This is a genomic window from Bacteroides propionicifaciens DSM 19291 = JCM 14649, assembly GCF_000375405.1.
Taxonomy (GTDB): Bacteria; Bacteroidota; Bacteroidia; order Bacteroidales; family Bacteroidaceae; genus Bacteroides_E; species Bacteroides_E propionicifaciens.
Genome location: NZ_AQWS01000023.1, coordinates 1 through 46,608 on the forward strand (window position 1 = coordinate 1; position 46,608 = coordinate 46,608).

Annotated in this window: 41 protein-coding genes, 1 tRNA gene, 1 rRNA gene, 2 pseudogenes and 1 riboswitch; of the genes and pseudogenes, 19 read left to right on the plus strand and 26 right to left on the minus strand. The window is 36.7% G+C overall.

All coding sequences use genetic code 11. The annotated features are described in order from the left end of the window. Both B091_RS11965 and tet(36) read right to left on the minus strand, forming a co-directional pair. A pseudogene (locus B091_RS11965) lies at positions 1-297 on the minus strand (transposase); the annotation flags it as partial. A 180-nt stretch (positions 298-477) separates the two neighbouring features. After that, positions 478-2,400 (minus strand): tetracycline resistance ribosomal protection protein Tet(36), encoded by a 1,923-nt coding sequence (tet(36), locus tag B091_RS0108060; RefSeq protein ID WP_018109503.1) that lies wholly within the window; start codon positions 2,398-2,400, stop codon positions 478-480. Between the two features lie 326 nt (positions 2,401-2,726). On the opposite strand from tet(36), the gene B091_RS0108065 reads away from it, so the two are divergent. The 5 genes from B091_RS0108065 (at position 2,727) to B091_RS0108085 (ending at position 6,512) form a co-directional block, all read left to right on the plus strand. Then, the gene (locus tag B091_RS0108065) at positions 2,727-3,308 is read left to right on the plus strand and encodes a YdeI/OmpD-associated family protein (protein ID WP_006744282.1); all 582 of its coding nucleotides are present in this window, start codon (positions 2,727-2,729) and stop codon (positions 3,306-3,308) included. Between the two features lie 39 nt (positions 3,309-3,347). Beyond that, entirely contained in the window at positions 3,348-3,788 is a 441-nt protein-coding gene (locus B091_RS0108070; protein ID WP_006744281.1) for a LexA family protein, read from the plus strand. Positions 3,789-3,951: 163 nt separating this feature from the next. Then, positions 3,952-4,542 carry a HEAT repeat domain-containing protein gene (locus B091_RS0108075; RefSeq protein WP_006744280.1) on the plus strand — a complete coding sequence of 197 codons (591 nt, stop codon included), beginning with the start codon at positions 3,952-3,954 and terminating at the stop codon, positions 4,540-4,542. A gap of 12 nt (positions 4,543-4,554) precedes the next feature. Further along, positions 4,555-5,811 (plus strand): Y-family DNA polymerase, encoded by a 1,257-nt coding sequence (locus tag B091_RS0108080; RefSeq protein WP_006744279.1) that lies wholly within the window; start codon positions 4,555-4,557, stop codon positions 5,809-5,811. A 20-nt stretch (positions 5,812-5,831) separates the two neighbouring features. After that, positions 5,832-6,512, plus strand: coding sequence for a hypothetical protein (locus B091_RS0108085; protein ID WP_244847811.1), 681 nt, complete (start codon positions 5,832-5,834; stop codon positions 6,510-6,512). 12 nt (positions 6,513-6,524) lie between these two features. Here the strand turns inward: B091_RS0108085 and B091_RS0108090 are convergent, their stop codons facing one another. The 3 genes from B091_RS0108090 to B091_RS0108100 form a co-directional block, all read right to left on the minus strand. Continuing rightward, the gene (locus B091_RS0108090; RefSeq protein WP_006744277.1) at positions 6,525-7,058 is read right to left on the minus strand and encodes an ORF6N domain-containing protein; all 534 of its coding nucleotides are present in this window, start codon (positions 7,056-7,058) and stop codon (positions 6,525-6,527) included. 4 nt (positions 7,059-7,062) lie between these two features. Then, positions 7,063-8,295 carry a site-specific integrase gene (locus tag B091_RS0108095; RefSeq protein ID WP_018109505.1) on the minus strand — a complete coding sequence of 411 codons (1,233 nt, stop codon included), beginning with the start codon at positions 8,293-8,295 and terminating at the stop codon, positions 7,063-7,065. A 281-nt stretch (positions 8,296-8,576) separates the two neighbouring features. Then, positions 8,577-8,650: transfer RNA gene (locus B091_RS0108100), tRNA-Asp, on the minus strand. Between the two features lie 180 nt (positions 8,651-8,830). Between B091_RS0108100 and B091_RS0108105 the strand changes: the two genes are divergently transcribed. After that, positions 8,831-9,421, plus strand: coding sequence for a YqgE/AlgH family protein (locus tag B091_RS0108105; RefSeq protein ID WP_018109506.1), 591 nt, complete (start codon positions 8,831-8,833; stop codon positions 9,419-9,421). Here B091_RS0108105 and B091_RS0108110 read toward each other — a convergent pair. The 3 genes from B091_RS0108110 to recR are packed head-to-tail and all read right to left on the minus strand — an operon-like array spanning position 9,418 to position 11,052. After that, complete coding sequence (locus tag B091_RS0108110; RefSeq protein WP_018109507.1) at positions 9,418-9,951, minus strand: GNAT family N-acetyltransferase; 534 nt, start codon at positions 9,949-9,951, stop codon at positions 9,418-9,420. The two genes, B091_RS0108105 and B091_RS0108110, sit on opposite strands and share 4 nt — an antisense overlap. Beyond that, positions 9,944-10,423, minus strand: a complete 480-nt coding sequence (locus B091_RS0108115; RefSeq protein WP_018109508.1) for a hypothetical protein — start codon at positions 10,421-10,423, stop codon at positions 9,944-9,946. Before B091_RS0108115 ends, B091_RS0108110 begins: the two co-directional genes overlap by 8 nt. 11 nt (positions 10,424-10,434) lie before the next feature. Then, positions 10,435-11,052 (minus strand): recombination mediator RecR, encoded by a 618-nt coding sequence (gene recR, locus B091_RS0108120; RefSeq protein ID WP_018109509.1) that lies wholly within the window; start codon positions 11,050-11,052, stop codon positions 10,435-10,437. Positions 11,053-11,197: 145 nt separating this feature from the next. On the opposite strand from recR, the gene B091_RS0108125 reads away from it, so the two are divergent. The 9 genes and pseudogenes from B091_RS0108125 (at position 11,198) to B091_RS0108165 (ending at position 20,828) form a co-directional block, all read left to right on the plus strand. Then, positions 11,198-12,661 (plus strand): sodium:solute symporter, encoded by a 1,464-nt coding sequence (locus tag B091_RS0108125; protein ID WP_018109510.1) that lies wholly within the window; start codon positions 11,198-11,200, stop codon positions 12,659-12,661. After that, positions 12,658-13,260, plus strand: coding sequence for a ribosome biogenesis GTP-binding protein YihA/YsxC (yihA, locus tag B091_RS0108130; RefSeq protein WP_018109511.1), 603 nt, complete (start codon positions 12,658-12,660; stop codon positions 13,258-13,260). Before B091_RS0108125 ends, yihA begins: the two co-directional genes overlap by 4 nt. Continuing rightward, the gene (locus tag B091_RS0108135) at positions 13,257-13,850 is read left to right on the plus strand and encodes a lipocalin-like domain-containing protein (protein WP_018109512.1); all 594 of its coding nucleotides are present in this window, start codon (positions 13,257-13,259) and stop codon (positions 13,848-13,850) included. The genes yihA and B091_RS0108135 overlap by 4 nt, the downstream gene beginning before the upstream one ends. A 68-nt stretch (positions 13,851-13,918) precedes the next feature. Then, positions 13,919-14,305 (plus strand): DUF1573 domain-containing protein, encoded by a 387-nt coding sequence (locus B091_RS0108140; protein WP_025069592.1) that lies wholly within the window; start codon positions 13,919-13,921, stop codon positions 14,303-14,305. A 134-nt stretch (positions 14,306-14,439) separates the two neighbouring features. After that, a complete protein-coding gene (locus B091_RS0108145; protein ID WP_018109514.1) occupies positions 14,440-16,440 on the plus strand; it encodes an OPT family oligopeptide transporter in 2,001 nt (666 codons plus the stop codon). 60 nt (positions 16,441-16,500) lie between these two features. Further along, positions 16,501-17,331, plus strand: a complete 831-nt coding sequence (locus B091_RS11970) for an N-acetylmuramoyl-L-alanine amidase-like domain-containing protein (protein ID WP_018109515.1) — start codon at positions 16,501-16,503, stop codon at positions 17,329-17,331. Positions 17,332-17,409: 78 nt separating this feature from the next. Then, positions 17,410-18,100: pseudogene (locus B091_RS11975) on the plus strand (response regulator transcription factor). Between the two features lie 5 nt (positions 18,101-18,105). Further along, positions 18,106-19,890 carry a two-component system sensor histidine kinase PhoR gene (locus B091_RS0108160; protein WP_018109516.1) on the plus strand — a complete coding sequence of 595 codons (1,785 nt, stop codon included), beginning with the start codon at positions 18,106-18,108 and terminating at the stop codon, positions 19,888-19,890. Continuing rightward, positions 19,890-20,828, plus strand: a complete 939-nt coding sequence (locus B091_RS0108165; protein ID WP_018109517.1) for a DUF5106 domain-containing protein — start codon at positions 19,890-19,892, stop codon at positions 20,826-20,828. The genes B091_RS0108160 and B091_RS0108165 overlap by 1 nt, the downstream gene beginning before the upstream one ends. A gap of 36 nt (positions 20,829-20,864) precedes the next feature. Then, positions 20,865-21,072: riboswitch (cobalamin riboswitch) on the plus strand. 196 nt (positions 21,073-21,268) lie between these two features. Here the strand turns inward: B091_RS0108165 and B091_RS0108170 are convergent. The 4 genes from B091_RS0108170 to mutY form a co-directional block, all read right to left on the minus strand. Next, on the minus strand, positions 21,269-21,895 hold the full coding sequence (locus tag B091_RS0108170; protein ID WP_018109518.1) for a 4'-phosphopantetheinyl transferase family protein: 627 nt from the start codon (positions 21,893-21,895) through the stop codon (positions 21,269-21,271). A 14-nt stretch (positions 21,896-21,909) separates the two neighbouring features. After that, on the minus strand, positions 21,910-23,256 hold the full coding sequence (gene gldE / locus B091_RS0108175; protein WP_025069593.1) for a gliding motility-associated protein GldE: 1,347 nt from the start codon (positions 23,254-23,256) through the stop codon (positions 21,910-21,912). Positions 23,257-23,308: 52 nt separating this feature from the next. After that, on the minus strand, positions 23,309-23,767 hold the full coding sequence (locus tag B091_RS0108180) for a single-stranded DNA-binding protein (protein ID WP_018109520.1): 459 nt from the start codon (positions 23,765-23,767) through the stop codon (positions 23,309-23,311). A gap of 83 nt (positions 23,768-23,850) precedes the next feature. Continuing rightward, positions 23,851-24,885, minus strand: coding sequence for an A/G-specific adenine glycosylase (gene mutY / locus B091_RS0108185; RefSeq protein ID WP_018109521.1), 1,035 nt, complete (start codon positions 24,883-24,885; stop codon positions 23,851-23,853). A gap of 188 nt (positions 24,886-25,073) precedes the next feature. Here mutY and B091_RS0108190 point away from each other — a divergent pair, with 188 nt between their 5' ends. Together B091_RS0108190 and B091_RS0108195 are read left to right on the plus strand one after the other, a co-directional pair. Beyond that, positions 25,074-25,355, plus strand: coding sequence for an HU family DNA-binding protein (locus B091_RS0108190; protein WP_018109522.1), 282 nt, complete (start codon positions 25,074-25,076; stop codon positions 25,353-25,355). A gap of 269 nt (positions 25,356-25,624) precedes the next feature. Continuing rightward, the gene (locus B091_RS0108195; RefSeq protein ID WP_018109523.1) at positions 25,625-27,202 is read left to right on the plus strand and encodes an Rne/Rng family ribonuclease; all 1,578 of its coding nucleotides are present in this window, start codon (positions 25,625-25,627) and stop codon (positions 27,200-27,202) included. Positions 27,203-27,252: 50 nt separating this feature from the next. Here the strand turns inward: B091_RS0108195 and B091_RS0108200 are convergent, their stop codons facing one another. The 4 genes from B091_RS0108200 to B091_RS0108215 all read right to left on the minus strand — a co-directional run bounded on the left by B091_RS0108200 (position 27,253) and on the right by B091_RS0108215 (position 31,753). Then, on the minus strand, positions 27,253-28,233 hold the full coding sequence (locus B091_RS0108200) for a lysylphosphatidylglycerol synthase transmembrane domain-containing protein (protein ID WP_018109524.1): 981 nt from the start codon (positions 28,231-28,233) through the stop codon (positions 27,253-27,255). Then, positions 28,234-28,914, minus strand: a complete 681-nt coding sequence (locus tag B091_RS11980; RefSeq protein WP_018109525.1) for a methylated-DNA--[protein]-cysteine S-methyltransferase — start codon at positions 28,912-28,914, stop codon at positions 28,234-28,236. 79 nt (positions 28,915-28,993) lie between these two features. Beyond that, complete coding sequence (locus B091_RS0108210) at positions 28,994-31,306, minus strand: TonB-dependent receptor (protein WP_018109526.1); 2,313 nt, start codon at positions 31,304-31,306, stop codon at positions 28,994-28,996. Between the two features lie 102 nt (positions 31,307-31,408). After that, the gene (locus B091_RS0108215) at positions 31,409-31,753 is read right to left on the minus strand and encodes a hypothetical protein (RefSeq protein ID WP_018109527.1); all 345 of its coding nucleotides are present in this window, start codon (positions 31,751-31,753) and stop codon (positions 31,409-31,411) included. A gap of 177 nt (positions 31,754-31,930) precedes the next feature. Between B091_RS0108215 and B091_RS0108220 the strand changes: the two genes are divergently transcribed. Continuing rightward, positions 31,931-33,229 carry a Na+/H+ antiporter NhaC family protein gene (locus tag B091_RS0108220; RefSeq protein WP_018109528.1) on the plus strand — a complete coding sequence of 433 codons (1,299 nt, stop codon included), beginning with the start codon at positions 31,931-31,933 and terminating at the stop codon, positions 33,227-33,229. Between the two features lie 198 nt (positions 33,230-33,427). Beyond that, complete coding sequence (locus B091_RS0108225) at positions 33,428-33,973, plus strand: 30S ribosomal protein S16 (RefSeq protein ID WP_018109529.1); 546 nt, start codon at positions 33,428-33,430, stop codon at positions 33,971-33,973. A gap of 94 nt (positions 33,974-34,067) precedes the next feature. Here B091_RS0108225 and glgP read toward each other — a convergent pair whose 3' ends face one another. The 10 genes from glgP to rrf all read right to left on the minus strand — a co-directional run bounded on the left by glgP (position 34,068) and on the right by rrf (position 46,506). Beyond that, complete coding sequence (gene glgP, locus B091_RS0108230) at positions 34,068-36,641, minus strand: alpha-glucan family phosphorylase (protein WP_018109530.1); 2,574 nt, start codon at positions 36,639-36,641, stop codon at positions 34,068-34,070. A gap of 10 nt (positions 36,642-36,651) precedes the next feature. Then, complete coding sequence (locus B091_RS0108235; RefSeq protein ID WP_018109531.1) at positions 36,652-38,331, minus strand: glycosyltransferase; 1,680 nt, start codon at positions 38,329-38,331, stop codon at positions 36,652-36,654. Positions 38,332-38,547: 216 nt separating this feature from the next. After that, a complete protein-coding gene (locus tag B091_RS0108240; protein WP_026166349.1) occupies positions 38,548-39,009 on the minus strand; it encodes an ATP synthase subunit K in 462 nt (153 codons plus the stop codon). Between the two features lie 39 nt (positions 39,010-39,048). Continuing rightward, on the minus strand, positions 39,049-40,854 hold the full coding sequence (locus B091_RS0108245) for a V-type ATP synthase subunit I (RefSeq protein WP_018109533.1): 1,806 nt from the start codon (positions 40,852-40,854) through the stop codon (positions 39,049-39,051). Then, a complete protein-coding gene (locus B091_RS0108250) occupies positions 40,851-41,462 on the minus strand; it encodes a V-type ATP synthase subunit D (protein ID WP_018109534.1) in 612 nt (203 codons plus the stop codon). Before B091_RS0108250 ends, B091_RS0108245 begins: the two co-directional genes overlap by 4 nt. A gap of 24 nt (positions 41,463-41,486) precedes the next feature. Beyond that, positions 41,487-42,809 (minus strand): V-type ATP synthase subunit B, encoded by a 1,323-nt coding sequence (locus B091_RS0108255; RefSeq protein ID WP_018109535.1) that lies wholly within the window; start codon positions 42,807-42,809, stop codon positions 41,487-41,489. A 19-nt stretch (positions 42,810-42,828) separates the two neighbouring features. Continuing rightward, on the minus strand, positions 42,829-44,586 hold the full coding sequence (locus tag B091_RS0108260) for a V-type ATP synthase subunit A (protein ID WP_018109536.1): 1,758 nt from the start codon (positions 44,584-44,586) through the stop codon (positions 42,829-42,831). A gap of 11 nt (positions 44,587-44,597) precedes the next feature. After that, positions 44,598-45,449, minus strand: a complete 852-nt coding sequence (locus B091_RS0108265; protein ID WP_018109537.1) for a DUF2764 family protein — start codon at positions 45,447-45,449, stop codon at positions 44,598-44,600. A 21-nt stretch (positions 45,450-45,470) separates the two neighbouring features. After that, positions 45,471-46,067 (minus strand): hypothetical protein, encoded by a 597-nt coding sequence (locus tag B091_RS0108270; protein ID WP_018109538.1) that lies wholly within the window; start codon positions 46,065-46,067, stop codon positions 45,471-45,473. Between the two features lie 328 nt (positions 46,068-46,395). Beyond that, positions 46,396-46,506: ribosomal RNA gene (gene rrf, locus B091_RS0108275) — 5S ribosomal RNA — on the minus strand. Positions 46,507-46,608: the final 102 nt, after the last annotated feature.

Below are 46,608 nucleotides of genomic sequence, written 5' to 3' on the forward strand. Positions count from 1 at the left end.
AGAATCATCGGTTGGGAACGATAATTTGTTCTTGGTGTACTTTCTAATCTTGCCATTAAGATTTTCGATTAAGTTAGTTGTATAGATGACTTTTCTGATTTCTACAGGATACTCGAAGAAGACTGTAAGCTCCTCCCAGTTGTTTCTCCAGCTTTGTACAGCATATGAGTACTTGGAATCCCACTTGGCAGCAAAATCCTCTAGAGCAGCTGCCGCAGCCTCTTTGTTGGGTGCATTATAGATATTCTTCATATCGGCAGTAAACTGTTTTTTGTCTTTCCAAACTACATATTTACATCTCTTCATATATAATTCTATTTAACAATGAAAATTCTGAATAAAAGTCTATTGATTTCATTATCCACAGACATAAGTATTGGTGGAGGTGGGATGGGGAAGAAAGGGGGGGATATAAAAAAGCGATTAACCCTAAATACATTGGATTAATCGCTAAGTTTTTTAATAATATATTTGCTATTATTTGATACTTTCCTTCTCAAACATATACATCAGCTTATTCTTTTCATTAAGTTCTACACTTCTGCTTATCTTTTTATTGGCAGCTTGATATCCTGAAAATCGAGTAATAAAAATGCCTAAACCTTGAGAGTACGAACTGACTTCTGCCGAATATTCTTTACTAGTATCTAAAGGAATTTTACCCAAAATAGTAGTCCAATCACCATCTGAAGTAATAGTATAAATTTCGCCTTGCATCTTGTTGATGTCTGTAATAGCTCTAGCATTCACAGCTAGTGGAATTTGCAATTTAAAATCTAAGATTGGCTCCAATAACTCAACATCAGCTTGTTGCAAAGCTAATCGAAAAACATAAGGTGCTAAACTTCTAAAGTCGGCAGGTGTACTCACTGGGCTATAATAGATTCCGTGAGAAAAAGTGACTTTAAGGTCAGTTACTTCCCAACCGTACAAACCCGATTCACAGGCTTTCTTGACTCCATCGAATACTGCATTCTGAAAGGATCGATTCAAATATCCCAATGATATTTCACTCTCCATTACAAGTCCCGCCCCAATTGGCAAAGGCTCTATAATCAAGCCAATAGATGCCCAATACGGATTAGGTGGCACTTCGATATGAATGGTGTATTCCGATTTTGTTTTAAGACGTTCTTTATAGATAGTTTTCACCTCTTCAAAGTAAGCATCTACCGAAAATCTCTCTTCCAATAAAGTCAAAATCACCTCCCGTTGAGTTGCTCCATAAAGCGAAACCTCCAATTCATTATTATCAGCATTAATGCTAAAGGCCAAAGATGGATCTTCTACTGATAATACATTCATAGCAGAAATCAATTTACTCCTATTCTCTACTTTTGCAGGATGTATAGACGATTTGAGAGCAGGACTAGGAATATTCAATTTGTCGAATAAGTTTGGCATTATTCCTAGATAATCTCCTACCATTAAGTTATCAGCATGATCTGCAATTGCAATATCATTTGTAAAAACTTCGTCTACATCTATTTCGTCTCCTGAGTAAAAGGTCTTTAAACCTCTTATCTTCAGATTCTCATCTGAGCCATTGAGGCTATATAATTTTCGAGATTTAAGGGTTCCACCTATAATCTTTAGATAGGCTCGTTTCTGTTCCTTCTTATTATGCTCAATTTTATAAACATAGGCAGACAAAGCGTTCTCTTGAGGTAGAGATGTTTCGATAAAAGTAGTGATTGAGTTTAGCAAATCTTCAATACCAATGCCATACATTGCTGAACCATGATAGATAGGATGTAATTTAGCAGCTTGAACAAGACGAACCATTGAATTCCAATAATCTAAATTAGAAAGCTGTGTATCACTCAAGTATTTTTCAAGCAAGAGATCATCTTTCTCTAAAATTGTTTCTCTGTTCTTTTCTGATATGTAGTGTATTGTACAGCTAGATGTTAATTCCTTGCCTTCAACGGATTGCATAAAGATAATATCTTTAGAAAGGCTATTTTGTATCTCTAAATAAAGCTGATTTAGATTGACTCCCTCTCTGTCTATTTTGTTGACGAATAGAATTGTAGGTATTTCTAGTTGTTGCAGGACATTGAACAACAACCTTGTTTGAGCTTGAATGCCCTCTTTGGCAGACACCACAAGTATAGCACCATCTAGCATCCTAAAAGTGCGTTCTACCTCTGCCAGAAAGTCCATGTGTCCAGGAGTGTCGATGATATTAATCTTTGTATCATTCCATTGAATAGATGTTGTAGACGCTCTAACTGTGATACCTCTTCGTTTTTCGATATCCATCGAATCGGTTGTAGTGTTTCCTTTGTCCACACTTCCACGTACTATGGTTGCTCCACTCGCAAATAGCAAGTTCTCTGTAATGGAGGTCTTTCCTGCATCAATATGTGCAAGAATACCTATATTTATAGTTCTCATTTGATTTTGTAAATAATATAATGGATGCTTTGTAGAAATGCATCGCATAAAAAATACATCCTTGATGGTAAAATGACCACAAGAACCCGAATTTGTATTTCTAATTATATTATTTACTGCCGCATAGTGGTACAAAGGTAGAAAATAAATTTCAAAATCAACTATTCTTTATCGCGTTATCTTAGATAGTCTATCAAATGCCTACCTTTGCCTGCTGAACTAAACACCAAACTGAAGAATGATTACTTTGGATTGTGGTCATTGGATTCAATAAGAAAAACCAAAGAAAACGACCCAATCAATTCTTAAATGCTTAGAACTACAAAATGAACAATCTTGAACTAGAAACATATACTCCTACAAGCCAAGAAGATTGGCGAAAGTGGTTAGAAGAAAACCATCAGTCTAAACAATCTATTTGGCTCATTTATTATACAAAAAAATCAGATAATCCTTCACTAACTTGGCGTGAGGCTGTTGATGAAGCACTATGTTTTAGTTGGATTGATAGTACACAGAAGAAGATTGACGAATTTTCGTTTATGCAATTCTTTAGCAAACGAAAGCCGAAAAGCATTTGGTCAAAAATAAACAAAGACAAGGTACAAGAACTGATTGACCACAACAAAATGACAAAAGCGGGTTTTGAAAGTGTTGAAGTGACAAAGAAGAATGGCTCTTGGACAATTTTGGACGAAGTAGAAGAACTGATAATTCCCAAAGATTTGAAAAATGCTTTCCTAGAGTATGAAGGCTCTAAAGATTATTTTCTAAGTCAAAGCAAATCAGTAAAGAAAATGATATTAAGCTCGATTGTCCTTGCTAAAAGACCAGAAACCAGACAAAAACGTATTGATGAAATAGCAAAAAGTGCAGGGCAGAACATGAAACCAAAACACATGCGATAGTTGATTCAGAATGAAAATATTCTTTCCTACCTTTACCCCATGAATAAAACAAACCTCAAAATACATCCATCCGTCCAAAGCCTAAAACTCTCTTTGCCCTATGCTGATGGAGGAATCAAGGCTGGGTTTCCTAGTCCAGCGCAGGACTATATGGAAAGTGCTATCGACTTGAATAAGGAGTTGATAAAGCATCCTGCATCCACTTTCTATGGACGCGTAAAAGGTGATAGCATGATAGATGCCAATGTACACGATGGTGATATCCTTGTGATTGACAAATCGCTAGAGCCTCAAAATGGAGATATGGCTGTTTGCTTTATTGATGGTGAGTTCACTATCAAATACATCAGACTAGAAAAGGATGTAATTTGGCTAGAACCAGCCAACGAGAATTATGAGCCAATAAAAGTAACAATCGAAAATGATTTCTTAATTTGGGGAATTGTAACATATTGTATTCAAAATAAGAGGAGGAGATGAAAAGAGATTTATAGAAAGGGCTATGAATATAAAAAGGTTGGAATAATTCTTATGCCTATCGTCAGAGAAACCATTATTTACACTACCTTTTGACCACATGATATAGAAAAGCAAAAGCGTATTTTCAAATGATAAATTCACCAATCAAATCTTTAAATTAATTATGACAGATTCAGAAATTGTGAATAGCAAATTGTTGCAAGATGCTAATATTATTGTAAATAATATATATGATTTAGTAAATACAAAAGAAGCATATCCCGAAGCTATACATGTGTTAATTGGATTGATAGAAGAGATTAACGATTTCAACATAAAACAAGGAATTGTTAGAGCTTTAACAGTAAAAGAAGCAAAAGGCAAAGCAAATTATACTCTTCTAAAAGAATATAATAAATACAATAAATCTTTTAGCCCTCAGATAGAAAGTTATTGTTGGGCTATAGGGAATGCTTTTACAGTTATAATTCAGAATAATGATTTTGAAGATATATTGGAAATTATTCAAGATAAACAGAATGGAATTAGTCGACAAATGTTTATAATGGCTTTAGCAAAATTGCCAAAACGAAAGATGGAGGCTGAAGACTCTCTTATTGACTTACTCGACGATGAAGCTGTCATATTGCAAACATTGTACACTTTGAGTAGGTATAAAGCACAAAAAGCAATACCTAAGATTGAAATGTTATTGAAAAATAGCAATCCTTTTATTCAGAAGGTTGCACAAAAAAGTTTAGCCAAATTTAAATAATAGATTAGAAGTATGATAGGACTCATCGACTGCAATAATTTCTTCGCATCCTGCGAGCGAGTTTTCAATCCAAATTTGGATGGAAAACCTATTGTTGTGCTTTCGAATAATGATGGAGCAATAATTGCAAGAAGTGAAGAGGCTAAGAGGTTAGCTGTGAAAATGGGTGCCCCATTTTACCAAATTAAAGATTTAATAAGGCAACATAATATCAATGTATTCTCTTCAAATTATACACTTTATGGAGATTTATCGAGGCGAGTGATGTCCATTTTGGCAGACCAAGTTCCCGAAATTGATGTATATTCTATTGATGAAGCATTTTTGGACTTAGCTGGTATAGATAATCTGTCTGATTTCGGACAGAAATTGGTAAAAACGACTTCTAGAAGTTCGGGCATACCTGTTTCATTAGGTGTTGCTCCAACACGCACTTTAGCCAAATTGGCTAATAGCTTCGCCAAACGATATCCAGCCTACAACAAAGTTTGTATAATGGATTCTGATGAAAAGAGAATAAAAGCTTTACAGAAAACTCCAGTAGGATATATTTGGGGCATAGGGAGGCAAACAACCAAGACTTTAGAATATTATGGAATCAAAACGGCTTACGATTTAACACAAAAATCTCGTTCGTGGGTGCGTAGCAAAATGACTGTTGTAGGAGAGCGTACTTGGCTGGAACTTCATGGAGAACCTTGTATCACCTCTGATTCGGTAGTGGAAAAACAACAGATTTGTACTTCTCGTAGCTTTGGCGAAATGGTTACAGACTTTGACTCTTTACGTGAGTCGGTAGCAAACTTTGCATCTGCTTGTGCTGTCAAGCTTAGAAAACAAAATTCATTAGCACAGGGCATGATTGTTTTTGCTTATACCAATCGCCATAGAGAAGATTTGCAACAATATTTTCCATCCAAAGCGATACAGTTTTCTTTTCCTACTGCTGATACAATGGAAATTATCAAGCACGCTAGTTCTGCTTTGAAAGAGATTTACAGAGAGGGTTATGAGTACAAAAAAGCTGGAGTTATACTTACACACATCATCAGCGAAACGAATTATATGCACGATCTTTTTGATCCACGAGATAGGGAAAAGCAAAAATGTATTTCGCAAATGATAGATTCCATTAATCAGAAGAATGGTACAAATTGCATTAAACTTGCTGCTCAAGGTGTTGGCAAGGCAGATTGGAATTTGCGAAGAGATTTTTTGTCGAAGTGTCCTAGTACGAATATGAGGGATATAATAGAGGTGAGAGGATGAATAAAAATAATGAAAATGTCATGTATCAACATCAAGTAGATAGAATCTTAGAGAAAGTAGAGTTGTTAAATATTAATTTGAATCCAATTATTGAATCATCTATATTACAAGATATTGAGATTACACAACAAATCTCACTTCCAGACTCCTACAAAGTTTATTTGACTAAAATTCAGAATGGTGGTGCTTCAGACTTATTAAATAATAAGGGACCATATTATGGTATTTACTCTATAGCAGAGGCTATTGAGAAGAATAGTGAATGGGAAATTGATATGAAACAAGACTTTCAATTTACTACCGATTTAGAACTAGGGGATCTGTATGATGCAGAGCAAGACTTAGACAAACATATTTATCGATTTGAAAACGATAAAGAATATCAATTAAAAGTTCAGAGTGTCGTTGAAGAATACAATAATACTTCGGTTTTAGCTGGTTCTCTCTTTGTTTGTGAGTATGGTTGTGGAGATTATCTAAGATTGGTTGTATCAGGTCAGTGTGCTGGACAAATTTGGGTAGATAGTGGAGTTATTAATGGAACAGGTTTTTATTCTCTAAATGTAGATATTCTCACCTTTTATGAGAATTGGCTGAATAGACAAATCGAGATACTGAAAGATCCTTCAAAGAAGCTTATTAATGCATGGTATTCATATCTAGAATTTGGGAATAATAGTCGTTATAAGATAGTCCCATAAAAGGAAAAGGAGCTATTGCTCCTTTTCTTCATCTTGTACATATCCAACTCTTTTTCGAGGCTTGTTATCCAATTCTTTTTGAGAAGCTAATTCAGTGAGAGCTTCATAAATATCACTAAACTGGACATTGGTTTCAATCATAAATTCGTCCAATTTGCGATTAAGTTCAGCATATCCTAAAGAATATTGACGCAAAGTAACGAATGCTCTCATTATAGATATGTTCACTTGTATCGCTTTTTTACTTTTCAACACTGAAGATAACATGGCTACTCCTAGTTCAGGAAAAGCCATAATGAAAGAGGAGCCAACATTATAGCCAGGAGGTATCACATTTTGTGATACCCCTAATTCTATCGCAGCATCGCTCTCTTCACGAGTCAATTCAAACATGAAGTCAGGTGCTGGAAATCTATCAATATTACGCTTAACTGCTTGTTTCAAAGCTCTGTTCTCAACGTTGTAGAGCTTAGCTAAGTCATAATCCAACATAACTCGCATTCCTCTTATCTCATAAATTCTATTTTGTATTATTTGTAACTCCATATAATTATTGATTTACAGCTTGATTAATTCCCATTCCTTTAAGTTTTTCCGAAAGAATATCCATATCATTACTCACTTTCTCATTAGTAATACGAGCATAAATTTGTGTCGTTCTAATGTTTGTGTGTCCAAGCATCTTAGATACAGATTCAATAGGAACTCCTTGCGATAGGGTAATAGTGGTCGAGAATGTATGCCTCGCCATGTGAAATGTTAAATTCTTTTTTACGTTACACAAATCAGCAATTTCCTTGAGGTACGAATTTAGTTTCTGATTACTTGGAACGGGTAGGAGCTTGTCGCCAGTTAGCTTGTCTTCATACTTCTTCAGTATGGCTAAAGGCACATCCAGCAAGGGCACATTGGTGCTAATGTTTGTCTTTTGTCGCTTAGTCATTATCCAAGGTTTGCCATCGAAAGATTCTCGGATATGTTCTTTGCGAAGTTTCTGAACATCTATATATGCCAATCCCGTAAAACACGCAAAAATGAAGATATCTCTCACGTGTTCTAGTCGCTCAATCTCAAATTCTTTGTCCATTATAGCCTCTAATTCATATTGAGTAAGATAACCTCTGTCTGTCTTCTTAAATTGAATCTTATAGCTTGCAAATGGGTCAGCATTCAACAATCCATTGTTTTTAGCAAGGAGAATAATTTTCTTGAAGAGTCGCATGTATTTGGCAGCTGTGTTAGCACTACATTTACCAATAGTTCGCATATAGGTTTCGAAGTCGAGAATAAACATATTGTTCACCTCCTTGATATTAATATCCGAAATTTTATACTTGAAGGTCATAAACTCATGCAGTCGTCTGCGAGTGAGTTCGTATTTTTCCACAGTATCGGCTACTAAGCCATTTCCAATTAAATTGCGTGCATCTTCATTATGTTTGTCAAATAAATTGAGGAGGGTTTCAAAACTATCATCTAAACCAAGAAAGGAGTTCTTGATTATTTCAGACGTAACTTGTTTGCCACGTTCTTGAAGATCACGATAGATTTGATAGAGGGAGGCTTTCACATTATCAATGAGAGAATTTATCTCATCCACTTCTTTGGCTCGTCCCATTGCCTTGCTTGCTTTCACATCCCAATGCTCTGGTAGGATGTCCATTTTCATGTTGAAGCGCGATTCTTTACCATCAACTGTAATACGGCACATTAAAGGGGTACGACCATCTTTCTTTTGCTTGTCTCTTTTGAGGAAAAAGAGCACTCTAAATGTACTTTTCATAAACTCATTTTGTTAATTGCACTTGAATGCAAAGTTGAACATAAACAATTAAAAATGAGAATTATGCACTACGCCAAATCACGACAACTGGGTGCCAAATTCAGCCAATTCGTACCCCTTTTTTGAAAAATCAAAAGGGGGTACGAATTAGGAAATATATAGAGTCTATTTTTGTCTTTGGAATGTCTTTTGTGGTACGCCACAAAGCATAAAAAAACCCTACAATATGCTGATATTGTAGGGTTTGTCTTAGTTTTGGCTTTTGTTGTCTTAGCCTCTAGCGGTATGGACGGGACTCGAACCCGCGACCCCCTGCGTGACAGGCAGGTATTCTAACCAACTGAACTACCACACCGTTTCTTTTTGTGTTACAATTTCTCTCAATTGCGATGCAAATATAGGCATTAATTTCTTATTTGCAATAGCATCGTAAAAATATTTACCACCCTAAACGGTAATCAACTGAATATCAATAAGAATAATTTTATTAAGTCTGAAACTATTATAGGATGAAACTATTTTTTATATTAGTAGTATGATAAAACCTGAAGATCTATTCACCGTAAAGTATAACCAAGAACTTCCTGAAGCAGGAAAACTATTAGTTGCGGAACCCTTTATGACCGGCTATCCATTTAGTCGCTCAATTGTGTTGCTAATAGAGCATGCTATGGAAAGTAGCATGGGCATTATTCTAAATAGGCCGATACTCGATGCTTTAAATGAAGTTATATTGGAGTTTGAAGATTTAGACCCTATTCCACTCTATCGAGGAGGCCCTTTAGGGGAAGATATTCTATTTTTTATCCATAGCTTTGAGCATATCCCCAAAGCCCTACCCATCAAGAAAGGTTTGTATCTCAATGGCGACTTTGAGTTTGTTAAGAGTGCAATAATTGCAGGCAAGCTAAACGCTTCAGATTTTAAGTTTTTTCTTGGTTATGCAGGATGGGGACCCAACCAGCTCCATTACGAATTACAAGGAGACTCCTGGTTAGTAACCGAGGAGCCCTCCGATTTTATCTTGCATCAGAGACCAGAACATATGTGGGATAATGTTCTAAACAATATGGGTTATAAGTATAAAATCTGGGCGAAATACCCCTTAGATCCGTCAAGCAACTAAATGGATTTGATCTTCTGAAAAACAAATGCATCTTTAAAACCATCGGGTGTGAACAACCACTGCTTCAGGGTTGACTCGTGCGTAAAGCCACAAGCTTGAAACAGCTTAATACTGTCCTGATTTAGTTCTCCGACTTGAGCATAAACTTGGTGTAACATCAGGTGATTAAATGCGTAATCTAAGAGTAGATTAATTGCATCTACGGCATAACCCTGCTTACGATATTCTTTTAAGATAATTATACCAAGTTCAGCTCGTTGGTGCAAGGGCTGAAATTCAAAAAGGTCAACCAGACCAATTACCTCTTTATCTATCGACTCTATAACCAACCGCAACTGTTTATCCGCAAAAATATCTCCTTGCTGATGCTCTAGATATTGATGAAGAAAAAACTTAGAATAAGGCATAGTCGAATTACTCATATTCCAACTCGCTGGATCATTCTCCAAACTGTAAAGCAAGTCTAAATCTTCAGGTTCTAAAGCACGAAGCCGAATACGATCAGAAACTAGAAAACTAAATTTATGCATCGTCATTATCTTTATCACCTTCAAGATGAATTTCTAGTAGGTAGAGTAATTTACTTTTGGTTGGGATACAAAACAAAGCCGCAAAACCAATTAAAATAGCACAAAGTGATCCGGCAGAACTCATACATAGATAATGAGTTGCTAGAGCTAGAGTCAAAACTGCCCCTAAAATGAGAAGCCTAATGCTTGACCATTTTTGATATTCAGCCAGTACAAAAGTAACGGATTCGTGCTCACGAAGGCCAGCTGTATTCTTACCAAATAATTTTAGCGCTAAGGGTATAGCACCCGCAGTAATAAGGATCGTAATTGTTTCTAACCCATAAACTAGCTGTCCATTATCAGCAAAAAACCCATGTATAGAAGTCAGAAGCTCAAAAACAACAACAAGTAATATCAAGTATATCCAGAACATGTAGTAACTAAGTTTGAGTCGCTTTTCAAAAAGTGGAATGTTTATTTGTGTTTTCATATAAGATAGATCTAAATGTTTGTTGAAAATTTTGTTCGGTTTACGATACTTCTTCCTAGTGTTATCTCATCAGCATAAGCAAGCTCATCACCCACCGATACTCCTCTAGAGAGAACACTCATTTCCACTCCCGTTTTTTCGAGCTTACGATAAATGTAGAAATTGGTCGTGTCACCCTCCATAGTTGTACTTAGTGCAAAAATCACCTCTTTAATAGCACCCGATTCGACCCTATCAATCAGGCTAGGTATCTCTAAGTCACTTGGTCCAATACCATCCATAGGAGAAATGATACCTCCCAAGACATGATAGACTCCTCTAAACTGCTGCGTACTCTCAATAGCCATAACGTCACGAATATTTTCTACCACACAAACAATCCTATGGTCCCGCTGTGGGTTGGCACAAATCTGACAGGTCTGGGTATCTGATATATTATGGCAAGAAACGCAATACTTTACCTCATTTTTAAGGGTTATAATAGAATTACCAAAAGCCTCAACATCTGATTTATCCTGACGCAAAAGGTGTAAAACCAAGCGCATTGCAGTTTTACGCCCGATACCAGGAAGTTTAGAGAATTCATCTACTGCTTTTTCGAGTAATATAGAAGGGTATTCTTGATTCATCTTTAATCTTAAGTTTAAATACAAATATAAGGAGGATAAGCTGATTTAATAATATAAGTACTAACCATAAATGGTTAATAACAAGTAATTATTTTTTTAAACCAACGAATATCACATTCTAAAATGTACTATCTTTGCATCTTATATGCTAGTAATAGTCACAATTATCATCTATTTCGCACTACTTTTTGGTATTTCTAAAATTGTGGGTAGAGGCGAGCAATCGAATTCTAATCATGCTTTCTTTAAAGCTGAAAATAAATCGCCTTGGTTTATTGTAGCCTTCGGTATGATTGGAGCTACTATTTCGGGGGTGACTTTTGTTTCAGTACCGGGTATGCCTAGGGCAATAGATATGACCTACATGCAGCTAGTCATCGGTTTTTTCTTCGGTTATATTTTTGTAGCCAAACTATTACTACCACTCTACTATCGACTTGGCCTTACAAGCATCTATACCTATCTAGAACAGAGGATAGGTCCAAAAGCTTACAAGACAGGATCTCTATTCTTTCTACTCTCCAGAATGCTGGGGACAGCAGCTAAACTCTATTTGGTTTGTCTAATCCTACAACATTTCGTTTTCAACAACCTCGACATACCACTATGGCTAATTGCCGCTGTTGCCGTAGCACTCGTTTGGGTATATACACACCAAAGCGGAATCAAAACTATAGTTTGGACCGATGCCCTGCAAACTGCGTGTTTGGTTTTGGCATTAATAGCCATCGTGTTTTCGGTAATGCAGCAACTCAACCTTTCGCCAACAGAGGCCTATCAAACGATACGAGAAAGTAGCCATAGCAGAATATTTATATTCGACGATTGGATGAGCAAGCAAAATTTCTTCAAACAGTTTATCAGTGGGATATTTATTGTAATCGTCATGACTGGTCTCGACCAAGATATGATGCAAAAGAACTTAACCTGTCGAAACCTACGCGATGCACAAAAAAATATGTACAGCTATGGTTTCGCCTTTATCCCCCTAAATCTTCTATTCCTAGGGCTAGGCATCTTACTGATCATGCTTTCAGCAAAGCTTAATATAGAGTTACCAACTAAGTCCGACGATATTTTACCAATGCTCGCAACACAGGGATACCTTGGTGAGGGCGTTACCATTCTATTTACGATAGGAATTATAGCTGCTGCATTTAGTAATTCTGATTCAGCTTTAACCTCGATGACTACAAGCGTTTGCGTGGATCTTCTAAAAACAGAAGAGCAAGAAACCAAAGTAGCCATTCGAAAAAGAAATATTACACATATTGGCTTATCAGTTTTGCTAGTGATTTGTATTAGCCTAGTAGATATAATGAATAGCCCTACAGTTATTGATGCCATTTATGTTATTGCATCATATACCTATGGGCCTTTACTCGGGATGTTTGCCTTTGGGCTACTAACTAAACGAATAGCAAACGATAATACTATCCCCTATATAGCTATAGCTTCACCCATTTTATGCTATCTGCTTGGTATCTTTACATCTAGCTACTGGAGCTATACAATGGGGTACGAATTACTAATGATAAACGGATTAATAACTTTCTTAGGATTATATATTGGCTCAAATAAAAGCCTCACAAAGACTATTACATTATGAAAATAAATAAAGCTCAATTCTTAATTAGCAATACCGATATTACGAAGTGTCCAGACGACGGGAAACCAGAATACGCCTTTATCGGAAGATCAAATGTTGGAAAATCATCTTTGATTAATATGCTTACCAATCACAAGAACTTGGCCATGACATCATCTAAGCCTGGTAAGACAATGCTTATCAATCATTTCATGATTAATGACGACTGGTATTTGGTCGATCTACCTGGTTATGGCTTCGCTAAAAGAAGTATGAAAGGCCGAGCTGAAATCACTAAAATTATTGAAGACTATATACTAGAGCGTAAAGCTCTGACAAATCTATTTGTTTTGATAGATTCGAGAGTTCCACCACAGCTAATAGACCTAGAGTTTATTCAGTGGTTGGGTGAAAGCAATATACCATTCTCTATAATATTTACTAAAGCCGACAAAATGCAAAGAAACAAACTCGATACAAACACGAATGATTTCCTCGAAAAGCTGAAAGAAGAGTGGGAAGAACTTCCTCCCTACTTCATCACTTCGTCAGAAAAAAAGATCGGCAGAGACGAAGTACTAAACTATATCGACGAGATCAATAAATCACTTACTGAATGAAAAAAATATTTATGATCTGCTGTTGCCTATTTGTGGGTAACCAAATTGGCTATGCACAATCTTTCAGGGACTTTTTTTCTAAAAAAAATGTAGCAAAAGTTGCTTCAACTATCGGACTCGAAACTCCACTAGAGATAGAGGGTGAATGGAAATATGCCGGTACAGCCATAGAACTAGAAACTGAAGACACATTTAAGAGAGCAGCAGCAAGCTTAGCAGCAGTAGCAGCCGAAGAGAAGATAAATCAACAACTAGGTTCATTGGGAGTAGATTTAGAATCTGTAGTGTTCGAATTTAATAATGAAGGCGACTTGACAATTAAGGCACTAAACAAAAGCATACCAGCTCAATACCAATTAACTGAAGATAAGAAGTCTATTAAACTCTCTGTGATGGACAAGCTGGGTGTTAATGCAAACTTAAAGCATTCGCTTAATACCATGTCATTTCTTTTCGAAGCAGACAAGTTGATCGACGTGGTAAGCTATATCAGTAAAAAAATTGATCACTCCACACTTAAGGCTATTAGTAGCCTAGCTGAAAAATACGACGGTATGAAAGTGGGAATTCAGTTAGAAAAGATAAACTAATCCCCTATCTTACAAAATAAATCATTAATTTCAAGGCCAATAGAACGCTTTAATTAAAATCAATGAGTATGAAGAAATTAGTTTTACTATCATTTATAATGTTGTTTAGCATAGGTTTAGCAAATGCTCAATCAAAAAGCTCAGATATTAAATTTGAAAAAACAACTCAAAATCTAGGAGAGTTTTCAGCAAGCAAACCTACGGTTAATACAACATTTACGTTTACAAATGTAGGAGATGCACCACTTGTAATTCATCAAGTAGTAGCATCATGCGGTTGCACAGTACCAGCTTATTCGAAAGAACCAGTTCTTCCGGGAAAATCGGGTACCATCAAAGTTGCTTATGATGGTACAGGTAAACCTCTTGGTTTTTTCAAGAAATCCATCATAGTTCGTACCAATGCTAAAACCCCTACAACAAGACTTTTCATAGAGGGAACAATGAAGGAATAGCCCTTCAACACCCATCTACATCAAATTCTTATATTAAACGGAGATTCTGCTTTAGAATCTCCGTTTAATTTAGTTTCTTTGATTACAGTACGAATACACTATTTTATAAACTACCATTTTAAACTACTAGTAAAATGAAAGAACAAGAGCAGAAGACAATTACTCTGCCCGAAAATGCTTTTCGGAAGCTCAGACCTGGAGAAATTTACAATCCCATAATGAGCCCTAACAAAACATACCCAGAAGTAAACGTTTGGTCAGTAACTTGGGGGATATTGATGGCAATCCTTTTTTCTGCAGCAGCAGCTTATCTAGGATTAAAAGTAGGACAAGTTTTTGAAGCTGCTATTCCAATTGCTATTATTGCTGTTGGTATATCTAGTGCTACCAAAAGAAAACATGCACTAGGTGAAAATGTGATTATCCAATCTATTGGTGCAAGCTCGGGTGTTATTGTGGCAGGTGCTATTTTCACACTACCCGCTCTCTACATACTTCAAGACAAACATCCCGATGAAATCACGATACATTTTACTCAGATATTTATCAGCTCACTATTAGGTGGAGTTTTAGGTATCCTATTTCTTATCCCTTTTAGAAGATATTTTGTGCAGGATATGCACGGTGAATACCCTTTCCCTGAGGCTACAGCTACAACACAAGTGCTAGTTTCGGGAGCTAAAGGCGGTAGCCAGGCTAAACCTCTTTTAATTGCTGCTATCGTAGGTGGTCTATACGATTTTATCGTTGCTACATTCGGATGGTGGAGTGAGGTAGTTAGCACAAGAATGTTCTCCTTTGGAGAGATGCTTGCCGACAAAGCTAAAGTTGTATTCAAAATCAACACTGGTGCTGCAGTTTTAGGGCTTGGTTATATCATCGGCCTTAAATATGCAATCATTATTTGTGCAGGTTCAATCGCTATCTGGTGGTTAGTAATACCTGGAATGTCTATTATCTTTGGCGACACAGTGCTGAATATGTGGAATCCAGACATCACGCTATCTCTTACGCAGATGAGTCCTGAACAGATATTTACCCACTACGGTAAAAGTTTAGGTATAGGTGCCATCGCTATGGCCGGTGTAATTGGTATCATTAAATCTTGGGGCATAGTAAAAAGTGCTGTAGGTTTGGCTGCCAAAGAGCTTACAGGTAAAGACAAAAATGCCGAAGCAAATGTCATCAGAACACAAAGAGATATTCCAATGAAAGCTATTGCTTTGGGTTCTATCTTGACTCTTATTATTACTGCTCTATTTTTCTACTTCGATGTTATGCAAGGCAATTTATTGCATACCATTATAGCAATTTTACTTGTTACAATCATAACCTTCTTATTTACTACAGTAGCAGCAAATGCTATTGCCATTGTTGGTAGCAATCCCGTATCGGGAATGACCTTGATGACTTTAATCTTGGCTTCCGTGGTAATGGTAGCTGTAGGCCTTAAGGGAACTACAGGTATGGTAGCAGCACTTATCATGGGTAGTGTAGTTTGTACAGCACTATCAATGGCAGGAGGTTTTATCACTGACCTTAAGATTGGTTATTGGCTAGGTACTACCCCAATCAAACAAGAGGTATGGAAGTTCTTAGGAACTATCGTATCTGCTGCAACAGTGGGTGGAGTAATGATTATTCTAAATAAAACATACGGCTTTACGAGTGGAGAACTAGCTGCTCCACAAGCGAATGCTATGGCAGCAGTAATTGAACCTCTAATGAGTGGTGTAGGAGCTCCTTGGATGCTTTATGGTATTGGAGCAGTACTTGCTGTAGTATTGACCTTATTTAAAATTCCAGCATTGCCTTTCGCTCTAGGAATGTTTATACCAATCGAACTCAATATTCCCCTACTTGTAGGTGGTGCAATTAATTGGTATGTAACCACTAGAAGTTCGGATGCTACAGTAAACGAAGCTAGAGGTGAAAAAGGAACACTACTAGCTTCAGGCTTTATTGCTGGAGGAGCTTTAATGGGAGTTGTGAGTGCTGGACTAAGATTTGCTGACATCAACGTGCTTAACACTGCATGGTTGGAAAACAACTTATCACAATATGCCGCATTACTCGTTTATGCAGGATTAATTATTTACTTCATCTTAGCAACTAAAAGTAAAGTAAAGAGATAAAATATTATAACTGACCGGGAGAGAACTCTACTTCTTTCCCGGTTTTTTAAAGTTTAAAGAATGATAAAGGGAATCTTGTATTTATTTAGTATCTGTTGGCTAACTTCATTTACAGTCTCATCAAAAGCCTGTAATTTGAAACCCGATTCTGTAATACTAACTAATGCTTTGAAATATATAGAAACCCCCTATCTAGCCCATACACTGGAGTTCAATGACGAAGAACAACTTGTTATCAACAAAAAACAAGTAGATTGTACCACATTTGTCGAATATGTTTTAGCCGAAAGTCTTTCTCAATGCGATACAACCCAAAAACTCAGCGAAACAGGCTATCTACAGAAGATTCGCTATAGAAATGGAGTTATAAAGGGCTATACCTCACGACTTCATTACATTACTGAGTGGATTATAGAAGGCCAAAAGAACAATTTCATCATCGACTTAACCCAGACTTATGGTATTGATAGTATGTATGTTGCATTATCGTATATGTCAAGACACCCACAATACTATAAACACCTATATAGCTCAAAGAGTAACACAAAAGCCATAGCTGACACAGAAAAGAAACTTTCAGGCCAAATAATAAAGTGGATTCCCAAAGATAGCATCCCTGAAGAGGGGTTTAGTTGGTTAAGAAACGGAGATGTCGTAGCTTTGACTGTTGGTATTTATGGTTTAGACATAAGTCATATCGGAATAGCAGTTTATAAAGAAAATAAATTACATCTTTTACATGCTTCATCAACCAAGGGCAAGGTTATAATAGAACCTGTCCCACTTTCTTTGATGTTGAAACGAAATAAGCATTGGACTGGCATACGAGTTTTAAGAGCTAAACTCGATATGTCCGACGATTTAGATAGGAGAAAGATAGATTTCAACTAATAGAATCAACTTTATTAGAAACATATACTTATATTTAATATTAGTATTTTTAACTTAAACTTTTTACACGAATAAATTATGAATCATTTTAACATACTTGTAGTAGACGACGAAGAGGATTTATGCGACATTCTTTTATTTAACTTAGAGGATGCAGGCTATATGGTTGAAACAGCAAATTCAGCCGAAGAAGTTCTTTAAATGGATCTAACAAAGTTTGATTTATTCCTACTAGACGTGATGATGGGAGAAATCTCAGGCTACAAACTAGCCTCAATCATCAGAGAGAATAAGGAGACAGAGAAGACTCCAATAATATTCCTTACTGCAAAAGACACAGAAAACGACATGGTCACAGGTTTTAATCTAGGTTGTGACGACTATATCTCCAAGCCCTTTTCACTACGCGAAGTATTATTAAGAATTAGAGCTGTACTAAAAAGAGCTAATGACAGTAGCAAAACAAAATCAGCATCCAAACTGGTTTACAACACGCTAGTTATAGACTCTGAACAAAAGAAAGTTACTATTGACAATCAAGACGGTATCACTTACAAAACGAGAATTCGAAATTCTTCAACTTCTACTAGAACAAACAGATCGCGTTTTCTCTAGACAAGAGATTCTAGACAAGGTTTGGGTTGATGAAGAAAACATTTCGGATAGAACTGTAGATGTGAATATCACTAGAATTCGTAAGAAAATCGGTTATTATGACAAGAATTTAGTGACTAGACTAGGCTATGGCTACTGTTTTGAAACAGAATAAGATGAATGAAAAAAAAGGAGTTTTTCATACCATTCCATGTTAGTATATTTATAATTGTTGTTTTACTGTTTTTCATCTTTGCTGGTAGCTTTATAGCCTACCAATATCAGAGAGAGAAGATATATCGTATTGAATTATTTAATGCTAAGCTTCAGGGTATAAACAATAGGATGTTTATACTCCTTCCCAAAATTGATGAGAAGGAGCACATACAATATTACATTGATAAATACCTTGTTGATTTACCAAACATAAAACTTACAATAATTAAGAATGGTAAAGAAGTTGTATACGACTCCTTTGCCCCTGATTCACCTATGGTGCAAAAGGATTACTGGCAAAACAATGAAATAAAAGCAGCACTTAAAGATGGAAGTGGGTATGAAATTCGAAAGGATCACATTTCATCTACATATTATTACTTCTCAGCAATTGTATATCCGCACTATGTAATTAGGTCTGCCGTGCCTTACGACAGCCTATTACAAAGTACGCTCAAGAGTGATAACACTTATTTAACGTTTAGTTTTATCATTGCAATGCTACTTATCGCGTTTTTTTATAGCTACACTACAAAACTAGGCTATGCAATCAGTAAACTAAGGAAGTTCGCTCAAAAAGCAGAAGAGGATAAGTTTATACAATGGGAGAATGAAGCCCCAACATTTAAAGGGGAACTTGGCGAAGTCACTCAACAAATTATTCGGGTCTATAGAAACCTACACGATACGAAAGAGGCATTAAGTATTGAGAAAGATAAGATATTTCTTCACTTACAATACTCCAGAGAAGGCTTAGGGTTTTTCTCAGCGAACCGCACTGCAATATTGGTCAACAAACTTTTCATCCATTATAGCAGCCAAATCTCAGACTTCAACATAAAGAACAATGAAGACATACTCCATTATCATGAGATGAAACCCATTATGGCCTTCATAGAAGAGGTACAGTATACTCCTTCAGCCTATCATAACAAAAGAAAAAGTATACTGATAAATAAAAATGGTAAAGAGTTTATTCTTGAGTGCATGATTTTCGAAGACATGGGCTTTGAATTATCAATCAATGACATTACATACGAAGAGGAAAAGAAGCAACTTAAAAAGCAACTGACCCAAAATATAGCTCACGAGCTTAAAACTCCTGTAAGCAGCATTCAAGGATATCTTGAAACTATTGTTGAGCGCCCTACTCTACCTGATAAAACAAGAATCAACTTCTTAAATAAGTGCTATGCACAAAGTAATAGGCTAGCAAAACTGCTTCAAGATCTGTCACTCTTAACACGAATGGAAGAGCTAGATGACTTATACGAAAAGCAAACCATAGAGATTTACTCGCTTGTTAAAACGATTCTCGATGACATTGAGCTTGATCTAAAGAAGAAGAATATAAAAGTCCACAACATGTTGAAGCATCCGCTAAACATTGAAGGAAGCCAATCACTGGTATACTCAATATTCAGAAATCTTTTAGACAATTCAATCAGCTACGCTGGAGAAGATATAGAAATATTTATAAATTGCTACAAAGAGACTGAAGACGAACTTTACTTTAGTTATAAAGATACGGGAGTAGGTATTCCTACTGAGCATCTCAACCGACTATTTGAACGCTTCTACAGAGTCGATGAGGGAAGAACCAGAAAGCATGGAGGTACAGGTTTAGGACTATCAATAGTTAAAAACGCAGTCCATATTCATGGTGGTAACATCATCGTAAAAAGTGAAGTAAATAAAGGAGTAGAGTTCATATTTATGCTTCCTAGAAACTACATAAACCCGAAATAATGAAATATTTTAATATAATTTTAGTCACAGGCCTTTTAGTCGGTGCAAGCAGTTGTAAAAACTCATCTCAAGATTCGTCCAACGACCGAAACAAGACAGAACAAACTCAAGTAGTTGATTTCCCTGCACCAGAAATCCCAATCATGCTTACCAATGTACAGGATAGAGGAGCGTATCTTTCGATTCATTTCTGGGATAAGCTAAATCCAAATGATACAGCCATTATCAACAATAAAGAAATTATAGAGCAGAAATGGGTAAACTATCTAGATATACTAGCCAAATTCCAGGCAGATGAGTCTCCACAGCTTATAGAGCAACTCATCACCAGATTTAAGTCAAACCCAACTGCTTATTTAGGCTTTAATCAACTAGCAGACAAATACCTCTATGAAGCAGATTCGCCTTTTCGAAATGACCCTATGTATGTCGCAGTACTCAAAGTAAGACTACAAGACGAGAATATAACCGACACAGAGAAAGAGCAGATAAAATATAAGATAGACATTTGTAGTAAAAATAATGTAGGATCAAAGGCTGAAAATATAAGCTTCACTACTTCAACTGGTAAAACCGAGCAACTCTACAAAATCGAAACTGACTACACTATATTATTCTTTAACGATTTAGATTGTAACCTGTGTGCAAATGCAACCGAAGAATTAAGAAATTCTGAACTAATAACTTCACTAGAAAAAAAAGGCAGGCTCAAAATAGTAACCATAAATATGGATGATGATTTTACGGCCTGGAAGAAAAAAGTAAGTAGATGGCCCAAGACATGGATTAATGGCTACGATGGAAATATGAATATTGTCAATAATAACAGTTATGATCTAAGAGCTATTCCAAGTTTTTACCTCCTGGACAAAAATAAAGAAGTAGTGCTCAAAGACAAACCACTGGCTAATATTATGGAAATATTGGTAAAGCTATAATAAGCTAGCAACTAATTGGTTCTAACTATTTTTTTGCTATATTTGTAAGGCAATAGTATACTTTTTCTAAATGCCACTAGAGAAGTATGAATAGGGAATTAGGTGGAAATCCTAGACAGTCCCGCTGCTGTAATTCTTAAAAGTAATGGGCAAAACATCTTTCATGCCACTGGATTATAATAAATCTGGGAAGGCGCCTATTATTGAGATAAGTCAGAATACCTGCTATTTGCACTCTTTTTTCATTGCTTTCGAGGAAAAAGTTCTGAATCTTGGATCAAATATAGTAGTAAGTCTATTTGATTAATCCAGATTTTATTCACGAAAAGTAAAAAAATAAGCATGCCAAGTTTATTTAAGAATGTCCAGCCGATGTGAATTCGTCTGGACATTTTTTATATGCCACTTCACTAGACAAGCGAAGCTATTTAATATAAAGTTTATCTGTAGTTAAAAGTTAGAACAAAAGACTTGTTGGCAATGTAGTTTATTTTAAAATGCTCTTTGGATGCCGTTTGATTTTCTATAACACTAAAAGAACCCGCTGCTCCCAACACAAAGGGTTGAACGCAGAGATCCTCTCTAAAGTTTATATTTGATAATTTGTTAGTCTTTACAATAACCTCTTTAGCAGACCAAATAAGCAATTCGTAAAAAGTAGACTCCTCATTAAGTGGATAAAAGAATTCATCGGGGTGAAAAACTCGATGAGCAACCCGTTTAATCCTATCACCATATGCTTCAATATCAATACTAACCACAGAGCTAGGTGAAATAATAACAGCCACATAACCCTTTGTATGACTTATGCTAATCTGATAGCTACCATCTACAAGATAAGGCTTACCTACCGGAGTATAGGCTATTTCTTTAATCTCCCCCACCAGCTCATGCAAGAGAACACGAACTGTAAGCCATTCTTGACGACGCGAAAGAGAACTGAGCTTCAAAGCCTCAACAATAGAAGATTCAACTGAAGGAAGGCTCATAATTAAGTCCAACGACTCCGTCATTTCCCATACACCAAACGCATATGTTTCACCTTTAGATTGAAATAGTAGTGGCATAGCTAATAGGGGGTTTAGTCATCTACAAGCGTTTCATCGGGATGAATAGTAAATTTTACTTTTAAAATTCTTCTGTTATCTTTGGCCAGTACCTCAAATTCATATTGGTTGTAAATCACCTTTTCGTTTAATTCGAGAAACTCCCCCTTAATTTCAAGTAGAAGACCTCCAATGGTATCGGCGCCTCCAACAATCTTCTCAAACTCATCGTCATCTACTTGGGTGATTTTATAGAAATCTGAGAGCTGAGTTTTAGCCTCAAAAATCCACGTATTATCATCGACTTTGCGGTAAGAACTATCATCTTCATCATACTCATCTTGAATTTCACCAACGATTTCTTCGATAATATCCTCCATAGTAATTAGACCAGAAGTACCACCAAACTCATCAACTACAATAGCAATGTGCACACGATTTGCTTGAAAATCTCGTAAAAGATCATCAATCATCTTTGTTTCGGGTACAAAGTAGGCAGGTCTTACAATCGATTGCCACCTAAAATTCTCACTTTTAGCCAAGTGAGGTAAAAGATCTTTTATATAGAGAACTCCAACAATATTATCTCGGTTCTCACTATATATAGGAATTCTAGAATACACATTTTCAATAATAGACTTTAACACATCGTCGAATGAGCTTTTGATATCAAGATCGACCATATCAAGACGAGAGGTCATAACCTCTTTGGCTGTTTCGCCGCCAAATCGAATAATACCTTCTAGTATCGTATTTTCTTCAAATATATCAGCCTTATCAGTAAGTTCTAATGCATGCGAAAGCTCGTCGACAGAAATAGAATAATTACCTTTATTTCCCAATCTCGTATTCATAAAAGAAGAGGACTTTACTAACACTGTAGAGAACGGTTTAAAAACTTTCTTAAAAAATGCAATACCAGGAGCAGCAAAACGACAGAAACTCAACACGTTCTGAGCTGAGTATATCTTTGGCATAATCTCTCCAAAAAGGAGCAAAAGGAAAGTTAAAATAACCGTGATACAGAGGAACTCAAGAATAGGTGAACCAAATTCAAAAGTGCTCATAAAAAAGAAATTACAAAGCACGATAATTGTCACATTGACAAAGTTGTTTGTAATTAGTATAGTGGCTAAGAGTTGCTCTGATTGATTTAAGAGAGAAGATATTATCTTATCCGAAGGATGCTCTTCTTCTTTGATTGTATTCAGGTCAGTAGGCCCTAAAGAGAAAAATGCAATCTCAGAGGCTGATGCAAATCCTGATACTAACAATAGCAATCCTGCTAGGACGATAGATATGATTGCAGGAGCTGAAGGATGGCTAATAACAATGCCATCGAATGCGGAAGCTATCTGATACAAAAACGTGTCTGATTCCAAAGGTTTTTATTTTAATTAAACATAAAGGGTCAACAGAGATGTTGATCCTTTCTTAGAACGGTAAGTCATCTAAAGAGTCTTCGTCGGGCTCTACAGAACTAGTCTGATTTTCAACCTCAGCAGGCTTAGCCGATTCAGGTTTTGCAGACTCAACCTGTTGAGCAGCAGGTGAAGAGTTTCTTGGAGTAAGCATTTCCATTTGATCAACGAAAACTTCGGTTACATAGCGCTTAATGCCATTAGCATCATCGTACGAACGAGTCTTCATTTTACCCTCAATATAAAGTTTATCGCCTTTGCGAACAAACTTCTCGGCTATTTCAGCCAATCCTCTCCACAACACTAAGTTATGCCACTCGGTACGTTCAGGAACTTGTGTTCCATTAGCCAAAGTATAAGCACGTTCTGAGGTTGCTATAGAAAAAGTTGCAACGGCAATTCCTGTATCTAAATAGCGAACATCAGGATCTTTTCCAACGTTGCCAAGCAAAATAACTTTATTAACTGACATAAATAATAGTTTAAAGATTATATACTCTCAAATTTAAATAGAAAATGATTAGAATACAAAAATGTATATTCAATTTTATCCCATTAAAAGATTTTTTCTATAAATAGATGAATTAATCGAGGTACAGCATAAAAATCGATGTCAGACTGCTTAATTTTGAGATAAGGTAAATCAAGACTAAAGTCATCAGGAACCATAACCTTATATAGAGTTGCATAAAGTCTCTGATGAGATAGTACATGTTTATAATCTTCGACAAGCAGTTCAAAACCTAATTGACCTTCAACATTTCGCAGAAAAGATGATCCGTCAAGACCCAGCAGATCATTTAAACTCAAAGACCCATCACTCTCAACTAAAGGAAACTGATACAAGTTTCTCCAAATATCTTTATCTGTTCGTTTTACTAAGTAAGTAAACTCACCCTGCTGAATATAAAAATAGTTCAGGTAACGGTTAGTTACTTTTACCTTACCCTTTTTGAGAGGTAAGACAGCAATTTTATGGTTCTGAAATGCAAAGCAAGACTCTACTAATGGACATATACTACAGTTTGGTGACTTAGGAGTACATTGAAGAGCCCCAAAATCCATTATAGCATGATTGTGTTGAGCTGGATTTTTCTTATCCAACAGTTCCTGAGCTAAACTTGTAAACTCTCTCTTACCTTGTCCTGTATCAATAGGTGTTTCTATACCGAAATATCTAGACAAAACACGAAAAACATTTCCATCAACAACAGCATAGGGTAGATCATAGGCAAAAGAACAAATTGCCGCGGCTGTATACTCTCCTACCCCCTTTAGATTTATAACATCGGAGTAAGTAGTAGGAAAAATATTTCCTATAGATCGAGCTGCAGTATGTAAATTTCTGGCTCGAGAATAATAACCCAAACCCTGCCAAAACTTAAGAACTTCTTCTTCATCAGCTTCAGCTAAAGCTTGAACAGTAGGAAAACGTTCGGCAAATCTTAAATAATATTCATACCCTTGATTCACACGAGTTTGTTGAAGAATAATTTCGGATATCCAAATTAAATAAGGATCTTTGGTTTGGCGCCAGGGTAAATCTCGTCCAAACGCTAAATACCAGTCTCTGATTACTTTAGTAAACAATTCTAATTCGCTTTAAGTGGTTTGATTATGAGTTTAATAGTCTATTAGCTCCAAATGTACTCAACTAAAAGCATGCCAATGTCGTTTTTACGGAAAATTAGGTTTAAATTATTTTTTTGCACGGCTAAAAACCTATATATTTGCAAACCAAAAAATTAGAATCACATAGTAATATTATTTTTATAGCAATGACAAAAGCAGATATTGTAAACGAGATTACAAAAAAGACCGGTATTGATAAAGTTACCGCACTAAACACCATTGAAGCGTTTATGGATGTAGTGAAAAACTCGTTAGTTAACGATGAAAATGTTTATCTTCGTGGTTTCGGAAGCTTTATTGTTAAAAAGAGAGCTCAAAAAACAGCTAGAAATATCTCAAAGAATACTACAATTATTATTCCTGAGCATAATATACCAGCTTTTAAGCCTTCAAAAACTTTTACTGAGGCCGTAAAAAAAATTAAATAAATAAAGTATTAACCATAAAATTTTGAAGCTATGCCAAGCGGAAAGAAGAAAAAAAGACATAAAATGTCTACCCACAAGCGTAAAAAACGTCTAAGAAAGAACAGACATAAAACTAAAAAATAGTTTTATCTGACCAATTTCAAAATAGAGAACAAACTAGCGAAGATTCTTCTTTCTGGTTTGTTCTTTGTTTAGTAAATATTGTGAACATAAGGTTATCCTAAAACGTTTACAGTAGATATAATTTACAAATAATAGAATAAATAACTGTGACAAGCGAATTAGTAATTGATGTACAGCCCAAAGAGGTCTCGCTAGCTCTATTAGAGGACAAGAGCTTAGTTGAGTTTCAGAGTGAAGGGGTAAATTTATCTTTTTCAGTTGGGAATATGTACTTAGGTCGCGTAAAAAAGGTGATGCCAGGCCTTAATGCCTGCTTCGTCGATGTCGGTTATGAAAAAGATGCATTCTTACATTATTTGGATCTAGGTCCTCAGTTTAATTCTCTAGAAAAATATGTCAAACAAACTTTAAGCAATCGAAAGAAGCTTCCACCCATGTTCAAACCAGGTGCTTTACCTGATATCGACAAAGATGGTAGCGTTTCAGATATTCTTAAGGTTGGTCAAGAAGTAGTTGTTCAAATAGCTAAGGAACCCATTTCAACAAAAGGTCCAAGGCTTACTTCTGAATTATCATTTGCAGGTCGTTACCTTGTCTTAATACCCTTTAATGACAAGATATCAGTCTCACAAAAAATCAAATCTAGCAAAGAGCGAGCACGTCTTAAACAGCTTTTACGCAGTATTACACCTCGAAACTTTGGGGTTATCGTACGAACTGTCGCTGAAGACAAACGAGTTGCCGAACTAGATGCGGAATTGAAAGTTCTTCTAGGTCGTTGGGATGACGCCATTAAAAAGGTCCAACGTGCCACAAAGTTCCCATCACTTATTTTTGAGGAGACCGGTAGAGCGGTTGCACTTTTGAGAGATTTATTTAATCCCTCATTCAAAAACATTTACGTCAACGACGAAACTGTTTTCAAGGAAATTAAAGACTATGTTACACTCATCGCCCCTGATAGAGCTAACATTGTAAAGAATTACAAGGGACAACTACCCATATTTGACAATTTTGATATTACAAAGCAAGTCAAATCTTCATTTGGCAAAACTGTATCTTACAAGAAAGGTGCTTACCTAATTATAGAGCATACAGAAGCTTTACATGTAGTTGATGTTAACAGCGGTAACCGAACTAAAAATGCAAATGGCCAAGAAGCCAACGCAACTGAGGTCAACATGGGTGCAGCTGACGAAATAGCTCGTCAATTACGATTAAGAGACATGGGAGGGATTATTGTCATCGACTTCATCGATATGGGTGAAGCTTCCAACAGACAAAAGGTATATGAACGCATGTGTGCCAATATGCAAAAAGATAGAGCACGACATAATATTCTACCCCTTAGCAAGTTTGGATTGATGCAAATCACCCGTCAACGTGTTCGTCCAGCTATGGATGTGAATACACTTGAGATATGTCCTACCTGTTTTGGTAAAGGAAGCATTAAGTCTTCTATACTCTTTACAGATACACTAGAGAATAAAATTGACTATCTAGTCCATAAATTAAAGAAGAAACGTTTTTCATTACACGTTCATCCGTATGTAGCGGCCTACATAAACCAAGGTGTCATTTCTCTAAAGAGAAAGTGGCAAATGAAGTACGGATTAGGAATCAAAGTAATACCAAGTCAGAAACTAGCCTATTTAGAATACTTATTCTACGATAGCAATGGCGAAGAACTTGATATGAAAGAAGAAATTGAAACCAAAATTTAAAACAAACAAAGGGTGTGTAAGAAGAAATTCTAACACACCCTTTTTGTTTTTTAGTCTCTCTCTTTATGAATTAATAATACCCCTATGGCAATCCAGATTAGCTCACGTAGACGGACAAGTAGGCCGACAAATAGACCGTATTGAGCAGAATAGCCCAAAATGCTAAAAGCCAGTGTAAAACCACCTTCCCTACCCCCAAGTTGCATTGGCATAAAGAACAGTAGATTTGCCATTAGCGAAGCAATAGCCATTACCAGATAGGCCACCAAAAAGCTCTGAATCCCAATTAATGGCACCATGAGCAAACTAATCTCCAGACACCCCACCAGACGAGCCAGAAACTCCAAAGCTAGCGTATTACGAAAAGCCTTAGGCCGATGTAGATAGACCTCACGCACCTCATCATCAATCCGAACTAAGATATCTCTGTATTTAAGTTCGAAGCGACCAACATGGGTTCCTAAACGAGGTATCTTAAGGAGTAAAACACTTACCAGATGAATAGTTCCTTTTTTCATTACAAACGTAAAAAGCCACAATAGAAGAAGACAACAAACTAGAACTATACCAATTATTAGATAATAAGTCCACGGCAGTGTATAAAACAAAAGTAGCATTGCACCGAAAAACCAAAACAGTAGATGTGATGCCATATGCAGAATGGAATAAAGCAGAGTCGATGAGCTGGCTCGAGCAACACCTACATAAGGTTTTAGTGCCAAGATACGATAGGCCTCCCCTCCATTAAGTCCCCCAGGTGTGACGTAGTTTAAGGCAAAACCTGAAACTGTGATTTTATATAGGACCCTAAAAGGAATAGCAGGACTATCCAGTCCATGGAGTAGCTGCTTCCATGAGAGTGTATTAATACCATATATAACCACCCACAAGATTAAAACAAGTGGAAAATAAACCCCGGCTTGCTTGAGTAAATTATGCAGCGAAGCTAAAGAGAGATTTAAGCCCACCATCATAAAAACTACAGCAGCTATACCAATAAAGAAGAACAGATTACGGATAGACTTATTCATTTAGATTTCGGATTGTCCTATTAATAGTGTTAGCTTAAGATCAACTCCCCAACGGTAACCTGTGAGCTTCTTAGCACTACTAAGCACCTGATGGCAAGGAATAAGTAAAGATATAGGATTCATACCCACAGCTGAACCAATAGCCTGATAAGCCTTACCAAAGTGCAGACTCTCGGCTAGCTCTTTATAGGTAATATACTGTTTGGAGGCTAAAGTCAAAAGTTTATCCCAAACGGCAAGCTGAAAAGAGGTACCGATGAGGTGAACATCCAAAAAAAACGCACCCTCCTGCTCCAACCCTGCTATGAGTTGCAAATGAATAGGCTGCAAGCAATTGACAAGTTTACACCTGGGAAAATTCTTTTTTAGAATAGACTCGACATCCATATCGGATGAGATAAAGCCTAAGAAGCAAATACCCTTTGGTGTGGAGGCAATGAGTAGGTCGCACCAGTAAAACGAGTAGGTCGTATAAGATACAGTAAAGTCTGAAACGATACGATCACTCTTCAGCGTTCTATGAATACGCAATTTTGCATCAAAACCATACCCTAAGGCCTCAGCTGGCTGTGAATTGGACAAAGCAAGCAACTCTTTATAACCATCACTTCCTCCCCGACCGATATATTCCAGAGCACGGTTATGTGCTTTTTCCCAATATTCTTTTTTTGATAGAGACATAAACAAGGCTTATTTAAATGAAAAGACTCCCACAAATCTAAGTTTTAATTTGTGAGAGTCTTCATTATATGGTGGAAAATTAATAGCTAATTTTCACTCCTGCAAAATAACTACGAGGACTTGCTGGTCCATAGATATAATTGGAGTCACGCTCTTTCCCTTTATCAAAATCGTTTTGGTAAGAGTTAAAGATGTTTGTAACACCCGCATTAAGCTGTAGGGTAGTCGAACCGATTAAAGAAAAATCATAAGATGCCTTGAAACCCAAATCATAAAATTTCTTTGTTTTGTCGATACGGTCTTCAGGAATGTACCCCGCAAGATGCTGTACATACATTGGTCCTGTATAAGTACCCGAAAGAGACAGGTTAAGAGGCTTTATTGGCGTATAAGTTGCAGAGAAGTAGCCGTAAGTATTTGGTGACTTAAAGATACGGCGCTGAGCAGGTTGATTTTCGCTCCATACCTCTGGCTTATCAAATCGACTGTGTTGAAGAGTAAATCCTCCTTGGATTTGGAAATAGTTTAGGTAAGCCAACTTTCCCTCTAAAGTAAGTCCATAGACTTTAGAGCCGCTACCATTACGACGCTCTTTTACCCAGATATTCTCAGCATTTACCCCTTTACTCTCAAGAATAAAAGTGTTCGATAACTTGTTGAAGAAACCTTCCACTAAAAAGTTCAATTGGAAGGCACCCACACGATGATAAAAATCAACCGAAGAACTCAAACTATGCGATTTTTCAGCTTTTAGGTGAGGATCCACTTCAACCATTGACACGGTTCCACCTACGTTATCAACATGTAAGTCTTCATCAAAGGTTTGAGGGGCTCTAAAACCGCCTGAATAACTCAAACGGAAATTGATATTCTCGGATGGGTTAAAGCGAATATTAGCACGGGGACTAAATATCGGATTGCTTAGCAAACTATGCTTGTCGATACGACCACCAATTAAGATGCCCCACATCTCATTTTTCCACTCGTTTTGTAAGTAAGCGCTACCAATATTTACAATTTGCTTGGTATAACGCTCATATCCCCACAAGTCATCTTCTAAGCGATCGAAATTATACTCAATCCCTGCTGTTAGGTCAGAAGGCATAAAGAAGGCTTTCTCAAAAGAGTGCGAAAACTGAGAACCTGCCATATAGGTCAAATCGGTTGTCTTACCATAAGCTTTCATCGGGTCTTCACCTGGACCGTAATAACTATCACGGTGCGTGAATTGACTGGAAGTAAATACACTTAACTTGCTCTTCTCATTGGGGCTAAAGTAATCGAATTGAAGACCTCCTCCATCAATGGAGTGCTCCAGTTGCTCAGCAATATCAGCCTCATGTGGTGGACGGTTAAGCTTATCACCTCCTCTACGGAACTCTTCAATATGGTGATATTCTAAAGAGATTTTGGTGTATGTACTTGTTTTAAGATATGATCGGAAACCCACGGTCTGATTTTTAAGTTTTGGCATTTCAGAGAAGCCATCGCCATCGTGATCGTAAGCCGAGCGGTGACGATTTTGTCCGAATACATATAAACCAGCTTTATAATCATCGGTTACTAAAGATGCATTCAGCGTAGTGTTATTATCAAAACTACCGAAACCACCCAAACCGGTGGTGGTATGTGCAACCTCACCCGAGTTTCTAAGGGGTTCTTTGGTAATAATATTGATAGTACCTGCAATGGCAGAAGCGCCAAATAATGCCGAACCACCTCCACGCATAACCTCTACACGTTCGATCATATTGGCAGGAATTTGCTCCAAACCATAGACTCCTGTTAAAGCACTGAATATAGGACGAGAGTCAATCAAAATTTGTGTATAAGGGCCATCAAGACCATTGATCCTTACCTGTTGAAAACCACAGTTTTGACAGTTGGTTTCAACACGCACACCAGGCTGAAAGTTAAGCCCTTGAGAAAGCGTACTTGAGTTAGTGTTTTCAAACATTTTCAGATCGACAACATTGACTAATGTCGGAGCCATTCTACGTTTGGTTTCGGCTCTATTGGCCGACACAACCACACCATCAAGTGCAATAGCATCCTCTTCGATTTCAAAATCAACCTCAAGTGTTACTCCTTTTTTGGTAGTAACTTTCTTTTCAACTGTTTTATAACCCACCGATGAAACCTGTAGTGTAAAAGTTCCTTCGGGTAGATTTTTAAGGAAGTAGTGACCTGTATTGTCGGTCACAGTACCGATGGTTGTACCTTTAAGAGCCACTGTCATATAAGACAAATGCTCCTTTGTTTTGCGGTCGATAACATGACCTATAATATTGGCATCCGAGCCTTTTTTCTGTTCGATAGGGTCAGCATTATTTGCACGAACTACCCAGCTACATCCTAAACATAGGATTAGTAATAAATATTTATTCTTCATGTAAAGTTGATGTTTTCAGTTCTAAATTATAAGACATAATAAATGGTCAACAAAGAATTATTCAATCCGTGTCGACAAAGAATTAAAAAAAAGGAAAGATATTTAGAATTGAAAAGGGGGAGCTCTTAAACCAGCCAAACCATAGTAAGGCGTCTGATACGTCCTTGAGATCGGCTTAGTAACAAGAATAAAAGTAAAAAGGACGATAAAGACAAATACTACAACCGCAGCAGGTGGGTTGGTTGAAACAAAATGATTTAACATCTGAATCAACTCAAACTCTAGCGCAGTATGGGTATGCTGAATGTCTTTTTTAAAGGGGTGAGAGTGAACAATAGAAATACCATTTACCACATGTAAGTGAGTAAATAAAGTAATTCCTGCCGTATAGCCTAAGAATAGGATTAGGAGGAAATAACGAATAAGGTATTTAAATCGTTGTAACATCTATATTATTTAGAAGTAGCTTGAGCCAAATTATACTGGTTTCTGTGCTTACTAAATGCTTCAATTATGAAAGAAAATCATAACTTTGTCTTTCTTAAACAGATTTAAGCCTGCTATTTGATCAGCAAAAGCCAACCTAGTCGGCAAATATCGCAAAATAATTTATATTTCGAGCTAATGAACACCAGAAATTGCAAACAACCTCTACCAGGATGGTTAGCATTAAGCCCACTTTTAGTCTTTTTATGCACCTATCTGATCACTTCAATACTAGTAAACGATTTTTATAAGGTTCCCATTACGGTGGCTTTTACAATCTCTGCAGGCTACGCTATAGCTATAACTAGGGGTATTCCACTAGAACAACGCTTACTACAGTTTTCAAAAGGTGCAGCCAATCGAAACATAATGCTGATGATCTGGATTTTTATCTTAGCTGGGGCTTTTGCTCAAAGTGCTAAAGAGATGGGAGCCATCAATGAGACCGTAAACCTTACGCTACATATTCTCCCTAGCAATTTATTATTTGCGGGTATTTTCTTAGCCGCATGTTTTATTTCACTATCGATAGGGACAAGCGTAGGAACGATTGTAGCACTTACTCCTGTCGCTATCGGGCTTGCAGACAAGGTCGATGTATCTTTGCCTTTTATTGTTGCTATTGTGGTCGGTGGTTCTTTTTTTGGCGATAACCTCTCTTTTATATCCGACACAACAATAGCTTCTACTCGAACACAAGGATGCACTATGAGAGATAAATTCAAGGTCAACTCATTGATTGTTGTTCCTGCAGCCATACTTGTTTTGGGCCTTTACATCTATCTAGGCTTTTCTATAGAAGCGCCTATTCATATAGACAAAATCGAATGGGTCAAAGTTATCCCCTATTTGATAGTTTTGGTTACGGCCATCATGGGCGTACATGTTGTAGTGGTGTTGACTTTAGGTATACTCTCGACTGGTATAATTGGTCTATTGGCAAGTGAGATGAGTTTCTTCGATTGGTTTGGAGCTATGGGTGGGGGTATCATAGGCATGGGGGAACTCATTATTATTACACTACTAGCAGGAGGAATGCTAGAACTCATCCGCTATAACGGAGGAATCGATTTTATCATTCGATCCCTTACCAAGAGAGTTAATTCTAAACGAGCTGCTGAGTTGAGTATTGCAGGACTGGTTAGTATTGCCAATTTATGTACAGCCAACAACACAATAGCCATAATAACGGTAGGTCCTATCGCCAAAGACATTGCAATCAAGTTTAATTTAGATAAAAGAAAAAGCGCGAGTATCCTAGATACATTTTCTTGTTTCGTACAGGGAATTATCCCCTACGGTGCTCAACTGCTTATGGCTGCAGGATTGGCCGGGATATCACCCATTAGCATCATTGCAAACCTATACTATCCCTTTACTATGGGGATAATCGCACTATTGGCAATATTCTTTCGATACCCCAAAAAGTATTCATAAAGTGATATTCAAAAACATTTAATATCATACAGATTTATTTAGAGGGGAATCTCACACAAAATAGAGTGTACCAATACCTTATATAAGAACAAAAGAGCCTTATTAGTTTGCCAATAAAAACAAATCACATATCTTTGCAACCGCTATTACGAGTTAATAGCTTAATTCAAATCATTATAATAAAAAACATTTTTAAAAATGGCAACAAGAATTAGATTGCAAAGAAACGGTCGTAAAGGCTACGCATTTTACTCTATCGTTATTGCAGACAGCAGATCACCACGTGATGGTAAATTTATTGAGAAGATTGGTACATACAACCCAAACACCAATCCTGCTACAGTAGATTTGAATTTCGAAGGAGCACTTAAATGGGTTCTTAACGGAGCACAACCTTCAGACACAGTTCGTAACATTCTATCTCGCGAAGGTATCTACATGAAGAAACACCTTCTTGGCGGTGTTGCGAAAGGCGCATTTGGTGAAGCAGAAGCAGAAACTAAATTTGAAGCATGGAAGAGCAACAAACAATCAGGTCTTCAAGCTATTAAAGCTAAAGACATTGAGGCTCAAAAAGCTGCAGATAAAGCTCGCTTAGATGCTGAAATCAAAGCAAACGAAGAAAAAGCTAAAGCTCTAGCAGAAAAAGAAGCAGCAGAACGTGCTGCGGCTGAAGAAGCTGCTAAAGAAGAAGCTAAAGCAGAAGAAGCAACAGAAGAAAATACTGAAGCAGCTGCTGAGTAATTAATTACATTCGACACTTATTTCAAACAAACAGATAGAAAAGGCTTTACTAGTAATAGTAAAGCCTTTCTTATTTATAACAACTTGGGGTTGATTAGTTCTGCGCTGGCAGATTAAACCATGTTACTAAGCTGAAGTCTTGCTTATTTGGCAAATGTTCATGTTTAGGATACATACGGTAGCTCACTTTAAAGGTTCCAGCATTGGCAATATTTATCTTACCCTCAAAGGTGTATAAATCGCCTTTATTGCCAGTTACTTCGAAAGTCTTAACAGCATAAACCTGATCTACTCCATTACTGTCTGAGTGGAGAATAACGCAATCAATAGCTACAGCATCTTTAAGACCTTTTTCATCTACTACAATTTTCACTAGATACTGACGACCACTCTCAATGCGATCACCAATAATATCATCGTGAGTTGCCTCAAGCACCTCAATACTATCCCACTTAGCAATTACATCTTCTTTCCAAGCAACCAATGCTTTTACAGGAGCATAATTGTCTTTTGCTAGTGTTTTATAACGAGTAGCTAAGTTGGAATAGAACTTAGTATAATAATCATCCAACATACGTTTCATAGTGTAGTGTGGAGCTACTTGTGCCATAGAGTTACGGATATATTCAATCCACTCAGAAGAGTAGCCTTTGTCATTATGAGCAAAGTATAAAGGAACAATCTCATTTTCAAAAGTAGAGTATATCGTAGCAGCATCAAGTTGATCTTGATGTTCTTGGTTTTCGAACGTACGCTTATCAGTCAACGACCAACCAGCTCTCGGTCTATAGCCTTCATACCACCAACCATCAAGAACTGAGAAGTTCAGCACGCCATTCATCAAAGCCTTCTCTCCCGAAGTACCAGAAGCCTCTAAGGGACGTGTAGGGGTATTCAACCATACATCAACACCAGCAATCAAACGACGAGCCAGTAGCATGTCATAATTTTCTAGGAATATAATCTTACCTAGGAACTCAGGGCGATTAGATATCTCGTAGATTCTCTTGATCAAACCTTGTCCTGCACCATCGTGAGGGTGAGCTTTACCAGTAAATAAGAATTGAACAGGACGTTCTTCGTCATTGACTAGTTTAGCCAATCTGTCTAGGTCAGTAAATAGAAGGTGAGCACGTTTATAAGTAGCAAATCGACGACCAAAGCCAATCAATAAGGCATTGGGATCAATTTTCTCCATTAAAGATACAATACGAGAAGGGTCACCTTGGTTTTTAAGCCATGATGCATTGAACTTCTCTTTAATGTAATCGGTAAGTCGGACTTTAGATTGTTTACGAACCTCCCAGATAGCTTCATCAGAAACTTTATAAATAGCATCCCAAATTTCAGGATTAGACTGATCGTTGAGAAAATTCTTATCAAAATACTTTTTATAGAATTCCTTCCACTGTGATGAACACCAAGTTGGGAAATGCACTCCATTGGTTACATACCCCACATGATTTTCTTCTGGGAAATACCCTTTCCATAGTGTTGAGAACATGTGTTGAGATACGGTTCCATGAAGTTTACTTACTCCATTAATCTCTTGGCAAGTTTTACAAGCAAAGGTTGACATACAGAAGCGCTCGCTCTTATCACCAGGATTGGTTCTACCCATATCCATAAGTTCATCCCAAGAGATTTTTAATTGCTCAGGGTAACCACCCATATACTTACCAAAAAGTCCTTCGTCAAAATAATCGTGACCTGCAGGAACTGGAGTATGTACTGTGTAGAGAGAAGATGCCTTTACAAGTTCTAACGACTCGTCGAAGCTAAAACCTTCTTTAATATGATCAGCAATACGCTTAATGTTAATTAAGGCTGCATGACCTTCATTACAATGATAAATCTCTTTTGTTATTCCTAAAGCTTTAAGAGCAATCATGCCACCAATACCAAGCAGAATCTCTTGCTTCAAGCGATTTTCCCAATCACCTCCATAGAGTTGGTGTGTAATTGCACGATCGAACTCACTATTTAATTCGTGATCGGTATCCAATAGATAAAGAGGAACTCTACCCACATTTACTCGCCATAAATAGGCATGAACAACATAATCCATATAAGGAATGTCAATCACTACAGGATAACCTTTTTTATCTACTACACGATCTAGTGGAAGTGTATTAAAGTCTTGAGCTTCGTAATTAGCAATCTGCTGACCATCCATAGCCAAACTTTGCGTAAAGTAGCCATAACGATAGAGTAATCCTACCGCACATAGATCGACATTACTATCCGAAGCCTCTTTCAAATAATCACCCGCTAATACACCAAGACCACCAGAGTAAATCTTTAGCACACTGTTTAAGCCATACTCCATACTAAAATAAGCTACAGAAGCTCTTTTAGGATTAGGCTTTACATCGATATAGTTTTTGAATTTAGTATAAACAGCATCTATCTTCTCTAATACCTCTTTATCGTTTGACAGCTCTTGAAGAGAGTCGTAACTCATACGCTCGAGCAAAAGCACAGGGTTTTGTTCAACTTCTTGCCAAAGCGTAGGGTTTAAAGACTCAAATAATTCGGTAGCCTCGTTATTCCAAGACCACCAAATATTTCGTGCCAATTCTGATAATTTTGAAAGTTCTTTTGGAATGTCAGATTTAACACTCACAAGCTTCCAATTAGGAGAATTTGATTTACTAATTTGTATCATTTTATAATTATTAATTTGTATCTATTCTAGAATCTCTATTTGTAAAAGCGAGAGCATAGGCCTCATAATAAGCCTCTATAAACTTACTCCATAAAGCACGATCAGATAACTGACTGGCTCTATTACGAGTACGATTAATTTCTTTGGTATCTAGAGCTGCATAATCAGAAATTGTTTTAGAAATATTCTCTACAATCTCACTGTAATTATGATCTGTGCGCTCTAAAACAGCAACACCATCCGACAAGCCTCTGTTATAGTTATCAACAGTTTCGACCCAAGCACCAAACCCTGAGAGGTTAGTAGTAACTGTAGGTACTTTAAAGGCAATGCTTTCAAGTGGTGTGTAGCCCCAAGGTTCGTAATAAGAAGGGTAAATGGTAATGTCCTGACCGATTAAGACATCGTAGTACGACATATTAAATATCCCGTCGGACTCATTAAGATAGCAAGGAACAAAGATCAACTTCACACGACTATCGGGTTGGTTGATTAATCCACGCTCACGCATCATACTCAAGATAGGGTCGTGATCCATCTGATGCAACCAATGCGTGATATAAGGAAACTCTAAGGGGGTTATTTCAGGCTTATCTAAGTTTTGCATGCGATAGGCTAAATCTTGACGAGCCTCACCCACCCAAGCAGGTACAAAGATGTAAGCTAAGATGTCTTTGGCTAGTGCATCACCAAGCTGATTCAAAGAGTTCATTGCATCGACAAAAGCATCAAGACCTTTGTTCTTAAGCTCGTATCTTCCGCTAGTACCCACGATCAAAGTATCATCAGCCAAAGTTTTACCTAAGACTTTCTGAGCTACAGCGATTAATTGCTTCCGTGCAGCATTCCGAGTAGACGTAAATTTGGCACCTTTGGGAACAAAGTCATTCTCAAAGCCATTCTTAAGAACCACATCGATTGGTTTCTCAAGTAGTTGTTCAGCTTCTTTTGCTGTTATATCACTTACGGTTGTGAAACAATCAACAGCATGTGCAGTTTGCTTCTCAATGGAATGTTTAGATTCGACATTGAGCTCACGAGCCATCTGATCACCACAATAATTAGTTAAATTATCATATAGTGGTTTATAATTGCCCGCAATCGAACGTCCAACTGTTGTTGCGTGTGTTGTAAATAACGTAGCCACCTGAGGAAGCATCTGCTGAATATACAAAGCACCCATTCCACACATCCATTCATGTGCATGATAAGCTACATTCTTATGTTCAAGTTTATGAAAAACATAAAAAGACTCCACTACTTTAGCTGCGGCAATTGAAAACATAGAAGCTTCGTCGTAGTCGCCATAGCCATGAAGAGAGTCCACTTGATAGTGTTCCCAGATAAATCCATAGATTTTATCTTTAATAGCATAATAAGGTTCAAAATCAACTAAGATGACAATAGGGTTACCAGGAATCATCCAACGCCCTATACGAATGCGTATGAAACTATCTGGTTGATCGGCTAGACTTTTAGTCCAACTCTTAAATAGCGTAGGGTCTTCAACAAATAATGGGTTTGAATCATCTTTAGTTAGATCAGGCCCAATAAAAAACAAATTGTCTTTAAGCGTAGTTTGCAGGGTTTTAGCTTGAGTAGATAAAACGGTGTAAATTCCACCAACTTTGTTGCAAACCTCCCAACTTACATTAAAAAGAAAATCAGGTTTAAGATTTTTTTTTCTCATAACAAGGTTAAGTTCATGTTTAAGTACGTTATTAAATATAATACTTTATAAACAATTAATTGACTAAAGTCTACATTTTAAAATTAGTTCTTTAACTTTTATTACCCTTCTAGATAAACCGTTACAAGATATTTTCATGAACAAAAAAATCGAGATTACGCCAAAGCATAACCTCGATTAAATATACATTAATAGAGTTGATATCTATATTGAAAATTAAGCTACAGCACTTGCGATTAAGAATGTCGCAGCAAGGGCAACGATCGCGTAAAGCTCTGGGAATACAGCTAAAATCAAAGTATTACCAAACACCTTATGTCCTTGTCCAATAGCAGCAATACCATTAGCACAAATCTGTCCTTGACGTAAAGCTGAGAATAGACCAATAAAACCTAGAGTTAAACCAGCACCTAAAACAGCAGCAGCTTGGAAAGATGAAATATCAGGTGTCAAGATATTAAAAATCTTATCAAACATAAAGTAACCAGCAAAACCATATAAACCCTGTGTACCAGGAAGAGCTGTAAGAACAAGGAAGTTACCAAACGCACTGTCGTCTTTTTTAAGAGCACCAATCGATGCATTACCAGCAATAGTAACACCATAAGCACTTCCAATACCTGACAATGACAACATGATAGTCACGCCTAAATAGGCAATTAATAAATTTATTTCCATAATAGATTTTTAATTTTTTGTTATTATATAATTTCTAGTTTATTTGTTTTTAAATGGTTTGTATTCTTGTCCTCCGCCTTCGTAGCCAGCATTCTTAAAGAATTCCACAAAGGTTAGACGCATAGGGTGAACCATTGCACCAAGAACATTCATAAATATATTAATTCCGTGACCAACTACAAAAATCAAGACCATAACAATCGGTCCTAATATTATATTGTCAGGACTCATACCTGTAGCCAAACTGTTGAAAACACTAGCCAATATACCACCAGAAAGACCTAGGGCAAACAGACGGACATAAGAGAGTACGTCACCTAGCAAACCAGTAGCCATATTATAAGTATCCCAAAGACCTAGACCAATATTGGTAAATATATTCTTATCGGGACTGTTAAAGAGGAATACCATAGCAGCACAAACACCGCTAATAGATAAATAAACAGTATCACCTATTGATCCAATCGAAGGGAAAGCAGTTACAAGACAAGTGTAAGTTAAAAATACAAACCAACCTATAGTTGCTACTGCATATTTAAAGCCAAACTGAATAATTTGATTAGCAATTTTAAGACACATTCCAAACAAAATTTGGATTACTCCTAAGATCAAAGCCAAAGCAAACATCTCGTTATTGTCTTTATATGCAAACGATTTCACCCATTGGATAAACGGGTTATCAATATCATAGAGACTTACTCCAAAAAAACCTCCTGTAAGCAAACCACAAAAGAACGTTGAAGTTCCCAAGACTTGCACCAAAGACATAACACTCCGCATGCTGGGAGACAATTTCTTTGCAAACATTTTATAGAGAGTCGCTACCAATAATAAGAATAAACCATAACCAGAGTCTCCCAAACATAGGCCAAAGAACACCATAAAGAATGGAGCAAAATAAGGCGTTAGGTCGATCTCGTTATATCGAGGTAACATATAAAGTTTACCAATTGGTTCAAACCACGAGAAAAATCCTTTATTAGCAAATTTAATAGGGACATTATCATCGGGAGTGGGATTGGTGATCTCGTAATAAATTGAGGCCTTGTCAAGCTCAGAAGCAATTTGTTCAGCTTCAACTGCGGGAATCCAACCTTGCAAAACCATTAATTTATCTTCAAGAGCGGATTGTGTATTTAGTAACACTTGATCAAACTCAATAGCTCCCTCAACTTCTTTAAGATATTCCTTAAGGCTAATTAATTTAGTTGAAGCAAGAACAGAAATAGCCTCTTCAGCTTTTTGAGCTTTAAGAAGAAATTCATCATGCTTGGCTATCAAGGAGGATAAAGACTCAGAGGGGAGTTTTATTGACTCCGCCTCGAGATAGAGTGGTGATCCAGCTTCGGTTGTAGTGATAAAGTATAGTCTTGAGTTTTGCCTATTTATCAATGTAGCATTGAATTTATCAACCCATTCTGAATTAAAAGCACTCTCACTACAAACAAAGAAGTTCATCTCCAGATTAAGATCTTTTAATCCTCGAACATCTTCATACTTAAAGTCACCCCAAGGGCTTAAATGCTCTATGGTCTTATCAAGCGCAGATATTTCTTGCTTAAGATCAGCAAGCTTCTTTTCGAGTATCTCTAAGTTTTCTAAGACTAATTTTCCATCCGTTGAATCAGCTGAAGGTTCCTCTTTTACCTCGAAACGCTCCAAACGTTTTATAGCGTCAGATACCTGCTTAGCTAAAAGCAATTGTTCATGGAGCTCAGAGTCGTCAACAGTTCCTTTTTGGAATTCTTGAATATGCACAAGACCAAGGTCTCGTAACGACTTAACAAAGTCATCATACTCTTTATGATAAACCAAAAAGGTTAGTTTTTTCATTTTTGCAATCATTGATTTGCTACCTCCTCTCTCCTTTTATGTTGTATGGATTTCAAAATCTTCTGTGAAGACTTAGATAAGTTTTCCTCATCTTCCATGAAACGTTTAATCTTTAATAAAGCATCTTCATACCCAGGAATTTGAACCTTCTCAAAGAGATTCACTTTTTGAGTAGTCTTTTTACGTGCATACTCCAGCTGATTTAATTTGGCAAGAACGAATTCTTGTTCTATGGCAAGTTGTGCTAACTTTTTGAGTAGCTCAATCCCATCAAAAAACCATTTGGGTGAATTAAAAAAACTATACGGCTGAATTTCAAAGTCAATATGATCTAAGATTGGGGTACGAACACCTGCAATCTTTTTGATTCCTATTTTTACATCTTTAATTTTAACTAAGGATGCATCAAACTCATTCCAAAGTGCAAACATGGCTTCATAATTAAGAATTTGATCCTCCAGCTTTTGAGCTAAGATTTTCGCATCATCTCTACAACGTTTCACTTCCATACGTAATGCACTCTCCTTACTCTTAATGATAGGAAGCATACGCTCACGCATATGGAGTTGTTTCTCCAATTGCTGATGAGAAGTTTTATTGTATTGAAACTTAATTGCCATTATATATTTTATTTAAATCAGATACTATTTCTTTTTCCAGAACTCTTCTACTAAGTCTTGACGGATATTTACCTCTTCAGGACGGAAATATTCGCCAAACAAAGACCAAGCAGTATCTAACATCTCAGTTATGTTTAAGTTAACATCAATGGCTAGAAGCTCAGTAGAGTATTTATCTGCAAAAGAAATTGTTCTTTCATCATAATTGGTCAAGTCAAAACCGTTTTCACGCTTTGTTTTAGCATTAGCAGCATCAGCATAAAGACGTACTGCAGCATTCATAACCTGTGGATGATCCTTACGGGTTTTCTTACCAATAACGAGTTGCTTCAAACGCGATAAAGAACGGAATGGATCGACTATAATCTTACCCACATCACTATCTCTACGAAGGAATAATTGCCCCTCCGTGATGTAACCTGTGTTATCAGGTACCGCACTTGTAATATCACCACCCGAAAGTGTTGTTACTGCAATAATAGTAATCGAACCACCAGAAGGGAATTGAACCGCCTTCTCATAAATTCGAGCCAAGTCAGAATATAATGAACCTGGCATAGAGTCTTTTGAAGGAATTTGGTCCATACGATTCGATACGATAGCTAAAGCATCAGCATATGAAGTCATATCAGTTAGAAGTACTAAAACCTTCTCATCTTTTTCGACAGCAAAATATTCTGCAGAAGTCAAAGCCATATCGGGGATTAGTAATCGCTCAACAGCAGGATTCTCTGTAGTGTTCATAAAACAGATAATACGATCAAGTACACCTGCATTTGAGAATACATGTTTAAAGTATAGGTAATCGTCATTTGTCATCCCCATACCACCCAGGATAATCTTATCTGTATCGGCACGTAGAGCAACATTGGCCATTACCTCATTGAAGGGCTGATCAGGATCTGCAAAGAACGGTATCTTTTGTCCCGAAACTAAGGTATTATTTAAGTCAATACCCGCAATACCTGTTGCAATTAGCTCAGAAGGTTGTTTTCTTCTTACAGGGTTTACCGATGGGCCACCAATCTCAACTTCAGTTCCTTCTACTTTAGGACCACCATCAATAGGTTCTCCGAAAGCATTAAAGAAACGCCCAGCAAGTTGATCACCAACTTTCAATGATGGAGCTTTACCCATAAATACTACTTCAGCATTATTGGGAATTCCTTCTGTTCCTTCAAAAATTTGAAGCGTCACTTCGTCACCAGCAATTTTCACCACCTGTGCTAATCTACCATTCACTGTAGCCAACTCATCGTAACCAACTCCAGTAGCTTTAAGTGAGCAAGTAGCCTTAGTTATTTGGGTAATCTGAGTGTATATCTTTTGAAAAGCTTGTGTTTCCATATCATTTCATCTTTAGGAGTTATGCCACCGTACGTTGGGCAATCAACTCGTCTAGCTCTTTCTTATATTTATTATAATCGTCGGATTTATACTCACTGTAGTTAATTTGCTTACATATATTAATTACAGATTTAAAATAATCCATAACCTCTGTAAAAGTGTCAAATTCAAACTCTGTATGACAAATATCAATAACTTGATTTAAAATTGCCTCTTGTCTCTCCATTGGAGTTACAGCATCAACTGAGTCAAAAGCATCTTGCTGAAGAATTACAAAGTCAATTAGTTCTGACTTCCAGAATACAACGTGGTACTCAGTAGAAACACCATCATCTCCAAGAATATTGATCTGCTCAGCAATTTCTTTTCCACGTTGAAGTCTATTCTTCAACTCGTGAACTTTTTCAAGCCACTCAGGATTTATCAATTCAGAAATATATTCTTTAAACTCAGGATACTCTATATACTTCGAATACGAATCAATCGGATTTACCGCAGGATAGCGCTTCTTATCGGCACGTTCTTGTTCCAATGCATAGAAGCAACGAGCTACCTTCTTCGTGTTTTCGGTAACTGGCTCTTTAAGGTTACCTCCTGCAGGAGATACAGTACCAATAAAAGTAATAGAACCAGTTTCATCGTTATTTAAATGCACATAACCTGCACGTCCGTAGAAGTTAGAAATAATAGCCGAAATATCCATAGGGAAAGCATCAGGGCCAGGTAGTTCTTCCATTCTGTTTGACATCTCTCGAAGTGCTTGTGCCCAACGTGAAGTAGAGTCGGCCATAAGAAGAACTTTCAGACCCATAGCTCTATAATATTCAGCTATAGTCATCGCAGTATAAACAGATGCTTCACGAGCAGCAACTGGCATATTAGAGGTGTTAGCAATAATAATTGTACGCTCCATTAATTTTCGACCTGTATGTGGGTCGACCAACTCAGGGAACTCGGTAAAGATTTCCACCACCTCATTGGCACGTTCACCGCAAGCTGCAATAATAACAATATCTGCTTCAGCTTGCTTAGAAATCGCATGTTGTAGTACTGTTTTTCCTGTACCAAAAGGACCAGGTATAAAACCAGTTCCACCCTCTACAATAGGATTTAAAGTATCGATTACACGAACACCAGTTTCTAATATTTTATAGGGACGTGGTTTGTTTTTGTAATTAAGCATCGGAATTTTAACTGGCCAACGCTGTATCATTGAGATTTCTATTTCATCACCAGCGGAATTAGAAATAACTGCAATGGTATCTTCAATCTTATACTCCCCTTCAGCAACAATAGACTTCAACGTATATTCGCCTTTAAGGGTAAAAGGAGCCATAATTTTAAGGGGTTGAAAATTTTCTTCAACTTCACCTAACCACGCTGCAGCAATAACTTTATCACCAACAGCCATTAAGGGTTTGAATAACCAAGTACCCTCTTTATTTAACGGATAAGTATAATCTCCTCGTTTAAGGAAAGTACCCTCCATTTTATCTAAATCATTTTGAAGGCCATCGTAATTCTTAGAAAGCATACCAGGACCTAAGGTAACCTCAAGCATATGTCCTTCAAACTCTGCAGGTGAACCAACTTTTAAACCACGGGTACTCTCAAAAACCTGAACATAAGCTCTAGAGTTTTCAACTTTAATTACCTCAGCCATAAGTCTGTCACCACCAGTGGTAATATAGCAGATCTCATTTTGAGCAACAGGTCCATCGACATCGATGGTTACCATATTGGCTATAATTCCATTAACAGTTCCTTTTGTCGCCATATTATATATTTTTATTTTTGTCTAAATTCTAAAGGAAGTTGCACCTCATCTTTTAAAGATGAAATAATCTTCCTGAAATACTTATTACCTTCTTCTTTATCTAGCTTCAACCATCTTTGAATCATGTCAATTTGCAGTAAAAAAACAAAGATTCGTTCGATGGTGAAATAATTAAAGAACGTTATCTCCTCCATCCAAGCCCAACGCATCTGATCGATCATCTTTTCACGGTTGGATAAATCTTCTTCATCGATAAAGCGAACAACAGTATTGAAGTAATCTAAAGAGCTTGATAGTCCAAAATCTCTAGCATTAGAGTTTTTGATTTGGTCAGCAACATAATCAGATCCTATAATCTGATCACGAAACTTAAAATCATGCTTGCGAGCAGATAAAGCTATAAAAAGATTATTTATGTTTTGATTAAAACCAAACCATGACCTAACAAACTTATTTTTAGTATTAAGTGCATACTCGTAATATAAGCTCGTTAATATATTCTCAGGTAATACCACTTCATCAGCATATGCATCAGAAAAATAATTAGTTAAAAACCTCAACATGTAAGATAGTGCTCCCTTAGGCGCCTCCATTTCATCAGCATATTTGACAGATGCGATGAGATCTAGTAACTGATCTTTAGTGTAAAGACCTATTGATTCGATGTCTTGATCGGGATTAGCTAATAATGTGATGAGATTCTCATTATCATATTTGAGATAAAAAAGATCAATTAATTTCTGATCTTTAGTAGAGAGTTGAGGATATAATTCTTCTCGAAAGGTAGAGACAGTATAACTCAACTTGTTATCGTCTAAAGAAAGCTCAGGAAGTCCCGCAATTAAATAATAATATTTACTCATAATTGAATTATTCCTTTAATACTATTCTCCAAAAAGCATAGTGATTAGTTTAGGACGTAAAAATGTTTTAAAGTAGTTAATAAACTCTTCATCACCAAAATTCATTTTATAAGATCCATTTGCGGGAGAAATAGAGAAGTGAGCTTTCATATCATTAACCTGCTCAATAGAAACACCCTTATCTAGTATATCTTTTGCATGAATACTAAAATACTCTGTTAGTGATTTCGCATCAGCTGTTGAAATCAACATAGGTTCATTTTGGGTCCATGCTTGAGCAATTTGAAGAATAAATTGATTTAAGAATGCTTGATCGGCAGTTGCTTTCTTTACAGTTTCAGTTATAGTCTGGTTTGTAATAAGATCTGTTACTTCAGATTTCAAAGCATTTACAGCTTGTCCACCGAACAATTTTATTTCCGATTTAGCATTTTCAATAAGTTCTGACGCCTGTTTTTTAGCATTTTCCACAATAAGATCAGCTTTATCTTGAGCAGCTTTGAGAATAGTGTCTTTCTCTTGATTTGCTTTGCCAATAATTTCTTCAGCTTCAGATTTAGCCTTATCTACTCCTTCACGATAGATTTTATCTGTTAATTCTTGAATCTTGTTTTCCATATGTAGAGACTATATTATTTTTAATATTGAAACCTTGTTTCCTCAAATTTAATGATTTAAAATAGTCTTCAAAGCTTTAATCAAATAAAACTTATAAAGATCTACGGCTAAATTTAAGAATTAATTTATCTAAAAGCTATACATAACAATTAAATTTAAGTTAAAGTCTTAAATAACAAAGCGCACTTCTACAAGATGCAAAAGTACGCTTCAAACTGAGTCTTTAATGTATTAATATAGATCCGAAATATATAACTCTACAAGTAAGACCCATATAAACAATAAAAGAGAGAGTCATTAGGACTAATCCTATGACTCTCTCTTCTTAAAAAGGCGGCTACCTACTCTCCCACGGGTATGCAGTACCATCGGCGTGACAAGGCTTAACTTCTCTGTTCGGAATGGGAAGAGGTGGAACCCTTGTGCTATAACCACCTAAAATATCTTTTGGTTATAAACATAAATCAACAAGAATAGTAACTAGTATTCTAGTTACAACTAAAAGTAAATACAGACCTTAAAAGCGTTAATATAAGTTGAC

Excerpts from the sequence above, each read along its gene's own strand:
- B091_RS0108170 (WP_018109518.1), bottom strand. The coding sequence starts at position 21,895 with ATGCCACTACTATTTCAATCTAAAGGTGAAACATATGCGTTTGGTGTA.
- B091_RS0108135 (WP_018109512.1), top strand. The coding sequence starts at position 13,257 with ATGAAAAAAATATTTATGATCTGCTGTTGCCTATTTGTGGGTAACCAA.
- B091_RS0108165 (WP_018109517.1), top strand. The coding sequence starts at position 19,890 with ATGAAATATTTTAATATAATTTTAGTCACAGGCCTTTTAGTCGGTGCA.
- B091_RS0108125 (WP_018109510.1), top strand. The coding sequence starts at position 11,198 with ATGCTAGTAATAGTCACAATTATCATCTATTTCGCACTACTTTTTGGT.
- yihA (WP_018109511.1), top strand. The coding sequence starts at position 12,658 with ATGAAAATAAATAAAGCTCAATTCTTAATTAGCAATACCGATATTACG.
- B091_RS0108160 (WP_018109516.1), top strand. The coding sequence starts at position 18,106 with ATGAAAAAAAAGGAGTTTTTCATACCATTCCATGTTAGTATATTTATA.
- B091_RS0108255 (WP_018109535.1), bottom strand. The coding sequence starts at position 42,809 with ATGGAAACACAAGCTTTTCAAAAGATATACACTCAGATTACCCAAATA.
- B091_RS11980 (WP_018109525.1), bottom strand. The coding sequence starts at position 28,914 with ATGTCTCTATCAAAAAAAGAATATTGGGAAAAAGCACATAACCGTGCT.
- B091_RS0108225 (WP_018109529.1), top strand. The coding sequence starts at position 33,428 with ATGGCAACAAGAATTAGATTGCAAAGAAACGGTCGTAAAGGCTACGCA.
- B091_RS0108245 (WP_018109533.1), bottom strand. The coding sequence starts at position 40,854 with ATGATTGCAAAAATGAAAAAACTAACCTTTTTGGTTTATCATAAAGAG.
- B091_RS0108080 (WP_006744279.1), top strand. The coding sequence starts at position 4,555 with ATGATAGGACTCATCGACTGCAATAATTTCTTCGCATCCTGCGAGCGA.
- B091_RS0108210 (WP_018109526.1), bottom strand. The coding sequence starts at position 31,306 with ATGAAGAATAAATATTTATTACTAATCCTATGTTTAGGATGTAGCTGG.
- recR (WP_018109509.1), bottom strand. The coding sequence starts at position 11,052 with ATGAATCAAGAATACCCTTCTATATTACTCGAAAAAGCAGTAGATGAA.
- B091_RS0108270 (WP_018109538.1), bottom strand. The coding sequence starts at position 46,067 with ATGGAAAACAAGATTCAAGAATTAACAGATAAAATCTATCGTGAAGGA.
- B091_RS0108070 (WP_006744281.1), top strand. The coding sequence starts at position 3,348 with ATGAATAAAACAAACCTCAAAATACATCCATCCGTCCAAAGCCTAAAA.
- B091_RS0108115 (WP_018109508.1), bottom strand. The coding sequence starts at position 10,423 with ATGAAAACACAAATAAACATTCCACTTTTTGAAAAGCGACTCAAACTT.
- B091_RS0108180 (WP_018109520.1), bottom strand. The coding sequence starts at position 23,767 with ATGTCAGTTAATAAAGTTATTTTGCTTGGCAACGTTGGAAAAGATCCT.
- B091_RS0108260 (WP_018109536.1), bottom strand. The coding sequence starts at position 44,586 with ATGGCGACAAAAGGAACTGTTAATGGAATTATAGCCAATATGGTAACC.
- B091_RS0108110 (WP_018109507.1), bottom strand. The coding sequence starts at position 9,951 with ATGCATAAATTTAGTTTTCTAGTTTCTGATCGTATTCGGCTTCGTGCT.
- B091_RS0108095 (WP_018109505.1), bottom strand. The coding sequence starts at position 8,295 with ATGAAAAGTACATTTAGAGTGCTCTTTTTCCTCAAAAGAGACAAGCAA.
- B091_RS0108190 (WP_018109522.1), top strand. The coding sequence starts at position 25,074 with ATGACAAAAGCAGATATTGTAAACGAGATTACAAAAAAGACCGGTATT.
- B091_RS0108090 (WP_006744277.1), bottom strand. The coding sequence starts at position 7,058 with ATGGAGTTACAAATAATACAAAATAGAATTTATGAGATAAGAGGAATG.
- B091_RS0108065 (WP_006744282.1), top strand. The coding sequence starts at position 2,727 with ATGAACAATCTTGAACTAGAAACATATACTCCTACAAGCCAAGAAGAT.
- glgP (WP_018109530.1), bottom strand. The coding sequence starts at position 36,641 with ATGATACAAATTAGTAAATCAAATTCTCCTAATTGGAAGCTTGTGAGT.
- B091_RS0108240 (WP_026166349.1), bottom strand. The coding sequence starts at position 39,009 with ATGGAAATAAATTTATTAATTGCCTATTTAGGCGTGACTATCATGTTG.
- B091_RS0108265 (WP_018109537.1), bottom strand. The coding sequence starts at position 45,449 with ATGAGTAAATATTATTATTTAATTGCGGGACTTCCTGAGCTTTCTTTA.
- B091_RS0108075 (WP_006744280.1), top strand. The coding sequence starts at position 3,952 with ATGACAGATTCAGAAATTGTGAATAGCAAATTGTTGCAAGATGCTAAT.
- B091_RS0108145 (WP_018109514.1), top strand. The coding sequence starts at position 14,440 with ATGAAAGAACAAGAGCAGAAGACAATTACTCTGCCCGAAAATGCTTTT.
- B091_RS0108220 (WP_018109528.1), top strand. The coding sequence starts at position 31,931 with ATGAACACCAGAAATTGCAAACAACCTCTACCAGGATGGTTAGCATTA.
- B091_RS0108215 (WP_018109527.1), bottom strand. The coding sequence starts at position 31,753 with ATGTTACAACGATTTAAATACCTTATTCGTTATTTCCTCCTAATCCTA.
- B091_RS0108200 (WP_018109524.1), bottom strand. The coding sequence starts at position 28,233 with ATGAATAAGTCTATCCGTAATCTGTTCTTCTTTATTGGTATAGCTGCT.
- B091_RS0108235 (WP_018109531.1), bottom strand. The coding sequence starts at position 38,331 with ATGAGAAAAAAAAATCTTAAACCTGATTTTCTTTTTAATGTAAGTTGG.
- B091_RS11970 (WP_018109515.1), top strand. The coding sequence starts at position 16,501 with ATGATAAAGGGAATCTTGTATTTATTTAGTATCTGTTGGCTAACTTCA.
- B091_RS0108105 (WP_018109506.1), top strand. The coding sequence starts at position 8,831 with ATGATAAAACCTGAAGATCTATTCACCGTAAAGTATAACCAAGAACTT.
- B091_RS0108250 (WP_018109534.1), bottom strand. The coding sequence starts at position 41,462 with ATGGCAATTAAGTTTCAATACAATAAAACTTCTCATCAGCAATTGGAG.
- B091_RS0108085 (WP_244847811.1), top strand. The coding sequence starts at position 5,832 with ATGTATCAACATCAAGTAGATAGAATCTTAGAGAAAGTAGAGTTGTTA.
- B091_RS0108140 (WP_025069592.1), top strand. The coding sequence starts at position 13,919 with ATGAAGAAATTAGTTTTACTATCATTTATAATGTTGTTTAGCATAGGT.